This is a genomic window from Enterovirga sp. (assembly GCF_028290205.1).
Taxonomy (GTDB): Bacteria; Pseudomonadota; Alphaproteobacteria; order Rhizobiales; family Beijerinckiaceae; genus Enterovirga.
In genome coordinates this window covers 1-48051 of sequence record NZ_JAQGKF010000146.1, presented here as the reverse complement: position 1 = coordinate 48051, position 48051 = coordinate 1, and the positions used below count along the sequence as shown (strand labels likewise).

Genomic DNA, 48051 nt, shown 5'->3' with positions numbered 1-48051 from the left:
GCGGCGAGTTCGTCTTGCCGCGCCACGCCGCGGGGACTAAGGGTCGGCGTCCACCCTACCGGAGCCGTCCGATGGCCTTCCTGGCCGACACCCTCTCGCGCGTAAAGCCTTCCGCCACCATCGTGATGACGCAGAAGGCGCGCGACCTGAAGGCCAAAGGCCGGGACGTGATCTCGCTCTCCGTGGGCGAGCCGGATTTCGACACGCCCGACAACATCAAGAACGCCGCGGTCGAGGCGATTCGGCGCGGCGAGACGAAATACACGCCCGTCGCCGGCATCGTGCCGCTGCGCGAGGCCATCGCGCGCAAGTTCAAGCGCGAGAACGGCCTCGATTACCGGCCGGCCCAGACCATCGTCGGCACGGGCGGCAAGCAGGTGATCTACAACGCGCTGCTCGCCACGCTGAACCCCGGCGACGAGGTCATCGTGGTGGCGCCCTACTGGGTCTCCTATCCGGAGATGGTGGGGATGTGCGGCGGCACTGCCGTGACGGTCGAAGCCACGATGGAGCACGATTTCAAGCTCCAGCCCGAGGCGCTCGAGCGGGCCATCACGCCCAAGACCAAGTGGCTGATCCTGAACTCGCCGTCGAACCCCTCGGGCGCCGCCTATACGTGGGAGGAGATGCGCAAGCTCACCGACGTCCTGGTGCGCCACCCGCATGTCTGGATCCTCACGGACGACATGTACGAGCACCTGGTCTACGGCGACTTCACCTTCGTGACGCCCGCCCAGGTCGAGCCGGAGCTGTATGGCCGCACGCTGACCATGAACGGCGTGTCGAAGTCCTACGCCATGACCGGCTGGCGCATCGGCTACGCGGCCGGGCCCGAGGAGCTGATCAAGGCTATGGACTTCGTCCAGGGCCAGCAGACGTCGGGCGCCTGCTCGATCGCGCAATGGGCTGCCGTCGAGGCGCTGGACGGTTCGCAGGAGCACCTGCCGCGGTTCCGCAAGGCCTTTGAGGAGCGGCGCGACCTCGTCGTCTCGATGCTCAACCAGGCGTCCGGCCTGAAATGCCCGAAGCCGGAAGGCGCATTCTACGTCTACCCCTCCTGCGCCGGCCTCATCGGCAAGACGACGAAGTCGGGCAAGCGGATCGAGACGGACGAGGATTTCGTGACGGAACTCCTCGAGCAGGAGGGCGTCGCGGCCGTGCACGGCTCGGCGTTCGGCCTCGGCCCGAACCTGCGCATCTCGTATGCGACCTCGAACGAGCTGCTCGAAGAGGCCTGCCGGCGCATCCAGCGCTTCTGCGGCGAACTGCGCTGACGCTGCCCGTCTGAAGACGAGGCCGCGCCGACCGGGTCGGCGCGGCATTGAGGCCTAGAGCCAGGAATTCGCCCGGGACGAGATCCCCCCGTCGATCGTCAGGATGGTGCCGGTGGTGTAGCCGGACCGTTCGGAGGCGAGAAACGCCACCGCATCCGCGATCTCGCTCGGCTTGCCGGTCCGGCCGAAGGGCATGTTGCGGACGAGTTCGGGCCAGCGCTCCGCATCGCCCAGCGTCTGCTCGGCCCGCCGCCGGATGAAGCCGTCGAGCCGCTCCGTCAGCACCGCGCCCGGATTGATGCCGACCACCCGGATGCCGACTTCGGGGCTCGCCGCGCCGAGCGCCCGCGTCAGCGCCATCAGGGCGGCGCAGCCGGAGGTGCCGGCCAGGTAGTTGGCGCTCAGGTTCTCGCCGGCATGGCCGATGATGTTGATGATCACGCCCGGCGCGCGGCGGGCCTTCATGGCCCCGTACACCTTGCGGGTGAGGTTGATGTAGCCGAACACCTTGAGGTCCCAGGACTCGCGCCAGCGCTGGTCGTCGACCTCCTCGATGGAGCCGAGCGGGATGGCGCCGGCATTATTGACCAGGATGTCCGTCTCGCGCGCCTCCTGGTCCAACATCTCGATCGACTCGACCTTGGCCAGGTCCAGCACGCGGGTCCGCACCTCGACGCCGTGCCGGGCCGTGAGTTCGGCCGCGGCCTTGTCGAGCAGATCCTGCGACCGGGCCACCAGCCGCAGGGAACAGCCCTCCTCGGCGAGCCTCTCCGCGGCCGCGTAGCCGAGCCCCTTCGAGGCCCCCGTCACCAGGGCCGTCTTGCCGCGCAACATCAGATCCATGAACTCGTCCCTCGCCTTCGGTGTCGAACGGGCAACCGGGAGGCGGTGCTCCCGGGAAGGTCAGCGACCCTGGAAGCGGGGCCGGGTGCGGTCCAGAAAGGCCCGGACGCCGTGGCGGTAATCCTCGGTGTCGAAACACGCGAACCCTTCCCGGGTCTCGGCCTGGGACAGCGGCTCGGGCCGCTGCAGCCGGCGCACGAAGCTCTTGTGCCAACGCGCCGCCAGGGGCGCGCCGGACACCAGCCGCCGGACCGTGGCCGCGATCTCGGCCTCGAAGGCGTCCGGCGCCACGCTGCGGGTCACCAGCCCCTTGATCAGGGCCTCGTCGGCGCCGAGCATCCGGCCCTCCAGCAGCAGCTCGAGCGCCACGTTCGGCCCGACCGCCGCCAGGAGGGGCCTCAGCTCGGCATGGCAGAGGGTCGCCCCCATCTTGTTGATCGGGATGCCGAAGCGGCTCTCGGTGGTGCAGACCCGCAGGTCGCAGCAGGCCGCGAGTTCGAGGCCGCCCCCGGCGCAGACCCCCGTGATGGCCGCCAGTGTCGGGACGGGGAAGGCCTGCAGCGTGGCAAAGGCGCGGTGCACCGGCTCGGCAAAGGCGATCGCCTGGGCTGAATTGGACCGCCGTTCCGCGAAATCCCCGATATCGGCGCCGCTGGAAAACGCCTCGTCGCCGGCCCCGCGCAGCACCAGGCAGCGGAGATCACCATCGGCCGTGAGTTCGGCCAGCAGCTCGGCCAACCGCTGCCACATGAGCGCGTCGATGGCGTTCAGCTTGCCGGGATTTGAGATCTGGATGACCGCGCAGGCCTCGTCACGACTCAGCTCGACGCTGCCCGCCATGCCACCCTCACCTCCCTGAGCCGCGAACCTGCACGGCCGTCGGCGGCGGGACAGTACCGAAACCCGTCCGGCTTGCCATCCCGCCCGGAGACGCGATCCCGCTCACAGGGTCGCGGGTGTGTTCGTCCAGACCACTTCGGTGATGTCTGGGCCGGGGTTGCTGAAATCGTGCAGCTCGCGGGACGGAAAGAAGAAGCTGTCGCCCTCGGACAGGGAATAGGACGCGTCACCGACGGTCAGCAGCAATTCGCCCCGCACCACATAGCCGACCTCCTCCCCCTCGTGCTGCCGCTTGCCGCTCCCCGAGGCGCCCGGTTCGAGACGGATCAGGAACGCCTGGAGCTGCGAACTGCGGCCGAGGGGGATCATCACCTCGGCGACAACACCGCTCGTCTCCTGTCCGGGAAGGGCTGGGCGGCCGATGGTCGGCCGCGCGCCCGCCTGCATGACCACCAGGCTCTGCTCCGATTCCTGGCTCAGGAGATCGGCCACGGTCAGATCGAGCGCCCGAGCGAGATGATGCAGCGTGTGCAGCGACGGCGTGGTCTTGTCGTTCTCGATGCGGGAGATCAGGCTTTCGGAATAGCCGGACTTCTCGGCCAGATCGCGCAGCCGCATCCCCTTCAGGGTGCGGGCATGACGGATCGACAACCCGAGATGGAGATCCGTCTCGCGCAGCCGCGACTTTCTTCGTGCGGGCGCGCTCTCGGCGCGCGCCGGTGCTCTTGCCATGACCGTTCCTTCGACGCTGCCCGGGGAAGGCGAGCCTTGCAGCGGCGCCCGGGGCGAATGCGATTCGCCGGTGCCCCCGTGATCGCGAACTCAGCGTCCTCGCAAGCGATTTGCAATGAGGCGCAAGCGCGCCCCGATGACGGCCAGGAGCATGGAGGCGAGGTCCAGCCGGGCCGGCTGCGCCAAGGCCTCGCCAGCCGCGCCGCCCGGCTCCCCGGGCCGCAAGCGCGCCTGGAGGTTGGCCGAAAACGCGTCGGTGAGCCGGCGGACGAGGTCGTTCACGAGGCCGAGCCGTCCGAATTGCGCCAGCGTTCCCGTGAGGCTCGCCGTCACGTCGATGTCGACCCGGGTGCGCTCGCCCTCATCGACCAGCGCGTAGCGGATCTCGCCCGTGCTGCCGGACCCGCTGGTGCGGTCGCGGCCATGGCCCCGAATGGTGCCGGAATAGCGGGCCGGATCGCGCGCGATCTCCGCATTGCCTAGAAACGTCGCCGAGATCGGCCCCAAACGGACGCTCATCTGCCCCGACAGGCGGCCGTCCGGAGTGGCCTCGGTCAGCGAGGCGCCCGGCATGCAGGCGACCACGTCCTCGACGTTCTCGAAGAAGGCCCAGACCCGGTCGCGCCGCTCCGGCACCACGAAGGAGTGGCGCACCGCGACACTCGGCTTGGCGTCGCCTGACAGCTTGTCGCCTGGCAGGGCCGCGACGGAGCCCTGCGACGGCGCGGGCAGCGCCGCTTCGGCCGGCGCCGGCGCGGCCCCTGCCCCGACCCGCTCCCGCCCGAGACTGGCCCCCGCATGGCCCGAGCCTGCGGGGCCGAGCCGCGTGCGGGCGTTGACCGCCGGTTGGCCCGCGAGCTTGCGCTCGTCCAGCACCCGGCGGATGGCCCGCACGATGCCCGAATAGCCGGTGCAGCGGCACAGGTTGCCGCTGAGCTCCAGCCGGACCCGCGCATCGTCGGCCTCGGGCAGCCGGAGCACGATGTCGCGCGCCGTCGCGATCATGCCGGGCGTGCAGAAGCCGCATTGGAGCCCGTGTTCTTCCGAGAAGGCCTGCCGCAGCCGGCCCACCACCTCGTCACCGTCGAAGCCCTCGATGGTGGTCACATGCGCCTTGTCGCACAGCACCGCGTAGGTGATGCACGACCGCGCCGGGACGCCGTCGATGTTCACGGTGCAGGCACCGCAGACGCCATGCTCGCAGCCGAGATGGGTTCCGGTCAGCAGAAGGTCGTCGCGCAGGAAATCCGCCAACGCGGTGCGGGGCTCGACCTCGGCCCTGCAGACCGTGCCGTTGACCGTGAGCTCAATGCTGCGGGTAGTCATAGGCGCGCCTGAGCTCCGGCGCGTTCCAGCGCCACCAGGTGAATCTGCTGCTCAAAGGGATCCTGCATCCCGGCTTCACCGAGCAGGCGGAGGACCCAATCGGCCTGGACCGTCCCGTCTCCGGACAGGAGCCCGCGCGCGTCGGCGACCAGGATGGGCGGGGTTTCGGTGGCGCCGATCACGGCCCGGCAGCGGCCCGTTTCGGGGTCGTCCACCACGACCCCGATGGCATGCGCGAACTCGCCTGCCTTGCGGCACGATTTCGAGTAGCCCCAGCGGGCCCGCCCGGAGAGCTTGGGGATTCGCACCGCCTCCAGGATCTCGTCCGCCGCGAGGGCCGTCTCGAAGGCGCCGAGCACGAAGCTTTCGAGCGCCACGGTGCGGCGGCCCCGCCGGGAATAAAGGCGGGCCTCGGCGCCGAGCGCGGTCAGGATCGACAGCCAATCGGCCGCCGGATCGGCGTGGCACAGGCTGCCCCCGACGGTGCCGCGGTTGCGCACCGCCCGGTAGGCGATGCCCGACGCGAGCTGCCGGAGCATGCCGCCCCACGCGTCCGGCACGCGGCCGTCCTCGATATCGGCATGCGTGATGCAGGCGCCGATGACCACGGCGTCGCCGGCATCCTCGACGGTGCGGAGGGCCGGGATGGCTGTCACGTCGAGCAGCCGGCCGGGCCGGACGAGCCGGAGATTGAGCATCGGGCCGAGCGACTGCGCGCCGGACACGATCTTGGTCCCGACCCCGTCCTCGGCGAGCAGATCGGCGGCGTCCTCGAGCCGGTCCGGCCGAACGTAATCGAAGGCTGCGGGCTTCATGCGCGTTCGAACCCAGTGCTCAGCGTCGGCTGCGGGGCTCCGCTGGACCGCGCGGCGATGGCCTCCACCACCCGTCGCGGCGTGACGGGAAGGCTCGTGACCTCCACGCCGAAGGATCGGAGCGCATCGTTGACCGCGTTGGCGATGGCGGCCGGCGGGCCGATCGCACCGCCCTCCCCGATCCCCTTCACGCCGAACTCGGTGTAGGGCGACGGGGTCTCCATGTGCAGGATCTGCACATCCGGAACCTCGACGGAGCCGGGCAGAAGGTAATCGGCCAAGGTCGAGGCGAGCGGCTGGCCGGCCGCGTCGAACCGCATCTCCTCGTAGAGGGCGGTGCCGATCCCCTGGGCCACGCCGCCATAGATCTGGCCGTCCACGATCATGGGATTGACGAGGACGCCGCCGTCCTCAACCACCACGTAGCGGAGCAGCTCGATCTCGCCGGTGCGGGGCTCGACCGCCACCAGCGCGGCATGCGCCCCGTAGCTGAACGTGCCGCTGTCGCGCTCCGCCCGGTAGCCGGCCGTGACCTCGAGCCCGCCGCGGTCCACGTCCGCCGGCAGCTCGTGCGGCTGCAAGTACCAGGTCCGGGCGATGGCCTCGATGCTGACGCTGCCCGACGCGCTCCGCACATGCCCGCCCTCGAACCGCACCTGCGACGGGTCGGCCTGGAGCAGGCTCGCCCCGATCGTAGCGAGGCGCGGCACGAGCTGCCGGCCGGCGGTCGCGCCCGCACCGCCGGCCATCACCATGCTGCGCGAGGCGTAGGTGCCGGGCGAGTAGGGCGAGGTCTCCGTGTCGCCGTGGATCACCGAGACGCGGGCCGGGTCGATGCCCAGGATCTCGTTCGCCACCTGGGCCAGCGTCGTCTCGAGCCCCTGGCCGTGGCTCTGGATGCCGGCCCGGATCTCGAGCCCGCCATCCGGCAGGATGCGGGCGGTCGCCTGCTCGTAGCCGGGCAGGATGGGAATGCCCCAGGCGCCATAGACGGACATGCCGTGCGCGGCCTGCTCGTTGTAGATGCTGAGACCCAGGCCGATCAGCCGCCCGTCCGGCTCGCCGAGGCGCTGGCGCTCGCGCACGGCCGGAATGTCGATCGCGGCCACCAGCCGGCGCAGGCATTCCGGATAGTCGCCGCTGTCGAAATGCTTGTTGGTGATGTTGTCGAACGGCATCTGCTCGGGCCGGACGAGGTTTTCGAGCCTGATCTCGTAGGGCTCGCGTCCGACCTCGCGGGCGATCGCGTCCAGCATGAGCTCCATGGCGAAGCAGACGCCGGTGCGGGCCACGCCCCGATAGGGCAGGATCGGCGGCTTGTTGCTGGCGACCGACCAGGTGCGGCAGCGATAGCGCGGGAAGTCATAGGGTCCGGGCAGGATGCTGGCGATCTGGGCCGCCTCGATGCCGCCCGTGAACGGGAAGGCCGAATAGGCGCCGGCATCGACGCTCGCCTCCGCCTCGAGGGCGAGCAGCTTGCCTCGGGCGTCGGCATAGGCGGTGACGATGTAATGGTGCTCGCGGCAATTCGCGTTGGCGGTGAGCTGCTCGCGCCGGTCCTCGATCCAGCGCAGCGGCTGCCCAAGGGCGCGCGCCCCCCAGGCGACGCACAATTCCTCAGGCGACAGCACGCCCTTGTGGCCGAAGCCGCCGCCGACATCCGGGGCCGCAACCCGGACCTGCCTCTGCTCGAGCCCGAGAAAGTCGCAGAAGCCGTTGCGGATGATGTGCGGCATCTGCGTCGAGGTCTCGACAATGAGCTGTTCGCGCCGGGTGTCCCAATGCGCCAGGACGCCCTTGCCCTCCATGGGCGACATGCATTGCCGCGAGGTCCTGAACTCGCGGGTGATCTTCACGGCCGCATCGAGCCCCGTGAAACTCTCGCCGCCGACGACCAGGCTCTCGAGATAGACGTTGTCGGGCCAGTCCGCGTGCAGCCGCGGCGCGTCGGGCCTGCGCCCCAGCAGCATGTCGCTGACCGCGGGCTCCTCGGCGAAATCGACCTCGATCCGGGCCGCGGCGTCCTCCGCTTCCGCCCGGCTGCGCCCCGTGCACATGGCAATGGGCTCGCCGACGTATCGGACCTTGTCGGTCGCGAGCGCGGGCTGCTCGGACGGCCTGAACCCGGGCAGGCCGGACACGGCCCGGATGGGCTTCACGCCCACCAGGTCCTTGGCCGTGAACACCGTTCCCCTCAGGTCGGGCGGGATCCTGATCTCCAGGATGCGGCCATGGGCGACCGGGCTGCGGGCAAACGCTACTTCGCGCATGCCGGGCAGCTTGAGATCGCCCACAAAACGGCCTCGGCCGCGCAGAAAGCGGTCGTCCTCCTTGCGGAGAAGCCGTGCGCCGACGCCCTGCCCCGGGGTCGCGTCGCCCTGGGCCGCGCTGCGCGTCATCGGAGCCGCGGCCCGAAACATGCGTCGCCGGGCGACCTCGGGAGACGGAGGCGGGGTCTCAAGCCAAGCATCATGAACCGGTCCCATGTTGACGCCGGTGCAACTTCTTGCATGGTGCGAGAACGCGGTTCCACTGTCAACCGGGCACGTTGACCTCGCAATCAACATAAGGTGCGAGAAAAAGCGTCACGGCCGCGTTTGACAAGCGTGGCGGTACTTGCATACGCTTCATGCCGTTGCTGCTTCTGCAAGCGATACTCGCACCGGCAACGGGCGGCCTGCCGTGGCCGACAGCAGAAAGGGTTCGCTCGATGATTATTCGCACCAGCGTTGCAGCGTTGCTGATGAGCGGGGCCGCCAGCCTGCTTGCGTTACCGGCGCTCGCTCAGGGCACGATCAAGATCGGCGTCAACCAGCCCCTCACCGGCCCAGTCGCGGCCTCGGGCCAGTACGTCACGAACGGGGCCCGCATCGCGGCGGACCAGATCAACGCGGCCGGCGGCATCCTCGGCAGCAAGATCGAGCTCGTCATCGAGGACAACAAGAGCAACCCGACCGAGGCCGCGGCCGCGGCCGAGAAGCTGATCGTGCGGGACAAGGTCCCCGTGATGCTCGGCGCCTGGAGCTCCACCTTCACGCTCGCCGTGATGCCCAAGCTGATGGAATACGAAGTGCCGATGGTGGTCGAGACGTCGTCGTCCGGCAAGATCACCGAATCCGGCAATCCCTGGATCTTCCGGATCGCGCCGACCACCTCGATGGAGACCAAGGACTTCGCGAAGAAAATCGACAAGTTCGCCATCAAGAGAGCCAACTTCCTGGTCGTCAACAACGATTTCGGCATCGACGCGGCGACCAAGTTCAGCGAGCTCGTGAAGAGCCATGGCGGCACGGTCGGCGTTGTTGAGCGGATGGACCCGACGGCGCAGGACGTCAGCGCACAGCTCGCCAAGATCAAGGCGAGTGACGCCGACACCCTGTTCATCACCACGAGCGTCGAGCAGCTCACCCTGGTTCTCCGCCAGGCGCAGGCGCTGCGGCTCACGCAGCGCATCATCACGACCGGCGGATCGCAGGCGCCCGATCAGCTGATCGAACATGCCGGGCCGGCCGCCGAGGGCAGCTACCATCTGGTCTTCTTCACGCCCTGGTTCCCCGAGAACGCGCCGAATGCCGACGTCGCGGTCGGGCTCGTGAACGAGTGGAAGAAGCGCGGCTACCAGTTCGCCGGCCTGACCGAAGGTTTCCGGGGCTATGACGGCATCCTGACGATCGCAGCCGCCATCAAGGAAGCCGGCAAGGCCGAGCCGAAGGCCATCCAGCAAGCGTTCTGGAAGGTGAAGGTGAAGGGCGCGAACGGCGACATCGCCTTCGAGAAATCCGGTCCGGCCGGCAAGGAAAGCGGCCAGAACGTCCCCAACGTCTACGTGATCCAGATCAAGGACGGGAAGGTCACCCTCCCGGCCTTCTGACCCGGGACCGTCCCTTGCCGCCCCGCTCGGGGCGGCAAGCCCCGCACGGCAGCTTTCGTCAGTTTGGCTCGTCTCGAGGCGCGGCGTCCCAGTGGATCAGCTTTCCCAGCATCTCACCAATGCCCTTGTTCTCGGCGGCACCTACGCGCTGCTGGGAATCGGGCTCACGCTGATCTTCGGGATCATGCGGGTGGTCAACTTCACCCACGGCGAACTCTACACGTTCGGCGCCTACATGACCTTCTTCGCCGTGTCGGTCGCGGGGGCGAACTTCTTCCTGGCGCTCGCCCTCGCCACGCTGGTCGGCGTGCTGCTCGGGGCGGCCATCGAGGTGGTGCTGCTGCGGCCGCTGCGGTCCTCCGACATCGACACCACGATGATCGTGATGATCGGCGCCTGGATCGCCATGCAGAACGGCGAGCAGCTGATCTGGGGCGGGGTCGCCAAATCTATCCCGACGCCGTTTCCGACCGCGCCTCTGGTGGTCGGCCCGGTTTCGGTCGACTGGCTGCGCATCTTCGTCTTCACGGCCGCGATCCTGCTGATCATCGGCGCGCACAGCCTGATCCACCACACCCGGTTCGGCCGCGCCATGCGGGCCACCTTCGCCGACCGTGACACGGCGGCGCTGATGGGCATCAACATCGGGCTCGTGCACACGGCGACCTTCGCGCTCGGCTCCGGCCTGGCCGCGGCCGCCGGGGCACTGCTCGGCCCGGTTTTCGTGGTGACGGCCACCATGGGCAACCTCATCGCCCTGAAGGCCTTCGCCATCGTCATCCTGGGCGGGCTGGGCAACTTCACCGGAGCGGCGATCGGGGGCTTCATCCTGGCCTTCGTCGAAGAGCTCGGCGCCGGCTACATCTCGTCCGGCTATCGCGACGCGATGGGCTTTCTCCTGATCATCCTGGTCTTGATGTTCAGGCCCACCGGCCTGTTTCGCCGCGCGGAGCGGATCAGCTGATGCGCGCGCTCGCTCCCCTCGCCGGCCTCGCGGCGCTCCTGGCCGTGCCGCTCGTGGTCACGGACCAGTATGCGCTGCACATCCTGATCACGACCGGAATCTTCATCATCGCGGCGATGAGCCTGAACCTGCTGCTCGGCTATACTGGGCAGCTCAGCCTCGGGCATATCGGCTTCTTCGGCATTGGCGCCTATGTGAGCGCGCTCTGCTCGCTCGGTTTCCAGCTCGAGTTCACGGACCGCTTGGTGCTGACCGTGGCGCCGAAGCCGGTCTGGCTCTCCTTCGTGATCGCGGTCGCAACCGCGGCCCTGTTCGGCTTCCTGATCGGCAAGCTGTCCTTCAAGGTGCGGGGTGCCTATTTCGTCATCGTGACGCTCAGCTTCGCCGAGGTGGCGCGGCTGGTGGCCCTGAACTGGGTCTCGCTGACCCAGGGCCCGATGGCGCTGAACAACATTCCGCCCTTCACGCTCGGCCTTTCGGACGCCTGGCAGCTCACGTTCTACCGCAAGCTGCCGAACTACTTCCTGATGATCGCCATCGGGGCCGGCGCCTACCTGCTGATCGCCCGCCTGGTCCGGTCGCGGCTCGGCCGGGCCATGGTGGCGCTGAAGGAGAACGAGTCGCTCGCCACCTCCGTCGGGATCGACGTCACCCGCTACCTCGTTCTCGCCGCGGTGGTTTCGGCCGGGATCGCCGGCGCGGCCGGCAGCTTCTATGCCCATTACGTCCGCATCATCGATCCCGACATCTTCCTGTTCATCTACACGGTAACCATGGTCATCATGATTGTGACAGGCGGCAAGGGAACGCTGCTTGGGCCGATCGTGGGCGGAATTCTGTTCGGCTTCATCCCGCCCGTGCTCCGGGAGGTGGCCGGCCCCGAACTGCAATGGATCATCTACGGGCTCATCATGATCGTGGTCGTGTTCTTCCTTCCCGAGGGGATCGTCCCGGCGGTCACCAGGGCCTGGGCGGCACGGCGCGGACGCGCGGCGACCGCGTCGGCCCGCAGCCCGGCAGGCAGCTGATGTCCGATCCGGCCGCCACCGAACTCCTCAAGCTCGACGGGATCGGCATCCGCTTCGGCGGCCTCGTGGCGATCGCCGACCTGAGCTTCTCCGTCGGCAGCGGTGAGGTCGTCAGCCTCATCGGACCGAACGGCGCCGGCAAGACCACAGCCTTCAACATCATCACCGGCTTCTGTGCGCCGAGCCACGGCTCGATCAGCTTCCGGGGTCAGCCGCTGAACGGGCTGAAGCCGCACGAAATTGCCGGCCGCGGGGTCGTCCGCACCTTCCAGAAGACCAGCCTGTTCGACACCCTCACCGTGCTGGAAAACGTGCTCACCGGGCTGCACCGCCTCGGTCGGAGCGGGGCGCTTCAGGTCCTGCTCGGGCTCCCGAGCGTCGGGGCCGAGCAGCGCCGCCTCTGCGAGCGCGCGGCCGAGATCCTCGATTTCGTGGGCCTCGGCGGCCGCCAGGATCAGCTCGCCAACGCCCTTCCCTACGGCGAGCAGAGGCTCCTCGGCGTGGCGATCGCGCTGGCGGCCGACCCGGCGCTGCTTCTCTTGGACGAGCCGGTCTCGGGCATGAACGCCACCGAAACCACGAGCTTCATGGCGATCCTCGCCAAAATCCGGGCGCGCGGGATCACGACGCTTCTCGTCGAACACGACATGCGCATGGTCATGGAGGTGTCCGACCGCGTGGTCGTGCTCAACCAGGGCCGCATCATCGCGAGCGGGGTTCCGTCTGAGATCCAGCGTCACCCCGAGGTGATCCAGGCCTATCTCGGTCAAGGGAGGCGGCGTGCTCGACATTGACGGCCTGTGGTGCCGCTACGGCAAGGTCAACGCCCTCAAGGGCGTCTCGCTCCACGTCGCCGCGGGCGAGCTGGTCACGCTGATCGGCGCCAATGGCGCCGGCAAGACGACCGCGCTGCGGGCCCTGTCCGGGATCGTGCCGGTCGCCGCCGGCCGCATCCGCTTCGAAGACGAGGACATCACCGGCGCCTCGCCGCGCTCCATCCTGGCCCGCGGCATCGCGCATTGCCCGGAGGGCCGCCGCGTGTTCGCGCATATGAGCGTGCAGGAGAACCTCGGCATCGGGGCCTATCTCCGCCGCGACAGCGCCGCTATCGCGGACGACATCGACCGCATTTTCACCCGCTTCCCCATCCTCAAGGAGCGGCGGCAGCAGGCGGCCGGGACCCTGTCGGGCGGCGAGCAGCAGATGCTGGCCATCGGCCGGGCCCTGATGTCCCGGCCCAAGCTGATCCTGTTCGACGAGCCCTCGCTCGGCCTCGCCCCCACCATCGTCGACCGCACCTTCGACCTGATCCAGGACATCCAGCAGGAGGGGGTGACCGTGCTCATGGTCGAGCAGAACGCCTTCGCGGCGCTGGAGATGTGTGATCGCGCCTACCTGCTCGAATCCGGCGAGATGAAGCGCCACGGCACGGGCGAGGAACTCCTGGCCGATCCAGCCGTCAAGGAAGCCTATCTGGGCGGCTAGCTCCGGCCGCGCCAGCCGCGGAGGCGTGGCCCATGACCTGCGACCGCTCCGACCCGCCCGCCCCAGACGGCTGGACCGCGGTCGCCACCCTGGCCGATCTGACCGAGGGCGCCCTTGCACCGGTCGAGGTGGCGGGACACCGCCTCATGCTGGCCCTGACCGGGGCGAGGGTCAGCGTGTGCCAGCGCCTGTGCCCGCACGAATACGCCGATCTCAGCCGTGGCCGGCTGGACGGCGGGCGCGTGTTCTGCCCGCGCCACCGCGCCTCGTTCAACCTCGTTGATGGGGCCTCGGGCGGTGGCTGGGACCTGCCAAGCCTCCGCGTCTACCCGACCGAGATCCGAGGGGGGCAGGTCTGGGTCGAGCAGGCGGCCGTCGAGGCCGATCCCCCGCTCCGGATCGTGCGGATCGCGCCGCGGGTGTGAGGCGGCACCGTCCGGGGACGGGCCGCCTCGTGCCGCTCAGGCCGCGATGGCCTCGGGCAGGATCGGCGACACGGCTTCGTGCCGCCGCCCCGCCCGGAGGCAGAATTCCGGCTGCAACAGGGTTTCGGCTACCACCTCGGTGCCATCGTTATCGCGCAGCAAAAAGCGCCCGTGGTTCTGGCGCAGAACGCTGATGTCGGCCTCGCGGCCCGGCATGAGGGCGCCGATTTCGTCGGACAGGCCCAGCATATCGGCAGCATGCGAGGTGACCATGGGGACCACCTGCTCGAGGGTGAGGCCGAGCGCCATCATCGAGCTCATCGCCTGGACGAGGCTGAAACGGGCCTGCCCGGCAAAGGGATGGTTCTCGTCGTCACAATGCTCGGCCGGCGTGCCGGGGGGCGCCGGCACGTGGGTGTTGTAGCCGTGCACGTCGGCCCCGAGCGTGGTCGGCATGACCCCGGCGGCAAGCGCCTTGCGGGCGAGCCGGTACGAGAAGTGGCTGCCGTGGCCGACATCCACCCTGAGGCCACGGTCGAGCGCGGCCCGAATGACCGGGTGGACCTCGCCCTCCTGGTTCACGAAGCCGCCCGGGTGGCGGGTGAACGGGTGCGCCAGCACATCTCCCGGGCGCAGCAGCGGGATGACCCGCTCCAGGATGGTGTCGACATCCTCGCCGTTGGTGCCGCTCTCCGGCAGGCCCCAGAGCTGGCCGAAATGCACGTAGACCGGCAGGTCCGTCTCGCGCCCGATCTCGGCCGCGAGTTCGATCACCCGGATGCCCCAGCGGGCGAAGCCGCCGATCTCGGCATGAGCCTTGATGCCGCGCACCAGGTCCCGGTTGGCCATGGCCGCGGCCACGGTGGCCTTCACGTCGACCCCGTCCGGGCTGTACAGATCCGGATAGTAATGCCCTTCGAGGCCGCCCACGAGATAGGTGGACATGAAGGCATAGACCCGGCTCTCGGCCGGCTCGGCAATGAAGTGCCGGAAGCCCGGGAAGGTCATGCAGGACGGGCCGCCCTGATCCACGACGGTGGTCACGCCGGATTCCACGCCGACCATGTCGGCCGGCAGGCCGAACCGGCCGGTGACGTAGCGGTAGACATGCGCATGCGTGTCGATGAGCCCGGGAAGCACCAGCCGGTCCCTCACATCCACCACCGTCTTGGCGCTGGACGGGATGATGTCGGGCTGGATCGCCGCGATCTGCCCACCCCTGATGGCGACATCCGCGATGGCGTCGAAGTTGGAGGCGGGGCAGATGACGCGGCCGCCGCGGAGCAACGTGTCGTATTGCTGGTCAGGAACCATGACGAGGCCTCCGGCCCGACAGTCGCGAGGTCGCAGCCTGGCAGCGCGGTCGGGTAAAAGAAGTTTTACGCCCCCCCGCCGAGACCGTCAACGAGCCCGAATCGGCGTCAGCGGTGTCAGGCCCTGAGGTAGCGAAGGAGAACCTCTGTAACGTGCGCCCGCCGCTCGGCCAGCCATGTCGGGTCGGACAGATCACGCTGGAGCATGGACGAGAGCGTGTGCCGGTTGGCGACATGCAGGTAGCAGAGCGAATGAAGGGTGATGAAGAACTGGACGGCATCGATCCCGCCCCGAAACACCCCCGCCCGCGCTCCCCGGGCCAGAAGACTTTCGATGCTGACGATCAGCGGCGCGGCCGTCTCGGGAACCAGGCTGGAGCGCTGCACATGCCTGCCGCCCACCAGGTTCTCGCTGATCAGGAGCCCGACGAATTCGGGGTGGCCGCTGAAGTAGTCGAAGGTGAACTCCGCCAAGCGCGTGACGCCCGCCTCGGGGGCGAGTTCATCCAGCCGCAACTTGGCTTCGGCCTCCCGAACGTGGCTGTAGGCAGCCTCGAGACTGGCGAGGTAGAGCTGCTCTTTGTTGCCGAAGTAGTGGTAGAGCATGCGCAGATTGGCATCCGCAGCCGCCGCGATCCGTTCGATACGCGCCCCGCCGAAACCGTTCTGCGAGAATTCTTGGACAGCTGCGGCGAGGATGCGGTCTTTGGTGGGCTTCAAGGCAGGATCCCGATCGGCGGCCCTACATGGAGCAACGCGCCCCATCCGGCAAAGGCGGGCAGGCCGGCCCCGTGCTGGCCTCTGCTGCGCGGGCGTGTTGACGGCCCCCGTTCCGGCCCGTAGGTCCACGTCTCCCCCGACCTTCGCGCACCGCCTGCCGGGATCGCAGGCCGGGCAGCGACCCGCGCCGCGGCAGAGCGCGTGCGGTTACCCGGAGGGTGTTTCCGTATGGCGAGCCCGTTCTTCACCGCATTGCCTGGCCGGGTGGTGCAGGCCGCCGACGCGACGATCTTCGTCACCGAGGCCGGACAGGGTCGCCCGATCCTGTTCCTGCACGGTCTCGGCTGGAGCCATGCCCTTTGGCAGCGTGAGATCGGCCACTTCTCTGGCAGCTATCGCGTGCTGGCCGGAGACATGCGCGGGCACGGCCGCTCGGCCAAGCCGCCCGGGCCGTACACGATGGAGGCGCTGGCCGCCGATTGGGTTCAGGCCCTCGACGCCTGCGGCGTCGATGAGCTCGCGGTGGTCGGGCTGTCGCAGGGCGGCATGGTCGCCATGCTGATCGCGGCGCAGCAGCCCGAACGCGTGAAGGCGCTGGCGCTGCTCGGAACGGCCTGCCGCTTCTCGGACGAGGCCTGGGCCGGGATGGAGGAGCGCGGCCGCGTGGCCCGCGCCGCCGGACCTCGGGCCGCCGCCGAAACCGCCGCCCGCTCGGTCTTCTCGGCCGAGTTCGCGCGCAATCATCCGGCCTTTGTGGAGGAATTCATCGCCGACCGTCTCGCCGCCGACGCGGCCGGGCTCGGCGCGGCCATGGGGGCTCTCAAGGGCTTCGACGTCCGCGACCGGCTCGGCGCCGTCACCTGCCCGACGCTGATCCTGCACGGCACGGAGGACCGCGTGATCGGGGCGCAGAACGCAAGCGAGATCGCCGAGCAGATCGCCGGGTCGGAACTGCACCTCGTGGAGGGCGCCGGCCACATCCTGCCGGTGGAGCGTCCCGAGGCGGTGGAGCGCCATCTGACCGCGTTCCTCGGAGCCCGCTACCCCGCCTGAGGCCGCCCTCCGGGCGTGCGGCCCGGCTGCCGCTTGCACGGCCGGCCGGGCAGTGGAACGATGCGGGATGCGCGCGACAGACGCGCGAGAGGGAGTGCCTGATGTCCGCGCCAGTCTCGCCGCGCCCCGGCGAGGGTGCCCCGCCGAAGCCTTGGCTCGCGGCCTATCCCGAGGGCGTGCCGGCGATGATCGACCCCGACAGCGCCGGGACGCTCGTCGACATCTTCGACGCGACGGTGCGCCGCTGGCCGGAGCGCCCGGCCCTCGAGAGCTTCGGCACGCGCATCACCTACGAGGCCCTGGCCCGGCATGCCGGCGCCGTCGCGGCCTGGCTGCAATCGGCCGGCATCGGCAAGGGCGACCGCGTCGCCATTATGCTGCCGAACGTGATGGCCTATCCGGCGATCCTCTTCGGCGCGTTGATCGCCGGTGCGACGGTGGTGAACGTCAACCCGCTCTACACCCCGCGCGAACTCGCCCTGCAGCTGAAGGATTCCGGCGCCCGCATCGTGTTCGTGCTGGAGAACTTCGCCCACACGGTCGAGGCCGTGACCGGCGAGGTCAGCCTCGACCGCGTGGTGGTGGTGACGCCCGGCGACCTGCTCGGGCTCAAGGGCGCGATCGTCAACCTCGTGTCGCGCTACGTGAAGAAGGCGGTGCCAGCCTACAATCTGCCGGGCTCGGTCCGCTTCAGGGAGGCCCTCGCCGCCGTGAAGGCGACCCCGCCCCGCCCCGCCGGCGTGACGCTCGATGACATCGCGTTCCTGCAATACACCGGCGGCACGACCGGGATCAGCAAGGGCGCCACGCTGACCCACCGCAACGTGGCGGCCAATGTCATCCAGTGCGACACCTGGATGAAGCCGACGCTCGGCGACGCGCAGCACGTCATGGTCACGGCGCTGCCCCTGTACCACATCTTCGCCCTCACGGCCTGCTGCATGGTCATGGTCCGCAAGGGCGGCTGCCAGCTCCTGATCGCCAATCCGCGCGACCTGCCGGGCTTCGTGAAGACGCTGAAGAGCCGGCCCTTCACCTGCCTGTCGGGCGTGAACACGCTGTACAGCGCGCTGAGCCGGGCGCCCGGCATCACCGAGGTGGATTTCTCGAAGCTGGTGCTCTGCGTGTCCGGCGGCATGGCGACCCAGGGCGCCGTGGCCGACCGCTGGAAGGCCCTCACTGGACGGCCCATCGTCGAGGGTTACGGGCTGTCCGAGACGTCGCCGGTGATCACCGTGAACCGGCTCGACATCGACAGCTTCACGGGCACCATCGGCTATCCGATGCCGTCCACGGAGGTCTCGGTCCGAGATCCCGAAACCGGCACCGAGGTGCAGGCCGGCAGCCCGGGCGAACTCTGCGTGCGGGGGCCCCAGGTCATGCGGGGCTACTGGAACCGGCCGGACGAGACCGCCAAGGCGATGACGCCGGACGGCTATTTCCGCACCGGAGACGTCGCGCTGCTGCTGCCCGACGGTTCGCTCAAGATCATCGACCGGATGAAGGACATGATCCTGGTCTCCGGCTTCAACGTCTACCCGAACGAGGTCGAGGAGGTCGTGGCCTCCTGCCCGGGGGTGGCCGAAGTGGCCGTGATCGGGCTGCCGAACGACGCCACGGGCGAGCAGGTCACGGCCTATGTGGTGCGGGCGGAGCCGGGCCTGACCGAGGCCGAGATCCGGACCTGGTGCCGCGAGCGGCTGACCTCCTACAAGGTGCCGCGCCACATCGAGTTCCGGGACAGCCTGCCCAAGACGAATGTCGGCAAGGTGCTTCGGCGCGCCCTGAAGGAGGAGGCGGCCAGCCTCTCCCCAAGGGCCGCCGCATAAAGCGCCCCGCCGCCGCCTAGCCGCGAGCGGCTGTTCACGGCATCGTGCCCGCGCGCGGCACCGTGGCGCGATGCGATCGGCAGCCCGCAAGCCTATGGTCGGACAGGCTGGCCGGTCGGCCCCGGCTCGGCCAGACAGGAGGTCCCATGCTGATCAAGGCGAGACGCGGGTGGGAGATCCCCGAAGGCGAGGCGACACCGGAACAGGTGTTTCTCGACCGCCGCCGCTTCGTGGCCGCCCTGGGGCTCGGGGCGGGCATCGCGGGCACCGGCCTCGCGGGCGGGACGGCGGCGCAGGCGCAGGGCCGCGACCCGACGGCCGACCTCTATCCGGCCAAGCGCAACGAGGCCTTCCGGCTCGACCGCGAGGTCACGCCCGAGAAGGTCTCGGCCGAATACAACAACTACTACGAATTCTCGACCTCGAAGGCCGTGACGCCCGCCTCGGACGCGCTCAAGACGCGGCCCTGGACGGTGAAGATCGGCGGCCTGGTCGAGGCCCCGATGGAGGTCGGCTTCGACGACCTGATCCGCCGCATGCCGCTCGAGGAGCGGCTGTACCGGATGCGCTGCGTCGAGGCGTGGTCCATGGCCGTGCCCTGGACCGGGTTTCCGCTGCGGGCGCTGGTCGACATGGCAAAGCCGACCTCGGCCGCGAAATACGTCGTCATGCAGACCTTCCACGACAAGGCGGTCGCGCCGGGCCAGAAGCAGTTCTGGTATCCGTGGCCCTATACCGAGGGCCTGACCATCGACGAGGCGAGGAACGACCTCGCCCTCCTGGTCACGGGCGTCTACGGCAAGCCGTTGCCGAACCAGTTCGGCGCCCCGCTGCGGCTCGCGGTGCCGTGGAAATCCGGCTTCAAGTCCGTGAAGGCGATCAACCCCAACACCATCACGGCCGAGCGGCCGAAGACCTTCTGGGAGGAACTGCAGGCGTCGGAATACGGCTTCTGGGCCAATGTGAACCCGGCCGTTCCGCACCCGCGCTGGAGCCAGGCTGAGGAGCGCATTCTCGGCACGGGCGACCGTCGCCCGACGCTGCTCTTCAACGGCTATGGCGAGCAGGTCGCCGAATTGTACAAAGACCTACAGAAGGAACGCCTCTGGGCGTGAGGGGGCCGGCGCGCCCTCGAGGTTCGCCTGAAAAAACGGCCAGGCCTCGAAGAGACCCGGCCGGAAGTTGAAGGCTCGACAGGTGCGAGCCTCCAGAGGGGAACAGCTGAACAGACGATCCGTCTGCACCTTCAGCTTCGGCCAATGTTGACCTGCAGGTCCGACCCGGCAATCCGTGCGAGTTCGGGTTTGCCATGCCGCCGGTGCATGGCTTCTCAATAGGCCCAGCGCTGCGCCTTGCCGACCAGGAAGTCGCGGAAGGCTTGGACGCGGGCCACGTTCCGCATTTCCTCCGCGTAGACCAGATAGCTTTCCAGCGCCGGCATCTCGACGTCGCGCAGGATCTGGACGAGCCGGGTATTCCCGTCGACGGCATAATCCGGCAGCACGGCGATCCCGGCCCCAGTCTCCACGGCGGAGCGGAGCGCCGGGATGTTGTTGACGACCATGTGGTAGGGCCGCGGCGACCCCGCCTCCCGCCCGGCCTTGGCCAGCCAATGCACCGACAGCAGGTAGGAGGGCTGGTCGCCGCCGAAGGAAAGCAGCCGGTGCCCCTCGAGCTCGTCGAGCGTCTTCGGCTCGCCGAAGCGCTTGAGGTAGTCGGTCGAGGCGTAGACGTGGAAATGCACCGCGAACAGGCGGCGCTGGATCAGGTCAGGCTGCGACGGCCGCCGCAGCCGCAAGGCCACGTCCGCCTCCCGCATGGCGAGATCGAGCTCCTCGTTGGTCAGGATCATCTCGACCCGAACATCCGGGAAGGTGTCCAGGAACTCGGCGATGCGCTGGGTCAGCCAGAGCGAGCCGATCCCCACCGTGGTGGTCACCTTGAGCACGCCCGAGGGGCGTTCGCTCGTCTCCTCCAGCCGGGCGCGGGTGTTTTCCAGCCGAAGCCGCATGTCGCGGGCGGCCCGGTGCAGCAAGTCGCCCTGCTCGGTCAGGATGAGGCCGCGGGCGTGCCGGTGAAACAGCGGCGCCTTCAGCTCACGCTCCAGCGCCGACACCTGCCGGCTCACGGCCGACTGGCTGAGGCCGAGATCGTCGCCGGCGCGCGTGAAGCTGCCGGCTTCGGCGACCGTGTAGAAGATGCGGATCTTGTCCCAGTCCACGGCGGCGCCCCCCTGCCCGTCGGCGCGCTATTCCGCAGCCTCGCGCATCAGGTTCTCGGCCTCCAGGTAGCGCTCGGCCTCGAGCGCCGCCATGCAGCCCATCCCGGCCGCGGTCACGGCTTGGCGGAACACGTCGTCGCTGACGTCGCCGGCCGCAAACACGCCCGGCACGTTGGTCGCCGTGGAACCAGGCACGGTCTGCAGGTATCCGCCGGGCTTCATGTCGAGCTGGCCGGCGAAGATCTCGGTCGCAGGCTTGTGTCCGATGGCGATGAACACCCCGTCGGCCTTGATCTCGTCAATGCGGCCGCTCTTGACGTTGCGGAGGCGGACATGGGTGACGCTCGGCGCCGCGCCCGTGCTGCCGCAAATCTCGTCCACCGCGCAATCCCACAGCACCGACACGTTGGGGTGCCGGAACAGGCGCTCCTGGAGGATGCGCTCGGCCCGGAAACTGTTCCGGCGATGCACCACGGTGACCTTCGAGGCGATGTTGGCGAGGTAGAGGGCCTCCTCGACGGCCGTGTTGCCGCCGCCCACCACGACCACCTCCTTGTTGCGGAAGAAGAAGCCGTCGCAGGTCGCGCAGGCGGAGACACCGAAGCCCTGGAACGTGCTTTCGGACGGCAGCCCGAGCCACTTGGCCTGGGCGCCCGTGGCGACCACGAGCGTGTCGCAGGAATAGACGTCCCCGGAATCGCCGGTGAGCAGAAACGGCCGCCGCCCCAGTTCGACCTTCACGATCGTGTCGGACACCATGCGGGTGCCGACATGTTCGGCCTGCATCCGCATCTGCTCCATCAGCCACGGGCCCTGGATCACGTCCGCGAAGCCCGGGTAGTTTTCGACGTCGGTGGTGATGGTGAGCTGCCCGCCGGGCTGGATGCCGGAGATCAGCACCGGCTCCAGCATGGCGCGGGCAGCGTAGATCGCGGCCGTGTAGCCGGCCGGTCCGGATCCGATGATGCAAAGCTTCACGTGAGAGGGGGCCATTCATGCTCCGGCCGGCCAATCCGGAGCATTGCCTCGCGGAGCTCCATCTCCCGCGCGACGGCCATCGCGATCTCGGGCGTCGTATCTAGCGGTTCGTAGCGGAAGGCTTCAAGTCGTCCTCTGAAAGGCCGCACAGCCCCGTGCCGGCGCAGCCCCTCGAGATAGCTCGAGACCTTGGGGTGCCCGCCGGAGGGCTCGAACACGAGAACCGGCGCGCCGGTCGCGGCCGCTTCCCCGACCATGTTGGTGGAATCCGCCGTCACCACCACGGCCTCGGCCAGGGCGAGGAGGGCCACATACGGATTGTCGCCGGTGCCGTCCCAGAGGAAGTGCCCGCCCCGGCCGGCCAATTCGGCCAGGGCCAGGCGCAGCCCCGGCGGGGTCCGGCGCGAGGCGGTGATCATGAGGGCCGCGCCCTCCTGGACGAGGCTGTCCAACCCTGCGCGGAGGCGGCCGACATCCTCCGGCGTGAAACGGTGATGGCGGCTGTCGCCGCCGACCAGCACCGCAACACGCGGTCGCCCGAGCCCCGCCAGCCGCGGGTCGGGCACGGCCCGGGCGGCCACTAGGCGGGCCGCGGACAGGCGATGCGGGGCCGTAAGCGTCACGATGACGTTGCGGCCGCGCAGCCGGTCGTGCTCCGGCACCCAGATCAGGTCGGCGCTGGCCGGGCCGGTGCGGGGGTCCTTGAGGATGACCGTGAAGGTCCGGCCGCGGGACGCGCGCCGGATCGCCCGCACATACGGGATGGCGCGCCGGCCGGAGGCGATGACCAGGTCCGGCAGGGGCGGCGCGAGGGGGCTTCCCGGCCGGTCCGACCGCTCGCCCGGATCGGGCGGGCCCCAGGGCATCAGCAGCGCGAAGGGCGCGCGCGGCGCGACCCGCCGTGTCTCGATCCGGCAGCCCAGCGCCTCCGCCACGCCGAGGCAGGGAGCTTCGTCCCCGGCCTTGCCGTCCGTCAGGACCCAGGCCGTGCGCGCCGGGCCGATCAGCCGAACATCCGGGCGGCCCCGGCCAAGGTGGCTCCTGCGGTCGCCGGGTCGGGAGCGAACTGTCCGGACATTGCGGTTCCGTCTGCGCCTAAGCGCCCACCCCGGCCCGGGCCGCGAGCGCATGGTCCAGGCGCTCGTCCGGGGGCGCGATCTCGGTGACAAGGTCCTTCAGATGCGCCTTGTTGGGCAGCGGCTCGAGCTTCATCTCGCGCGGCTCAAGCCGGGCCGTGCAGGCGTATTCGACCTTGCCGTCGACCAGGATCATGCATTCCTTGCAGGTATTGGCGTTGATGCAGGAATGCCGAACGCTGAGGCTCGGATCGAGCTGGGCCCGCACATAGCGCAGCCCGTCCAGCACGGACGCGCCCGGCGTGTAGGGGATCTCATACAGGCTGGTGGAGGGCGGCTCGCCGGGTCTCCCCCGGCGGACGATCAGGCGGGCGGTCGCGCTCATCAGGCCACCTGCGAGAGTTCGGCGCCCTGGACGGGGGCTCGCCCGAGCACGAGTTCGTTTCCGGCGAGTTCCAGCGTCTGGTGCAGGGCCCAGTTCGACGCCATCAGCGGGTGGTCGTCGCGCTGGTGGGCGCCGCGGCTCTCCTGCCGGGCGAGCGCCGACCGGGCCACGGTCTTCGCCACCAGCAGCATGGACCGGAGGTCGAACCAGTCGAGCCGGGCCTGGTTGTAGGGCCCGGGCTGGCCGGGCGGCATGTCGCCGATCTCGGCTTCGAGTTCGGCGATCGCGGCCAGGGCTCGTTCGAGCCCGGCCGCCGTCCTGAACGGCCCCACATCGTCGGCCATCACGGCCTGGAGCCGCGTCATGGCGCCGGCGAGTTCCGCCTCGCCGCCGGCCCGTGCTGCCCGCACGAGGTCGAACGCCCCTGCGGGCGCTGGGGCGGGTGTCGCGGCCGATGCCCCCAGCGCACGGCGTCCGGCCTCGCGACCGGCCTCCCGCCCGAATACCAACGCCTCCGTAATGGCGTTGCCGGACAGGCGGTTCGCGCCGTTGGCGCCCGCAACCACCTCGCCGGCCGCAAACAGGTTTCGCACCCGGGTCTCCAGCCGGTTGTCCACCCGGACCCCGCCCATGTGGTAATGCGCGATGGGCGCGACCTCGACAGGCATCTGGCCCAGGTCGATGCCGTTCTTGGCCAACCGGTCGATCACGGGCCCGAAGGCCTCGCGCAGCGTCGCCTCGTCGAGATGCTGGAAGCTCAAGTAGGCGCCGCCGGCCGGGGAGCCCCGCCCGGCTTTGACCTCGCTCAGGATGGCGTGGGTCGCCCGGTCGCGGGTGACGTTGTACTGGCCGGCTTCCTGGTTGCCGTAATCGTTCATGAAGTCGCGGCCCTCGGCGTTGAGCAGACGGCCGCCGAGCTTGTAGCGGAACGGGTCCCACATGATCGGGTCCATGCCGACGAGGCGCGGCGCCAGGTGGCCGATCGGGAAGAACTGGACGAATTCCATGTCCATCAGCTCGGCGCCGGCCCGCAAGGCCAGCGCGTAGCCGTCGCCGCCCATGTTGGCCGAGGCGGAGTTGCGTCGGTAAAGTCGGGTCAGGCCGCCCGTCGCCAGCACCACAGCTCCCGCCTGGAGCTGAACCGGCCGGCCATCCGCGACCGAGACCGCGACCGCGCCGGTCACGGCCCCGTCCACGACCGTGAGGTCGACGATGCAGAGGTCGCCGATCCGGGTCACGCCGTCCTGCCGGATGACGCGGCCGCGCAGCGTTTTCGCGACCGCCGGCCCGGTGGACAGGAAGTCCACATACACGCAGCGGGGCCGATCGTGCCCAGGGGCATGCGCCTGGCGGATGGTGCCGTCCGGCTTGCGGGCCCAGCCGACCTTCCACCCGTCCAGCCGGCGGATTTCGCGGGCGCCGTGCTCGCAGACGAGTTGCGCCAGATGGGCGTCGCAGAGGCCGCGACCGGCCTGGATCGTGTCCGCGAAGTGGTGCTCCCAGTGGTCCGGCACCTCCTCGCCCAGCGCGACCGCAACCGTCATCTGGGCCATGATGGTGGCGCCGCTCCGGCCGACCAGGCTGCGGTCGGCCAGGATCACCCGGGCGCCCGCCTCCGCGGCCGCGAGGGCGGCCGTCATGCCGGCCGCTCCCGCACCGATCACCAGCACGTCCGTCTCGAGCCGCGCCGCCTTGTCCGCCCGATCGCCCATGCGAAGACCTTGCCTGTTCGGCCCCGGCATCTGCCGGCCGTCCGGGTCAACTTACGACGGCTCGCCGCCGAATGCATCGTCCCGCCGCGATGCTTGCTGCCCTGGGCTGATGGCCTCGAGCCTCTCCAGCAGGGCGCGGGGCACGTCGACGCCCTCCCGCACCGTCCGCTCCCGGGCCCGGTAGCGCCGGTCGGACGGCAGGCGCGTGCCCTCCTGCTCCAGAATGCGCCGAAACAGGCGCTCGCCGTGTTCGAGCTGGGCCGTGCGGTCGCCGCCCGCCGTGCAGCGCGCCGGGTCGATGGCGATCACGAACTCGCCGCCGCAGGGCGCGCCGGTGCCGGCCTTGTCGCGCGCGCCGGCCTCGAAGCTGAGCACATCGCCGACCAGCGGACCGGCCAAGAGCTCGATCATCAGGGCGATGGACGAGCCCTTGACGCCGCCGAAGGGCAATTGTGCGCCGGCCAGGGCCGTGCCGGCATCGGTGGTCGGCTCGCCGTCAGGCCCGATGGCCCAGCCTGCGGGCAGCGTCTGCCCCTCCTGCAGCCGGATCTGGATCTCGCCCCGGGCACTGGCGCTGGACGCCTGGTCGAACACGAGGGGCGGATGGCCGGCCGGGCGCGGCCAGCCGAAAGCCATCGGGTTGGTGCCGAAGAGCGGTTTGGTGCCGCCGGCCGGGGCCACATAGGGGGCAGACGACACGAAGGCGAGCGCCACGAGGCCCCGCTCGGCCAGCCGCTCGACCTCCGGCCAAAGCGCCGCGACGTTGTGGGCGTTGACCACGGCCAGGGCCGCGATGCCGTTTTGCCGGGCCCGCTCGGCCAGGGGCGCGTGGCCGAGTTCCAACGCCAGCGGAGCGAAGCCGAAGCCGGCATCGACCTGGATCACCGCCGGGGCGAGGTCGCGCAGCACGGGTTCGGCATCCGGCGAGGCCTGCCCGGCCCTCAGCGCGCCGATGTAGAACGGGATGCGGAACAGCCCGTGGTGCCGGCACTCGTCGCGCTCGGCCGCCGTGACGGTGCGGGCGATGGCCTCGGCGTGGGCCAGATTGAACCCGTGCGCGACGAGCAGCGCGCGCGCGGTCGCCTGGACCTCGGCCAAGCTCAATCTCACGGCCTCGCCCATGGCTCCCCTCACCTGTCTGCCCGGCGGGCCGGGACGGGCCTCTGCTGGCCGGCCAGCAACACGGTCCTCGGCCGGACCGAGGCACCGGGCGCACGAACCCGAAGTCGAGACGCCCGTTACCCGGACACCAAGCCCATGCCCTCCCAGGCTTGAACCTCGGGCCCGGCTCGCCTTGCGCGGCCGGGCCGCCCTTTCCTGAGCAGGCTATTGAACCGAGGCGCCCTCGCGGGCCCGGACGGCGTGCATCAGGGCCTCTTCGGCGGCGTCGCCGATCTCCACCAGCATCCCGATCGGAATCGGAATGTCGACGCGCTGGCCGTCGATGGTCTCGAAGCGCAGCACGGCCAGGCTCTCGCCCAGGGCGATCTCCTTCAGGTCCGTGCAGATCGGCAGTTGGAAGGGCCCGTCGCCCTCGAGGGGGATCTCGATCGGGTCGGGCGCTTTCGGTCGTACTGTGTCGGCGTCGTCGGGCATGGAGCACCCTGCGAGAGGTCTGAGAAGCCCTCAGCCTAACCTGTCGGAGCCGCTTTCGCGAGCCGGGGGTCAGCCAGCAGGCGGTCCACCCAGGCCGGCACGGAGGCGCTGGCAGGCCCGTACAGGTGCTCGTCGAACAGTCCCGCATTGTCCGACGGGTCGAGATTGATCTCGCAGGTCCGGATGCCGGACGCCCTCGCCTCGGCCACGAAACCGGCCGCCGGATAGACCGACCCGGAGGTCCCGATCGCGACAAACAGGTCGGCCCCGGCGAGCGCGGCGAAGATCTGGTCCATCCCGAACGGCATCTCGCCGAACCAGACCACATGGGGCCGCAGGCCGCCCCTCTGGCCGCAGGCCGGACAGGCGTCCCGGGTCCCGAGATCGCCGGTCCAGGCCGTGACCTCGGCGCACCGCATGCAGCGGGCCTTCAGGAGTTCGCCGTGCATGTGCAGCACGCGCCGCGACCCCGCCCGCTCGTGCAGGTCGTCGATGTTCTGGGTGACGAGAACGAGTTCGCCGCCGCGGCGCTCGAGCTCGGTTTCGAGCCTGGCCAGCGCGGCGTGGGCGGCGTTCGGCTCGGCCGCAAGCAGGTTCTGCCGGCGGGCATTGTAGAAGGCCTGCACCGTCTCGGGGTCGCGCGCGAACGCCTCGGGCGTCGCGAGCTTCATGGGGTCGAAGCGGGACCAGATGCCGGTGCCGTCCGGATCGCGGAAGGTGCCGAGACCGCTTTCGGCGGAGATCCCGGCACCGGAGAGAACGAAGATGCGCATCCGGCGTGAACGCGGTGGCAGGCCGGGCGTTCGGCCGAGATCCGGCCCGCCGCTCAGATGCGGTCGCTCGCCGGCCCGGTGCGTCGGCCGACCACCGTATAGGTCAGGCGCGGCGAGCCCCTGAACGGGTGCAAGTGGTAGGCGACGCGCAGGTCCTCGAAGCCGAGAACGCGCAACATCTCGCACACCGTCTCGGGCGGAATGATCCACCAGGTGTCGAAGCGCTCCTTCCGGGTGCTGCGCGGCACAAAGAACATGGGGGCGCCGAGATAGCGCCCGACATGGCGCAGCCAGCGATAGCGGCCCGGCAGGAGGTCGGTCACGACCACCGTCTCCCGGGTCAGCCGCAGCCCGCTATGCAGGGCCCTGAATGGATCGCGCAGATGCAGCAGGATGGCCCCGAAGATGGCCACGTCCACTGGCCCGACCGCATCCGGGATGGCGTAGACGGTGCCGCGCGCCAGACGAGCGCGGCTGCCGTTCAGGCGGTGGCTCAGCCAATAGGCTCGGTTGATGCTGTCGAGATGCTCCCGCATCATGCCGTCCACGGAGCCGAGATCGACGCCCGAATGGGGCACCGCGTCCCAGCGGTCGGTTGGCGACAGGTCGTAGGACACCACCTCGCCGCCGCGCCGCTCCGCCTCGAAGCTCAGGAAGCCGCTGGCCGAGCCGATATCCAGCACGCGCTTTCCCGCAAACGGCACATTCCCCAGATAGTCGCCGACCGTGGCCCGCAGGTCCCAATCCCCCGGCACGCTGCCGATCCCGGGCAGGTCGGTCGCATGGTAGAAGTGGCACCCCTCCGGTCCCTCCACGTGGCGCGGGGTGTCGTAGAGGGCGCTGGCGGAACGTTCGGCGTCGCTGCTCATGAATCTCGCTTCCTGCGACCGGGTCCGGTCCTGCTCGGGCCCGGGACGGTCGGCTTGGCCTTCCGGCGGCGCCCTTTATGCACTATGCGGCGGGGCGATTGCAGCCGGTCCAGCCGGCGACCCCAAGCTCGGGCCGGCAGGCCCCGGAAGGACAAGAGATGGCGAAGATCAAGGTGGCGAACCCGGTCGTCGAGCTGGACGGCGACGAGATGACCCGGATCATCTGGCAGGTCATCAAGGACAAGCTGATCCACCCGTATCTCGACATCGACCTGGAGTATTACGACCTCGGCGTCGAGCATCGCGACGCCACCAACGACAAGGTGACGGTGGATGCGGCCGAGGCGATCAAGCGCCACGGCGTCGGCGTGAAATGCGCCACCATCACGCCGGACGAGCAGCGGGTCGAGGAGTTCAAGCTCAAGGAGATGTGGAAGTCGCCGAACGGCACCATCCGCAACATCCTGGGCGGCGTCATCTTCCGCGAGCCGATCATCTGCAAGAACGTGCCCCGCCTCGTGCCGGGCTGGACGCAGCCGATCGTGGTCGGCCGCCACGCCTATGGCGACCAGTACCGGGCGACCGATTTCAAGGTGCCCGGCAAGGGCCGCCTCTCGATCAAGTTCGAGGGCGAGGACGGCCAGGTGATCGAGAAGGAGGTGTTCAAGTTCCCGGGCGCCGGCGTCGCCATGGCGATGTACAACCTCGACGACTCGATCCGCGACTTTGCCCGCGCCTCGCTGAATTACGGCCTGGCCCGCAAGTTCCCGGTCTACCTGTCGACCAAGAACACCATCCTCAAGGTCTATGACGGCCGCTTCAAGGACATCTTCCAGGAGGTGTACGAGGCCGAATTCAAGTCCAAGTTCGCCTCGCTTGGCATCACCTACGAGCACCGCCTGATCGACGACATGGTGGCCTCGGCCCTCAAGTGGTCCGGCGGCTATGTCTGGGCTTGCAAGAACTACGACGGCGACGTTCAGTCCGACACCGTGGCGCAGGGCTTCGGCTCCCTCGGGCTGATGACGTCCGTGCTCCTGACCCCGGACGGCCAGACCGTCGAGGCCGAGGCGGCGCACGGCACCGTGACCCGGCACTACCGCGAGCACCAGAAGGGCAAGGAGACGTCGACCAACTCCATCGCCTCGATCTTCGCCTGGACGCGGGGTCTCTCGCACCGCGCCAAGCTCGACGGCAACGCGCAGCTCGCCAAGTTCGCCACCACCCTCGAGACGGTCTGCGTCGACACGGTCGAGGCCGGCTACATGACCAAGGACTTGGCGCTGCTGGTCGGCGCCGACCAGAAGTGGCTCTCCACCACCGGCTTCCTGGACAAGGTGGACGAGAACCTGAAGGCGGCCATGAAGGTCTGAGCCCCGCGATGGCGGCCGAGGTCCTTTCCGTCTCGGCCGCCCGAGGCCACCGCTTCTCGAAGCCGAGGCAGCTCTCGGTCCGGCTCGTGGCCGGGTTGGGCATCCTCGGAGACGCCCATGCGGGCGAGACGGTGAAGCACCGCTCGCGCGTCGCCCGCGACCCGACCCAGCCCAATCTGCGGCAGGTGCACCTGATCGCGGCCGAGCTCTTCGCCGAACTGGCCGGGCAGGGCTACCCGATCGGGCCGGGCGACCTTGGCGAGAACATCACCACGCAGGGGATCGACCTGCTCGGCTTGCCGACCGGAGCCCGGCTGCGGCTCGGCCGGGAGGCCGTGGTCGAGGTGACGGGGCTTCGCAATCCCTGCATCCAGATCGATCAGTTCAGGCCCGGCCTGATGCAGGCCGTGCTGGGCCGGGCTCCGGACGGCAGCCTGATCCGCAAGACCGGCGTGATGAGCATCGTGATCGCCGGCGGCGACGTCGCCCCGGGCGACGCGATCACGATCGAGCTTCCGGCCGGCGCGCCGCGCCCGCTCGAGGTGGTTTGACGCGCCGCCGCGTCAGCTCGGCTTGATGCCGAGATCCCGCACCAGCCGCTCGTATTTGGCCGAATCCGCGCGCGCGAGCTCGCCCAGTTGTTCGGGGGTGCCGCCGATCGGCTCCACGATGCCCTTCGCGAACGCGTCCCGGAGCCTCGGATCATCGAGCGAGCGGGCGAAGGCGGCGTTCATGGTCTTGATGAGCTCGGGCGGCGTGCCGGGCGGGGCGAACGCCGCGTACCAAACGTCCAGCACAAGGCCCTTGTAGCCGGCATCCTCGAAAGTCGGGATATCCGGCAGCGTCGGCGCGCGTCGGCTGCCCGATTGGGCGATGATCTTGATGCTGCCCGAGAGGTGGTGCGGAATCAGCGCCGTCGGCCCGAGCAGCGCCGACTTGACGTGCCCGGCCACCAGGTCGTTCACGGCCTGGCCCGCCCCCCGGTAAGGGACGTGCTCCAGCCGGATGCCGGTCTCCTTGGCGAGCCAGCCCCCGAGGACGTGCTGATTGGAGCCGACCCCGCTGGATGCAAAGCCGACGCCGGGATTCGCCTTGGCATGGGCGACGTATTCCTGGAGGGAGCCGACGCCGAGCGAGGGATGCACTCCGAGCACGAGTGGCTGATGGCCGATGTCGATCACCGGCAGCAGCACCTTGGTGTAGTCGTGCGGGAGCTTGAGAATGTGCGGGGCGCTGGCGGCGTTGTCGTTGGCGATCAGGATCGTGTAGCCGTCCGGGTCGCTCCGCAGCGCTGAATCCATGCCGATCGTGCCGCCCGCGCCGGTGCGGTTCTCGACGATCACCTGCTGGCCGAGCTGGCGCGTCATCACCTCCCCGCATTGCCGCGCCACGAAATCGATCGCGCCGCCCGGCGCAAGCGGAACCACCAGGCGCACCGGCCGCTCGGGCCACTTCCCCTGAGCCCCGGCCGGCAGGGCCAAGGGGAGCCCTGTGCCGGCGAGCAGCGCCGAAGCTCCGGCGCGCCAGATGAACGAGCGTCTGCCCACGGGGCGCATTGGTCTACCTCCCTCGACTTGCCGTCTTCTTGGGAGGATCTTGGCACAGCCGGGGAAGCTTGACGATCCGTGCGCGTCTGCGACCAAGGGCGGGCAGCGAGGTGCGGCCGAGCACGCCGCGGGGGCACGAATCTGCCCAGGTTGGCGGGAGAGGAGGTCTCTCCCATGTTGCTGCTCAGGTTCCTCTTCGGCCTCGCCCCGCGGGGCGCGACCGTGTCCGAGCTGGCCCGCCAGCGGGTCGCTCGGCGAATTCAGATCGAAGCGCTGCTGCGCGACATCGCCGAACGGGACGGGTCCCGCCCGACCGCCTGACCAGGTGGCCTCAAGCCGCCCGGAGCGCCGCCCCGACGGCTTCGAGCGCGGCTTCCGCCTTGGCGCCGTCGGGCCCGCCGGCCTGGGCCATGTCCGGCCGTCCGCCGCCGCCCTTGCCGCCGAGCGCCGCCGCGCCAGCCCGGACGAGGTCGACCGCGTTGTTGGCCGCGACCTGATCGGCCGTGACCCCGACGATGAGGCTCGCCCGCTCCTCCTTGTCGACGGTGACGAAGGCGACCACGCCCGAGCCGACGCGCTTCTTCGCCTCGTCGACCAGCGGCTTGAGATCCCGGGCCGGCACGTCGCGCAGAACGCGAGCCAGGTAGTTCACGCCCGAGACGGTGCGGATCTCGTCCCCGCCCGCCGTGCCGGGGCCCGCCATGGCGAGCTTGCGGCGCGCGTCCGCGAGGTCACGCTCCAGGCGCCGACGCTCCTCGATCAGCCCGGACAGCCGCTCGCCGACCTCGGCCACCGGCGCCTTGAGCAGTCCGGCGACGTCCCGGAGGGCGCGGCTCTCACCGGCGAGATGGCGGCGCGCGCTCTCCCCGGTCAACGCCTCGAGCCGGCGGACACCCGCCGCCACCGCGCTCTCGGACAGAATGGCCACAACGCCGATATCCCCGGTGCGGGCCACATGGGTGCCGCCGCAGAGTTCGACGGAGAACACCCGGCCCTCCGCCTCCCGATCCGTGCCCATGGACACGACCCTGACTTCGTCCCCGTATTTCTCGCCAAACAGCGCCCGTGCGCCGGACGCGACGGCATCGTCGACCGCCATCAGCCGCGTGGTCACGGGCTCGTTCTGGAGCACGAGGCGGTTGGCGATGTCCTCGACGGCGGCGATCTCGGCGGGGCTCATCGGCTTCGGGTGGCTGAAATCGAAGCGGAGCCGGTCGGGTGCGACCAGAGACCCCTTCTGCGCCACGTGGTCGCCGAGCACGCGCCGCAGCGCCTCGTGCAGAAGGTGGGTCGCGGAATGGTGGCCCCGAATGCCGGCCCGGCGCTCGGTCGCGACGACGAGTTCGAGCGCCGCCCCAACCGCGACGCGGCCCTCCTCCACCGTGACATGGTGGACGAACACGTCGCCAAGCTTCTTCTCGGTGTCGGTGACGCGGGCCCGCAGCCCCGGCCCGATCAGCAGCCCGGTGTCGCCGACCTGCCCGCCCGACTCGCCGTAGAACGGGGTCTGGTTGAGGACCACGAGCCCGCTCTCGCCGGCCCCGAGCCCCTCGACCTCCTGCCCGCCCCTGACCAGGGCCGTGACGACGCCCTCCGCCCGCTCCGTGTCGTAGCCCAGGAATTCGGTCGCGCCGACCCGCTCGCGCAGGCCGTACCAGACCGCGTCCGTCGCGGCCTCGCCGGAGCCGGCCCAGGCCGCCCGGGCGCGCTCGCGCTGCTTTTCCATGGCCTGCCGGAAACCGTCGGTGTCCACGGTGACGCCGCGCGCCTTCAACGCGTCCTGCGTCAGATCGAGCGGAAAGCCATAGGTGTCGTAGAGGGTGAAGGCGGTCTCGCCGGCGAGGGACTGCCCGCGCGCGAGCCCGGCGCTCTCCTCCTCGAGAATGGCCAGCCCGCGCTCCAGCGTGCGCCGAAACCGCGTCTCCTCGAGGCGCAGGGTTTCCACGATCAGCGCCTCGGCCCGCACGAGCTCCGGATAGGCCTGGCCCATTTCCCGCACCAGCGCCGGAACGAGCCGCCACATGATCGGCTCGCGGGCGCCGAGCAGCTCGCCATGCCGCATGGCTCGCCGCATGATCCGCCGCAGAACGTAGCCGCGGCCCTCGTTGGACGGGAGCACCCCGTCCGCCACCAGGAACGACGAGGCGCGCAGGTGATCCGCGATGACGCGGTAGGAGGCCCGGGTGGCGGCATCGGGACCGCGGCCGATCGCATGCGAGACCGCGTCGATCAGGGTGCGAAAGAGGTCCGTGTCGTAATTCGAATGGACGCCCTGGAGGATCGCGGACATGCGCTCCAGGCCCATGCCGGTGTCGATCGAGGGGCGCGGCAGCGCGACGCGCGTGCCGGGCTCGATCTGCTCGTACTGCATGAAGACGAGGTTCCAGAACTCGAGGAAGCGATCGCCGTCCTCGTCCGGGGAGCCGGGCGGTCCGCCCTGCAAGGCAGGGCCCTGGTCGATGAAGATCTCCGAACAGGGTCCGCACGGACCCGTGTCGCCCATCTGCCAGAAATTGTCGGAGGTGCCGATGCGGATGATGCGGTCGTCGGAGAAGCCGGCGATGCGGCGCCACAGGGAGGCCGCCTCGTCGTCGTCGGCGTAGACCGTGACCAGGAGCCGGTCCTTGCTCAGCCCGAACTCGCGGGTGATCAGGTTCCAGGCGAGCTCGATCGCCTGCTCCTTGAAATAGTCTCCGAAGGAGAAATTTCCCAGCATCTCGAAGAAGGTGTGATGCCGGGCCGTGTAGCCGACATTATCGAGATCGTTGTGCTTGCCACCGGCCCGCACGCATTTCTGGGAGGTGGTAGCCCGGGAATAGGGTCGTTTCTCGACGCCGGTGAAGACGTTCTTGAACTGCACCATCCCGGCATTGGTGAACATCAATGTCGGGTCGTTGCGCGGGACCAGCGGCGAGGACGCCACCGCCTCGTGGCCGTGCTTCGCGAAATAATCGAGAAAGGCCGACCTGATCTCGTTGACGCCACTCATCGGTGGATGGACCCGTGCAGACGCGGCCGCCGGCCCCCGGCGGCTCCCGGCCCGCTTCTAGGGGCGGGTCAGGGGGATGTCGAGGGAACCGTCCCGGCCGGCTCCGGGAGCCCCGACGGGGAGGCGCCGTTGCGGCCTGGCCGAGGGCGGCGAGCGCCTCCGGAAAAGGCCGCGCGCTACGGCGCGCCCTCGTCGAGGTCGTCGTCGGTCGGGGTGGCGGTGTCGAGGATGCGGTCGGCCAGGAGCCCGGCATTTTGCCGGATGGCCGCTTCGATGCGATTGGCCATGCTCGGGTTGTCCCGCAGCAGCGCCTTCGCGTTCTCGCGCCCCTGCCCCAGCCGCTGGCTGTCGAAGGAGAACCAGGCCCCGGATTTCTCGACGATCCCGGCCTTGACGCCGAGATCGACCAGCTCGCCGACCTTGGAGATGCCTTCCCCGAACATGATGTCGAATTCCACCTGCTTGAAAGGCGGCGCCACCTTGTTCTTGACGACCTTGACCCGGACCGAGTTGCCGATCGCCTCGTCCCGGTCCTTCAGGGTCGAGATGCGCCGAATGTCGAGCCGGACGGAGGCGTAAAACTTCAGCGCGTTGCCGCCCGTCGTGGTCTCGGGCGAGCCGTACATGACGCCGATCTTCATCCGGATCTGGTTGATGAAGATCACCATGGATTTCGACTTCGAAATCGAGGCGGTGAGCTTGCGCAGGGCCTGGCTCATCAGGCGGGCCTGGGATCCCGGCTGCACGTCGCCCATCTCGCCCTCGATCTCGGCGCGCGGCGTCAGCGCCGCCACCGAATCGACCACGAGGACGTCGATCGCGCCCGACCGCACCAGCGTGTCGCAGATCTCGAGCGCCTGCTCACCCGTATCGGGCTGTGAGATCAGGAGGTCGTCGAGCTTCACGCCGAGCTTGCGGGCATAAACCGGGTCGAGCGCGTGCTCGGCATCCACGAAGGCGCAGACGCCGCCCTTCTTCTGCGCCTCTGCCACCGTGTGCAGGGCGAGCGTGGTCTTGCCCGAGCTTTCCGGCCCGTAGATCTCGATCACCCGTCCGCGCGGCAGGCCGCCGACCCCAAGAGCGATGTCCAGCCCGAGCGATCCGGTGGAGATCGATTCCACCTCGGCGATCTTGTCGTTCTTGCCGAGCCGCATGATCGAGCCCTTGCCGAACGCACGCTCGATCTGTGACAGCGCCGCATCCAGCGCCTTGGTCTTGTCCATGGATGGGCTTTCAATCAGACGCAGGGCGGAGGACATGCGCGCGGGTCCTTATGGCAGCGGGTGGAGTCGAACTCAACGAGCCGAACCGCGCCAATGTACACGTTTTGTTCTCATGCGCAACAGGTTTGCACGCCGAGCCGGCAGGGTTGGCGGGGCCAAAGATCCGGCGGTCCGGGCTCGTGAGCGGGGGGCGTGGTCTCCGGGCCAAACGAGGCTCTCCGACCGGCGCCTGGCTCCTGATCGCGGAGGTGGACCGCGCCGTCGCCGAGCCGGTCGTCACGCCTCGGCGCCTCGCCCGCCTCAAGCTCGCCAGGCCGGACGAAGTCCGGCCGGCTCGCCCTCGGATGGCCCATGGCTCTCCGGAGCGGCCTCGAAGGCGACCGTCTTCACCACGGCGAACACGGCGTCTCCGACCTGGAGGCCGAGCCCGTCGCGCGACTTGCGGGTGATGCGGGCCACCAGCGCGGCGCCGCCGCAGCGAAGGCGGATGTCGGTGGCGGCCCCGCCCTCCCGTCCGTCCGGCATGATCTCCGCCACGCGGGCTTCGAGAACATTGAGGGCGCTGAGGCCCTCCGGGCGCCGCAGGCTCAGCATGACGTCCCGCGCCAGCACCTGGATTCGCACGGTGGCCCCCTCCGGCAGAGCCACCCGCGGAAGGTGCAGGGGGCCGGCTGGGGTCGCCACCGTGGTGAGCCCGTAGCCCGCGTCATGGCCGACGATTCGGCCCGGCAGCACCGCCCCCGCGTCGCGCGACAGCCCGAGCGGCGCCACGTCGAGGCGGCCCAGCATCTCGGCGGCCTCGCCGGCCGCCACCAGCCGGCCGCCTTCGAGCACCACCAGCGTGTCGGCGAGCCGGGCCACCTCCGGCACGGAATGGGAGACGTAGACGATCGGAATGCCGGCCTCGTCGCGCAGCCGCTCGATGAAGGGCAGGATCTCGGCCTTTCGGGTCTCGTCCAGAGAGGCGAGCGGCTCGTCCATCAGCAGCAGGCGCGGCTTGGCCAGAAGCGCCCGTCCGATCGCGACACGCTGCCGCTCCCCGCCGGACAGGCCGCCGGGCCGGCGACCGAGCAGCGGTGCGAGGCCGAGAAGCGCCACCACGGCTTCGGTCGCAAGCCCGCCTTCGTGCCGGGGCGCGAACCAGCGCCCGAAGGCGAGGTTCTGCCGAACCGAGAGGTGTGGAAACAGCCGCGCCTCCTGGAACACGTAGCCGATGCGGCGCCGGTGCGGCGGCACGAAGATGCCGCGTTCCGTGTCGAGCAGGGTCGCGTTGCCGAGCACGACCCGCCCGCTCCGCGGCCGCAGGAGGCCGCCGATCACATTCACCAGCGTCGTCTTGCCCGATCCCGAGCGGCCGAACAGGGCGGTGACGCCGGCCGGGGCGCTGAAGGAGGCGGAGAGGTGGAAATCGCCCTGCGCATGCTCGACCGCAACGGAGAGGGCGCCGGTCACGCCGCAAGCCGCCGCGCCGCCGCGCGGGCCATCAGTTCCGACGCGACCAGGGCCGCCATGGACACGGCGACCGACACAAGCGTCAGCCGCATGGCGCCCGCCTCCCCGCCCGGGATCTGGGTGAAGGTATAGATGGCCGTCGGCAGGGTCTGGGTCTCGCCCGGGATGTTCGACACGAAGGTGATCGTGGCGCCGAACTCGCCCATGGCCTTTGCGAAGCACAGGATCGAGCCGGCGATCACGCCCGGCAGGATCAGGGGCAGCGTCACCACAAGCGCGACCCAAGCCCGGTTGGCGCCGAGCGTGCCGGCCGCCTCCTCCAGCTTGCCGTCCACGGCCTCGAGCGACAGCCGGATCGCCCGCACCAGCAGCGGGAAACCCATCACGGCGCCGGCCAGCGCCGCGCCTGTCCAGCGAAACGACAGCACGATCCCGAAATGGTCATGCAGGAACGCGCCGATCGGGCCGCGCCGGCCGAAGCCGAGCAGAAGCAGGTATCCGGTCACGACGGGCGGCAGGATCAGCGGCAGGTGCACCAGCGTGTCGAGCGCCGACTTGCCCCAAAAGCGGCCCCGCGCGAGCAGGTAGGCGACGGCAAGGCCGAGCGGCAGGCTGGCCAGCGTCGCGACGCTGGCCACGAGCAGGCTCAGCCGCAGCGCCGTCCACTCCTCCGGACGGAGCCAGTCCAGCATGTCAGGAGCGGGGTGCCGGCCGGCCGGTCGCCGTGAAGCCGTGGCGCGCGAAGGCGGCCGTCGCGGCCGGGCCGCCGAGATGGGCCAAAAACGCGGCCGCGTCGGAATGGGTGGAGCCCGCCGCCAGGGCGGCCGGGTAGACGATAGCCGGATGGCTGCCGGCCGGGAAGGTCGCGACGACCCGGACGTTGGGATCCGCCCGCGCGTCCGTGGCATAGACAATGCCGAGCGGCGCCTCGCCACGGGACACCAGCAGCAGCGCCGCCCGGACGCTCTCGGCCTGGGCGATCCTGCCCTTCACCGCGTCCCAGGCGCCGAGCTTCTCGAGCGCGGCCTTGCCGTATTTGCCGGCCGGCACGGCCTCGACATGGCCCATCGCCAGCCGGCCCGACCCGAGGGCTGCCGCGAGGTTCAGGCCTGGCCCCATGGCGAGCGTCACGGCCGAATCCTTCGGCGCGATGACGACGATGGCATTGCCCAGCAGGCTGACGCGGGTGCCGGGTCGGATCAGCGCCTTGCCCTCGAGGTAATCCATCCAGTCGAGATCGGCGGTGAAGACGAGATCGGCGGGCGCCCCCGCCTCGATCTGCTTCGCCAGCGTGTTGGACGCCGCATAGGAGATCCTGGGCGCGGGCCGACCGGATGTCGCCCACTCGGCGGCGATCTCGTCGAGTGCGGTTTTCAGGCTCGCGGCAGCGAACACGACCGGACCGGCGGGTGAGGCCGCGAGGCTGGCTGTTCCGGGCAGGAACCCGAGCAGCAGGAGGGCGAAGAGACCGGCCCGTCGAGTCGCCCGCATGGAGAGAAGCCCCGCCGATGTCGTCCGCGAGATACGACGCCGGCCCAGCCGCGTCCACCTGCGGCCGAGTCAGCTCTCCTCGATCATGCCCCGGATCCGGGACATCAGCGCGTCGACCTTGAAGGGCTTGGTTATCATCGCCATGCCGGGATCGAGGAAGCCGGAGGCGGCGGCCGCCGTCTCGGCATAGCCGGTGATGAACAGTACCTTGAGGCCCGGGCGCGTCACCCGGGCGTGATCGGCGAGCTGGCGCCCGTTCAGCCCGGGGAGGCCGACGTCGGTGACCAGGAGGTCGATCCTCTCCGCCCCTTGCAGGACGCGCAGCCCCGAGGGCCCGTCCGTCGCCTGCAGGGCGCGATAGCCCAGGTCGTGCAGCGCCTCGACCACCAGCTCCCGCACCACGCTTTCATCCTCGACGACCAGCACCGTGTCGCCGTCACCGCGCCGCATCTCGGCGGAAGCGTCCCGGCCCGTCTCCTCGACCAGATGCCCCGTGCAGCGGGGCAAATACAGGCTGATGGAGGTGCCCTGGCCGACCTGGCTCTCGATCTGGGCGTGCCCCTCGGATTGCCGGGCGAACCCATAGATCATGGACAGGCCGAGCCCGGTTCCCTGGCCGAGCGGCTTGGTGGTGAAGAACGGGTCGAAGGCCCGCGCGATCACCTCGGCCGGCATGCCGATGCCGGAATCGGCCACCTGGACGCAGACGTAATCCCGGGAGGCGGCACCCGGCGGCAGGTCGGAGCCGGTTTCGGGCGGCCGGCCGTTCCAGGTCCGGATCACGAGCGCCCCCCCGTCCGGCATGGCATCCCGGGCGTTGATGGCCAGGTTGAGAAGCGCGTTCTCGAGCTGGTGCGGATCACACAAGGTCAACCAGAGGTCGTCTGCGGGCTCGATCCTGAGGTCGATCGCCTCGCTGATGGTCCGGCGCAGGAGGTCGGACATGCCGTGGATCAGCGCGTTCACGTCGGTGGGCCGGGGGTCGAGCGGCTGCCGGCGGGCAAAGGCGAGCAGCCGATGCGTCAGCGCCGCGGCCCGGTTGGCCGAGGCCATGGCCATGTCGATGTAGCGGTCGAGATTCTCGGTCCTGCCTTTGCGGAGACGGCTCTGCAGCAGGTCGAGAGGGCCCATGATCCCGGTCAGGAGATTGTTGAAATCATGGGCGATGCCGCCGGTCAGCTCGCCGACGGCCTCCATCTTCTGGATCTGGCGGAGGTCGGCCTCCATGCGGGCGCGCTCTTCGGCCTCCTTGCGCAGGCGCTCGTTCGCGTCGGCAAGTTCGGCGGTTCGTGCGGCGACCTGGCGCTCGAGCGTGGCGCCGGCGTCCCGGAGCTGCGCCGCCTGGGTCTCGAGCTCGGCATGGAGCGCCACGACGCCGCGATTCGTCTCGGCCAGTTCGCCGTTCAGCCGCCGTGCCTCCTCCTCGCGCTCCGCCAGTTCGGCGAGGCTGCGAAGCAGTTCCCGGTTCTGCTCGCGCAGCACGACGCCGGGCTCGTCGCCGCGGCTTCGGGTGACCCGTTCGGCCACCGTCGCGACCTTCGGGCCGGTCAGCGCCGGACTGCCGGCCGGAATGCGCTTGGCCAGGGTCACGGCGGTGCCGCGGCCGAGCTCCGAGCGCAGGTCGAACCTGTCCATGAGCCGGCGGGCGCCCGCGATGCCGGCCCCGAGCCCGGTGGCGGAGCGGTACTGCCCGTCCACGATGGCCTGGATGTCGGCGATGCCGGGGCCCTGGTCGGACACCCGCAGGACGAGTTCCTGACCGGCCCCTCCCTCGTCGATGCCGAATTCCACCTTGCCGCCGCCGGCATAGCCGTAGGCGTTGCGGGCGATCTCCGAGAGAGCTGTCGCGATTCGGGTCTGGTCCTGGACGCCGAAGCCCAGCTCCTCGGCGATCCGGCGGGCCCGCTGGCGGACCGCCACGACGTCGTCCTCCACAGTGACCGGCATGGTGACCATCGGCCACTTCATGCAGCGGCTCCTCGGACCACCAGCACCGTCGCGTCATCACGCCCGCGCGTGAAATCGCGGTAGATCACCCCCGCGACGAGGCTCGGGTGAGCGCCGGTCAGGCCCGGATAGCGATCCAGCGCCCAGCTGGTCCCGATCCCGTCCGAGCACATGACCAAGTGGTCCCCGGGCGCAAACGGATACTCGAAGTCCTGGATGCGGCGGACCACGTGGCCGGCCGTGCCGGCCAGGGACACGGTGCGCCTGATCTCCCCCTGGGCCAGCACGGCTCCCGCCACGTTGCCGACCCCGGAAAACACCAGCACGCCGCGTTCAGGCTCGTAGCGGGCAACCGAAACGGCCCCACCGCGCGTGTGGCGCAGGCCGGCATGGATCGCGCTCAAGATGCCGGCCGGCCGGGGCTCCCGGCAAGCCTGGAACAGCCGAACGGCCTCCTGCGAGGCCTGCGCCGCCTGAGGCCCGTGGCCGAGCCCGTCGGCCACCATCACCGTCCAGCCGTCGCCGTCGCCGTCGCGCCGGGTCGCATACGCGTCGCCGCAGACGGTCTCGCCCCGCAAGGGCACGGCGACCGCCCCGAAGCGCGGCGGCGGGCTCATTCCCTTGATCGGGGACGCCTGGACACGGGCCAGCACGGCGAGCCCCTTGCCCGGCCAGGACGCGATGTCGAAGGCGGAGGACTGGCGCTTGACGGATCCGAGGCCCGTGCCGGCGCTGCCGCCCGTGGAATGCCCGTCCCGCAGCGCCGCCTCCACACTGGCGAGGCCGGCCCCCTTGTCGAGTGCCAGGAGTTCCACACCGGCCCCGGTCTCGTCCTCGAAGGCGTCGAGCAGGATCTCGCCGCCCGCGCCATATTTGACGATGTTGGTGGCGAGTTCGGTCGCCACGATGGCGACCCGGCCGCGGGCCGTCTCGTCGAAGCCGAGCCGCTGCGCCACGGCCGTGGCCCGGCGACGAGCCTCCGCCACCTGGCTCGCTTCTGTCACCGGGACGGAGATCATCGTCATTTCCAGCGCGCGATGGTCACGCGCGTTCCGACACCGACCGTCGATTCGATATGGAACTCGTTCGACAGGCGCTTGGCCCCGCCAAGGCCAAGGCCGAGTCCGCCGCCCGTGGTGAAATGGTCCGCCAACGCCTTGGCGAGGTCCGGAATGCCCGGGCCCTGGTCCTCGAAGGTCAACCGGACACCCCGGCGGGCGCCCTCATGGACGACCTCGACCCGAGCCTCGCCGCCGCCGCCGTAATCCAGCGTGTTGCGGGCGAGCTCGCTCGCCGCCGTGACGATCTTGGTCTGATCGACAAGGCTGAGTCCGATCTCGATCGCGCGGGTCCGCACCGTCTGGCGCACCCGCACGACGTCCTCTCCGGACCGGATGGGGAGACGGTCAGTCTTCGCGACGGGCACGCGCGCTCCGGGCCTCGTCTTTGCTTTCGTCCAACCTGGACCGGATCAGGGCCATGCCACGCTCGATATTCAGGGCCGTCTTGATGCCGGTGAGTTCGAGGCCAAGTTCGACCAGCGTGATCGCCACCGCGGGCCGCATTCCGACCACGACGGTGTCGGCGTCCAGCACCCGCGACACCGCCGCGATGTTGTCCAGCATGCGGCCGATGAACGAATCCACGATCTCGAGGGCCGAGATGTCGATCAGAACGCCGCGGGCGCCCGTGGACGCGATCTTGGCCGTGAGGTCCTCCTCGAGGGCCAGAGCCAGCCGGTCGTGCATGTCGACCTGGATGGTGACGATCAGCGCGCCACCGAGCTTGAGGATCGGGATCCGGTCCATCGGGTCAGGTTCGATCTTCGCCGGTCGGGGCGGGCGCCTTGGCCCGCACCACCGCCCGGCCGGTGCGCCGGAGCGCGAGCGCGAAAGCGTCCGCGAGCGTGGCCTTCGAGACCACGTTCAGCTCGACCCCGAGATGGACCATGGTTTGGGCGATCTGCGGCCGGATGCCGGACACGATGCAATCGGCTCCCATCAGGCGGGCTGCGGCGATCGTCTTCAGCAAGTGCTGCGCCACCAGGGTGTCGACCGTCGGCACGCCCGTGATGTCGATGATGGCGATCTCCGCCTCCTCGTCGACGATGGCCTGCAGCAGGTTCTCCATGACAACGCTGGTCCTGGAGCTGTCGAGGGTGCCGATCAGTGGCAGCGCCAGGATGCCGTCCCAGAGCTGAACCACGGGGGTCGACAGCTCGGCGATCTCCTGCCCCTGACGGCCGATCACCTCCTCGCGGCTCGCCAGGAACACCTCCATGGTGTGGAGGGACAGCTGGTCGAGCAGCCGGCTGATGGGCCACGCCCGGGCCGCAAGCGAGGGATCGCCCGTCCCATTCAGGGCTTCGACGATCGGGTCCTTGGCGGCCAGGATGAAATGGGCGGTCTCTGCCGGTGTGAAGCCCTGCAGGGCGCGGGAGCGCGAGATGTCCCCCAGCATGTCCCGCAGCGGCGCGAACGCCTCGCTCTTCGCGTCGGAGGCACCGGATCCGAGGGCATCCCGCAGGTGCTGCAGCATGGCCTGCGCCTGCGTCCTCAGCTCCGCGTCCCGAATGCGCCCGGTCTGGGGTGAGTCGCCGGCGTTCAGGCTCTCGAGCCAGCTCCTCAGGATGCGGGGCTCCTCCTTCGCCAGCACGCTCAGGAGGGCATCGCTGGAGTCTGTCACCATGTGGCTATTCCTGCAAACTCGACCATGCCTCCCGAGCCAGACCCCTGCCAGGGCGCGGTCGATAGGCAACCGGGAGGTGACCCGCTTACCTGCACCGGGGCCCGGAGCAAAGCGGAGCCTGAGCGCCGCCCCTCCAGGGGCCGCACTTGGCCCGTCCCGTTCGCTGCCGCATACTCGCCTGCAGCCGCCGCCAGCAGCCAATCGCGACCTCGCTCGGGACCGGCGGCGCGTCCGGCCTGCGGCTGAGATCATCAGGGAGTCGCCCGTGCGTCCGCTTCAAGACATCCGCATCCTGACCCTGGAGAGCTTCGGCGCCGCTCCCTACGGGACCATGATGCTGGCCGATCTCGGTGCGGAGGTGATCAAGATCGAGAACCCCGGCTCCGGCGGGGACGCCTCGCGGGCCGTCGGGCCGCACATGCTGGGGCCCGGCGACAGCCAGTATTTCCAGTCCTTCAACACCAACAAGCGCAGCGTCGCGCTCGACCTGTCGCTGCCGGAAGGACGGCGCGACTTCGAGGCCCTGGTCCGGACGGCGGACGCGGTCGCGAACAACCTCCGGGGCGACCTGCCCGAGAAGCTGAAGCTCGATTACGCCAGCCTGTCACCGATCAACCCGGCGATCGTCTGCCTCCACATCTCCGCCTATGGCCGTGACAATTCCCGCCGGGCCTGGCCGGGCTACGACTTTCTCGCCCAGGCCGAGACCGGGCTCATGAGCATGACGGGCGAGCCGGACGGCCCGCCCTGCCGGCTCGGCGCGTCCATGATCGACTACATGACCGGCATCACCGGGATGGTCGGGCTCCTGAGCTGCCTGCTGCAGGCCAAGGCGACCGGCCGCGGCTGCGATGTCGACACCAACCTATTCGACGTGGCCGCGCACCAGCATGCCTATGCGGCGACCTGGCACCTGAACACCGGCGAGGTGCCGACCCGGCTGCCGCGGGGCGCACACGCCTCGCTGTCGCCCGTGCAGTCGATCCGCACGGCGGACGGCTGGATCTACCTGATGTGCATGAAGGACAAGTTTTGGGAGGTGCTGGTCGACCGCATCGGCCGCCCGGAGCTCAAGGCCGATCCGCGCCTGTGCAGTCAGGCCGCCCGGCGCGCCAATCGCGACCTCATGACCCGCGAACTCGACGCCGCAATGTCGGCCCGGACCACGGATGCCTGGCTCGAGATCTTCGCCGGCGCCATCCCGGCGGCCCCGATCTACGCCGTCGACGAGGCCTTCCAAAACCCCTTCATGGCCGAGACCGGCATGGTCACGGCCGTCGACCATCCGGCTGCCGGTTCGCTCAAGGTCCTGTCCACCCCGCTCAGGGTGAATGGCGAGCGGCCGGCCAAGGCCGCCTGCCCGCCCCTCGGCGCGGACAACGCCCGCTACCTCGACGCCCCGTCCCGCGACGCGGCAGGCTGACGGCTTTGCGCCCGCAACGGTGAGCGAGCGAGCGGAGCGCCGCAGCCGTCTCGCGAGCGCAGCGAAGCAACCCCGAGCGGCGCAGGCCGACCCCTGGGTTGCTTCGCCCACCCGCCATGACGGCGAGGCGGGCGGCCGCCCCTAGCTGAAGTAATCCTGCAGCGGCCGCACTTCGAGTTCGCCCGAGCGGTAGGCCCGGATGCCTTCCGCGGCCGCCACGGCGCCGGCGAGCGTCGTGTAATACGGCACCTTCGAGAGCAGCGCGGCGCGGCGGAGCGAGCGCGAATCCGACAGCGCCCCCGCCCCTTCGGTGGTGTTGAGGACGAGCTGGATGTCGCCGTTCTTGATCGCGTCGACGACGTGCGGGCGGCCCTCCAGCACCTTGTTGATGCGGGCGGCCTCGACGCCGTGCTCGGCCAGGAAGCGCTGGGTGCCGCGGGTCGCGACGATCCGGAACCCCTCGCCGCTGAGCATCCGGATGGCGGGCAGGATGCGGTCCTTGTCCCCGTCCCGCACGGAGACAAAGACGGTGCCGCCGCGCGGGACGTCGGTGCCGCCGCCGAGCTGCGACTTGGCGAAGGCCGTGCCGAAATCCCGATCGAGCCCGATCACCTCGCCCGTGGAGCGCATCTCCGGCCCGAGCAGGACGTCCACGCCCGGGAAGCGGGCGAAGGGGAACACCGCCTCCTTCACGCCGATATGCTTCAGCTCCTTCTTGACCAGGCCGAACGAGGCCAGGCTCTCGCCGGCCATGATCCGGGCCGCGATCTTGGCGATCGGCTCGCCGATGACCTTGGCCACGAAGGGCACCGTCCGGGAGGCGCGCGGGTTCACCTCCAACACGTAGATGGCCCCGTCCTTGATCGCGTACTGGACGTTCATCAGGCCGCCGACCTCGAGCGCGAGGGCGAGGTCCCGGGTCTGCCGCTCGAGTTCGGCCACGAGTTCGGGCGACAGGGAGCGCGGCGGCAGCGAGCAGGCCGAATCGCCGGAATGGATGCCGGCCTCCTCGATATGCTCCATGATCCCGGCCACGAACACGTCGCGGCGGTCGCACAGCGCGTCCACGTCCACCTCGATCGCGTCCGACAGGTAGCGGTCAAACAGCAGTGGGTTCTGCCCCAGCACCGTGTTGATCTGCCCGGTCTTGTCGTTCGGGTAGCGGGACTTGACGTCGCTGGGGATGAGCGAGGGCAACGTGCCCAGGAGGTAGTCGGCAAGCCCCTCCTCGTCGCGGATAATCGCCATGGCCCGCCCGCCCAGCACGTAGGACGGCCTGACCACGAAGGGCAGGCCGAGCTGGGCGGCGACGAGCCGGGCCTGCTCCACCGAATAGGCGATGCCGTTCATCGGCTGCTTCAGGCCGAGCCGGTCCAGCAGGCGCTTGAACCGGTCCCGGTCCTCCGCGAGGTCGATGGCGTCCGGGGTCGTGCCGAGGATCGGCACGCCCTCGCGCTCCAGGGCTTCGGCGAGCTTCAGCGGCGTCTGGCCGCCGAACTGGACGATGACCCCGTGCAGGGTCCCGGCCCGCCGCTCGGCCCGGATGACCTCGAGGACATCCTCCTCGGTCAAAGGCTCGAAATAGAGCCGGTCCGACGTGTCGTAATCCGTCGACACGGTCTCCGGGTTGCAGTTGACCATGATGGTCTCGAACCCGGCATCGCGCAGGGCGAAACAGGCGTGGCAGCAGCAATAGTCGAATTCGATGCCCTGGCCGATGCGGTTCGGCCCACCGCCCAGGATCATCACCTTCTTGCGGTCGCTCGGAACGGCCTCGTCGGCGAGTTCGCCGGCGAAAGGCGGCGCGTAGGTCGAGTACATGTAGGGCGTGGGCGAGGCGAACTCGGCCGCGCAGGTGTCGATGCGCTTGAACACGGGCCTGACGTCGAGCCGGTCACGCAGCGCCCGCACCTCCTGCTTGGTGGTGCCGGCCAGCACGGCGAGCCGCGCGTCGGAGAAGCCCGCCGCCTTGAGCTGCCGAAGCGCGCCCGGCGTCTGCGGCAGGCCGTGCGCCTTCACGCGCCGCTCCAGATCGACGATGCCCTGGAGCTGGTCGATGAACCAGCGGTCGATGCGGCAGCTCTCGTAGATCTCCTCGTGGCTCCAGCCCATGCGCAGCGCCTGGGCGACCTGGAGCAGCCGGTCCGGGGTGGCCGTGCCGAGCGCGGCCTTGACGGCGTTGCGGTCGTCGCCGCGGCCGAGCCCCTCGATCTCGATCTCGTCGAGCCCGTCGAGCCCCGTCTCGAGGGAGCGCAGCGCCTTTTGCAGGGATTCCGGAAAGGTGCGGCCGATGGCCATGGCCTCGCCGACCGACTTCATGGCGGTGGTCAGCGTCGGCTCGGCGCCCGGGAACTTCTCGAAGGCGAAGCGCGGGATCTTGGTGACCACGTAGTCGATGGTCGGCTCGAACGAGGCCGGCGTCGCCCCGCCCGTGATGTCGTTTTCGATTTCGTCCAGCGTGTAGCCGACCGCCAGCCGGGCCGCGACCTTGGCGATCGGGAACCCGGTCGCCTTGGAGGCGAGCGCGGACGAGCGCGACACGCGCGGGTTCATCTCGATCACGATCATGCGGCCGTTCTCGGGATTCACCGCGAACTGCACGTTCGAGCCGCCCGTCTCGACGCCGATCTCGCGGAGCACCGCGATCGAGGCGTCGCGCATGATCTGGTATTCCTTGTCGGTCAGCGTCAGCGCCGGCGCCACCGTGATCGAATCACCGGTATGCACCCCCATCGGGTCCACGTTCTCGATGGAGCAGACGATGATGCAATTGTCCGCCCGGTCGCGGACCACTTCCATCTCGTATTCCTTCCAGCCGAGCACGCTCTCCTCGATGAGGACCTCGTTGGTCGGCGAGGCGTCGAGCCCGCGCTCCACGATGTCCAGGAACTCGGCCCGGTTGTAGGCGATGCCGCCGCCAGTCCCGCCCATGGTGAAGGAGGGCCGGATGATGGCCGGCAGCCCGACCTCGGCCAGGGCCTTGAGGGCCTCGCCGAGCGCGTATTCCTGGTAGCGCTTGCGGCGCGTGTTCTCGCCCCGGTTCCACTCCGCCTCGAAGGCGGCCACCGCCTCGGGGCTCCCGGCCGCCTCGCGCTCCGCGAGATGGCGCGCCCGGTCGGCGGTCTTCAGCGCCGAGGCGTTGGCGAGGCGCGATTTTGGCGTGTCGAGCCCGATCTTGGTCATCGCCTCGCGGAAGAGCTGCCGGTCTTCCGCCTTGTCGATTGCCTCCGCATCGGCGCCGATCATCTCGACCTCGAAGCGCTCGAGCACGCCCATCTTCTTCAAGGACAGGGCGGTGTTGAGCGCCGTCTGACCGCCCATGGTGGGCAGGAGGGCGAAGCCCTTGGTGCGGTCACCACGCTCCTTCTCGATGATCTTGGCGACAATCTCGGGCGTGATCGGCTCGACATAGGTGGCGTCAGCGAGGTCCGGGTCGGTCATGATCGTGGCAGGGTTCGAATTGACCAGCACGATGCGGTAGCCCTCGGCCCGGAGCGCCTTGCAGGCCTGGGTGCCGGAATAGTCGAACTCGCAGGCCTGCCCGATCACGATCGGCCCGGCGCCGATGATCAGGATGGTGGAGATGTCGGTGCGTTTGGGCATGGGACCTCGCGCCCCCGGGACAGGGCGACTCGTGAGCTGCGCGCAACCGCGCCCCCGCGCGCTGCGGCGGTCGGTCAGGCAAGGGTCGGGCTAGGCGGGCCGTGTAGCAGGGGCGGGACGCGGGGGGAAGCGCGGCGGGGCGCCCTGCACCGCCAAGCCGCAGCCGGAACCGGGCGGGACGGCGGCT

General features: G+C 69.9%; 42 protein-coding genes and 2 pseudogenes. 14 read left to right on the top strand and 30 right to left on the bottom strand.

The window, feature by feature from the left end; genetic code table 11:
• The first annotated feature begins 71 nt into the window (after window positions 1-71).
• Entirely contained in the window at window positions 72-1274 is a 1203-nt protein-coding gene (locus tag JWR86_RS10640) for a pyridoxal phosphate-dependent aminotransferase (RefSeq protein ID WP_299564806.1), read from the top strand.
• Window positions 1275-1328: 54 nt separating this feature from the next.
• On the opposite strand, the gene JWR86_RS10635 is transcribed toward JWR86_RS10640, so the two are convergent.
• The 6 genes from JWR86_RS10635 to JWR86_RS10610 form a co-directional block, all read right to left on the bottom strand.
• Entirely contained in the window at window positions 1329-2117 is a 789-nt protein-coding gene (locus JWR86_RS10635) for a short-chain dehydrogenase/reductase (RefSeq protein WP_299564803.1), read from the bottom strand.
• Window positions 2118-2177: 60 nt separating this feature from the next.
• Window positions 2178-2957 carry an enoyl-CoA hydratase-related protein gene (locus tag JWR86_RS10630; protein WP_299564800.1) on the bottom strand — a complete coding sequence of 260 codons (780 nt, stop codon included), beginning with the start codon at window positions 2955-2957 and terminating at the stop codon, window positions 2178-2180.
• 102 nt (window positions 2958-3059) lie between these two features.
• A complete protein-coding gene (locus JWR86_RS10625; RefSeq protein WP_299564796.1) occupies window positions 3060-3689 on the bottom strand; it encodes a cupin domain-containing protein in 630 nt (209 codons plus the stop codon).
• A gap of 90 nt (window positions 3690-3779) precedes the next feature.
• Window positions 3780-5015, bottom strand: a complete 1236-nt coding sequence (locus tag JWR86_RS10620) for a 2Fe-2S iron-sulfur cluster-binding protein (protein WP_299564793.1) — start codon at window positions 5013-5015, stop codon at window positions 3780-3782.
• Complete coding sequence (locus JWR86_RS10615) at window positions 5012-5830, bottom strand: xanthine dehydrogenase family protein subunit M (protein WP_299564789.1); 819 nt, start codon at window positions 5828-5830, stop codon at window positions 5012-5014. The genes JWR86_RS10620 and JWR86_RS10615 overlap by 4 nt, the downstream gene beginning before the upstream one ends.
• Window positions 5827-8229 carry a xanthine dehydrogenase family protein molybdopterin-binding subunit gene (locus JWR86_RS10610; RefSeq protein WP_299564786.1) on the bottom strand — a complete coding sequence of 801 codons (2403 nt, stop codon included), beginning with the start codon at window positions 8227-8229 and terminating at the stop codon, window positions 5827-5829. The genes JWR86_RS10615 and JWR86_RS10610 overlap by 4 nt, the downstream gene beginning before the upstream one ends.
• Before the next feature lie 344 nt (window positions 8230-8573).
• Between JWR86_RS10610 and JWR86_RS10605 the strand changes: the two genes are divergently transcribed.
• The 6 genes from JWR86_RS10605 (at window position 8574) to JWR86_RS10580 (ending at window position 13603) form a co-directional block, all read left to right on the top strand.
• Window positions 8574-9701, top strand: coding sequence for an ABC transporter substrate-binding protein (locus JWR86_RS10605; RefSeq protein ID WP_299564812.1), 1128 nt, complete (start codon window positions 8574-8576; stop codon window positions 9699-9701).
• Window positions 9702-9792: 91 nt separating this feature from the next.
• Window positions 9793-10665: a branched-chain amino acid ABC transporter permease gene (locus JWR86_RS10600; RefSeq protein WP_299564783.1), complete on the top strand. Its 873-nt coding sequence runs from the start codon at window positions 9793-9795 to the stop codon at window positions 10663-10665.
• Window positions 10665-11693, top strand: a complete 1029-nt coding sequence (locus JWR86_RS10595; protein WP_299564780.1) for a branched-chain amino acid ABC transporter permease — start codon at window positions 10665-10667, stop codon at window positions 11691-11693. The genes JWR86_RS10600 and JWR86_RS10595 overlap by 1 nt, the downstream gene beginning before the upstream one ends.
• Window positions 11693-12487, top strand: a complete 795-nt coding sequence (locus JWR86_RS10590; RefSeq protein WP_299564777.1) for an ABC transporter ATP-binding protein — start codon at window positions 11693-11695, stop codon at window positions 12485-12487. The genes JWR86_RS10595 and JWR86_RS10590 overlap by 1 nt, the downstream gene beginning before the upstream one ends.
• Window positions 12474-13178 (top strand): ABC transporter ATP-binding protein, encoded by a 705-nt coding sequence (locus JWR86_RS10585; protein WP_299564774.1) that lies wholly within the window; start codon window positions 12474-12476, stop codon window positions 13176-13178. Before JWR86_RS10590 ends, JWR86_RS10585 begins: the two co-directional genes overlap by 14 nt.
• Before the next feature lie 32 nt (window positions 13179-13210).
• Window positions 13211-13603, top strand: a complete 393-nt coding sequence (locus tag JWR86_RS10580; RefSeq protein ID WP_299564771.1) for a Rieske 2Fe-2S domain-containing protein — start codon at window positions 13211-13213, stop codon at window positions 13601-13603.
• Between the two features lie 36 nt (window positions 13604-13639).
• Here the strand turns inward: JWR86_RS10580 and JWR86_RS10575 are convergent, their stop codons facing one another.
• Entirely contained in the window at window positions 13640-14917 is a 1278-nt protein-coding gene (locus tag JWR86_RS10575; RefSeq protein ID WP_299564768.1) for an amidohydrolase/deacetylase family metallohydrolase, read from the bottom strand.
• 116 nt (window positions 14918-15033) lie between these two features.
• The gene (locus JWR86_RS10570; RefSeq protein ID WP_299564765.1) at window positions 15034-15636 is read right to left on the bottom strand and encodes a TetR family transcriptional regulator; all 603 of its coding nucleotides are present in this window, start codon (window positions 15634-15636) and stop codon (window positions 15034-15036) included.
• A gap of 228 nt (window positions 15637-15864) precedes the next feature.
• On the opposite strand from JWR86_RS10570, the gene JWR86_RS10565 reads away from it, so the two are divergent.
• The 3 genes from JWR86_RS10565 (at window position 15865) to msrP (ending at window position 19633) form a co-directional block, all read left to right on the top strand.
• Complete coding sequence (locus tag JWR86_RS10565) at window positions 15865-16689, top strand: alpha/beta fold hydrolase (RefSeq protein ID WP_299564762.1); 825 nt, start codon at window positions 15865-15867, stop codon at window positions 16687-16689.
• A gap of 101 nt (window positions 16690-16790) precedes the next feature.
• Entirely contained in the window at window positions 16791-18518 is a 1728-nt protein-coding gene (locus tag JWR86_RS10560) for an AMP-binding protein (protein WP_299564759.1), read from the top strand.
• 146 nt (window positions 18519-18664) lie between these two features.
• Window positions 18665-19633, top strand: a complete 969-nt coding sequence (gene msrP / locus JWR86_RS10555) for a protein-methionine-sulfoxide reductase catalytic subunit MsrP (protein ID WP_299564756.1) — start codon at window positions 18665-18667, stop codon at window positions 19631-19633.
• Between the two features lie 215 nt (window positions 19634-19848).
• On the opposite strand, the gene JWR86_RS10550 is transcribed toward msrP, so the two are convergent.
• From JWR86_RS10550 to JWR86_RS10510, 9 genes are all read right to left on the bottom strand, one after another.
• Complete coding sequence (locus JWR86_RS10550) at window positions 19849-20739, bottom strand: LysR family transcriptional regulator (RefSeq protein ID WP_299564753.1); 891 nt, start codon at window positions 20737-20739, stop codon at window positions 19849-19851.
• Between the two features lie 27 nt (window positions 20740-20766).
• Window positions 20767-21732, bottom strand: a complete 966-nt coding sequence (gene trxB / locus JWR86_RS10545) for a thioredoxin-disulfide reductase (RefSeq protein ID WP_299564750.1) — start codon at window positions 21730-21732, stop codon at window positions 20767-20769.
• On the bottom strand, window positions 21714-22721 hold the full coding sequence (locus tag JWR86_RS10540; protein ID WP_299564809.1) for a mitochondrial fission ELM1 family protein: 1008 nt from the start codon (window positions 22719-22721) through the stop codon (window positions 21714-21716). Before JWR86_RS10540 ends, trxB begins: the two co-directional genes overlap by 19 nt.
• Window positions 22722-22812: 91 nt before the next feature.
• Window positions 22813-23178, bottom strand: coding sequence for a 2Fe-2S iron-sulfur cluster-binding protein (locus JWR86_RS10535; RefSeq protein ID WP_299564747.1), 366 nt, complete (start codon window positions 23176-23178; stop codon window positions 22813-22815).
• Complete coding sequence (locus tag JWR86_RS10530) at window positions 23178-24890, bottom strand: FAD-binding protein (protein ID WP_299564744.1); 1713 nt, start codon at window positions 24888-24890, stop codon at window positions 23178-23180. The genes JWR86_RS10535 and JWR86_RS10530 overlap by 1 nt, the downstream gene beginning before the upstream one ends.
• Window positions 24891-24941: 51 nt before the next feature.
• Window positions 24942-26000 carry an Ldh family oxidoreductase gene (locus tag JWR86_RS10525; protein WP_299564741.1) on the bottom strand — a complete coding sequence of 353 codons (1059 nt, stop codon included), beginning with the start codon at window positions 25998-26000 and terminating at the stop codon, window positions 24942-24944.
• A gap of 216 nt (window positions 26001-26216) precedes the next feature.
• A complete protein-coding gene (locus JWR86_RS10520; RefSeq protein ID WP_299564738.1) occupies window positions 26217-26486 on the bottom strand; it encodes a hypothetical protein in 270 nt (89 codons plus the stop codon).
• A gap of 35 nt (window positions 26487-26521) precedes the next feature.
• Window positions 26522-27259, bottom strand: coding sequence for an NAD-dependent deacylase (locus JWR86_RS10515; RefSeq protein WP_299564735.1), 738 nt, complete (start codon window positions 27257-27259; stop codon window positions 26522-26524).
• Window positions 27260-27312: 53 nt separating this feature from the next.
• Window positions 27313-28128, bottom strand: a complete 816-nt coding sequence (locus tag JWR86_RS10510) for a hypothetical protein (RefSeq protein ID WP_299564732.1) — start codon at window positions 28126-28128, stop codon at window positions 27313-27315.
• Window positions 28129-28286: 158 nt separating this feature from the next.
• Here JWR86_RS10510 and JWR86_RS10505 point away from each other — a divergent pair, with 158 nt between their 5' ends.
• Window positions 28287-29501, top strand: coding sequence for an NADP-dependent isocitrate dehydrogenase (locus JWR86_RS10505; RefSeq protein WP_299564729.1), 1215 nt, complete (start codon window positions 28287-28289; stop codon window positions 29499-29501).
• 8 nt (window positions 29502-29509) lie between these two features.
• Window positions 29510-30052, top strand: coding sequence for an MOSC domain-containing protein (locus tag JWR86_RS10500; RefSeq protein ID WP_299564725.1), 543 nt, complete (start codon window positions 29510-29512; stop codon window positions 30050-30052).
• Between the two features lie 12 nt (window positions 30053-30064).
• Here the strand turns inward: JWR86_RS10500 and JWR86_RS10495 are convergent, their stop codons facing one another.
• Window positions 30065-31057 carry a tripartite tricarboxylate transporter substrate binding protein gene (locus JWR86_RS10495; protein ID WP_299564722.1) on the bottom strand — a complete coding sequence of 331 codons (993 nt, stop codon included), beginning with the start codon at window positions 31055-31057 and terminating at the stop codon, window positions 30065-30067.
• A 165-nt stretch (window positions 31058-31222) separates the two neighbouring features.
• Between JWR86_RS10495 and JWR86_RS10490 the strand changes: the two genes are divergently transcribed.
• Window positions 31223-31369, top strand: coding sequence for a hypothetical protein (locus tag JWR86_RS10490; protein WP_299564719.1), 147 nt, complete (start codon window positions 31223-31225; stop codon window positions 31367-31369).
• A gap of 10 nt (window positions 31370-31379) precedes the next feature.
• On the opposite strand, the gene alaS is transcribed toward JWR86_RS10490, so the two are convergent.
• The 11 genes and pseudogenes from alaS to JWR86_RS10435 all read right to left on the bottom strand — a co-directional run bounded on the left by alaS (window position 31380) and on the right by JWR86_RS10435 (window position 42838).
• A complete protein-coding gene (gene alaS, locus JWR86_RS10485) occupies window positions 31380-34037 on the bottom strand; it encodes an alanine--tRNA ligase (protein WP_299564716.1) in 2658 nt (885 codons plus the stop codon).
• A gap of 176 nt (window positions 34038-34213) precedes the next feature.
• Window positions 34214-35296 carry a recombinase RecA gene (gene recA / locus JWR86_RS10480; protein ID WP_299564712.1) on the bottom strand — a complete coding sequence of 361 codons (1083 nt, stop codon included), beginning with the start codon at window positions 35294-35296 and terminating at the stop codon, window positions 34214-34216.
• A 264-nt stretch (window positions 35297-35560) separates the two neighbouring features.
• Window positions 35561-36712 carry a molybdenum ABC transporter ATP-binding protein gene (modC, locus tag JWR86_RS10475; protein ID WP_299564709.1) on the bottom strand — a complete coding sequence of 384 codons (1152 nt, stop codon included), beginning with the start codon at window positions 36710-36712 and terminating at the stop codon, window positions 35561-35563.
• A complete protein-coding gene (gene modB, locus JWR86_RS10470; protein WP_299564706.1) occupies window positions 36709-37404 on the bottom strand; it encodes a molybdate ABC transporter permease subunit in 696 nt (231 codons plus the stop codon). The genes modC and modB overlap by 4 nt, the downstream gene beginning before the upstream one ends.
• A gap of 1 nt (window position 37405) precedes the next feature.
• Window positions 37406-38203: a molybdate ABC transporter substrate-binding protein gene (gene modA, locus JWR86_RS10465; RefSeq protein WP_299564702.1), complete on the bottom strand. Its 798-nt coding sequence runs from the start codon at window positions 38201-38203 to the stop codon at window positions 37406-37408.
• 69 nt (window positions 38204-38272) lie between these two features.
• Window positions 38273-39418: pseudogene (locus JWR86_RS10460) on the bottom strand (ATP-binding protein); the annotation flags it as partial.
• 372 nt (window positions 39419-39790) lie between these two features.
• Window positions 39791-40150: pseudogene (locus tag JWR86_RS10455) on the bottom strand (ATP-binding protein); the annotation flags it as partial.
• Window positions 40151-40167: 17 nt separating this feature from the next.
• Window positions 40168-41169 carry an ATP-binding SpoIIE family protein phosphatase gene (locus tag JWR86_RS10450; RefSeq protein ID WP_299564699.1) on the bottom strand — a complete coding sequence of 334 codons (1002 nt, stop codon included), beginning with the start codon at window positions 41167-41169 and terminating at the stop codon, window positions 40168-40170.
• A 2-nt stretch (window positions 41170-41171) separates the two neighbouring features.
• Window positions 41172-41576 carry an anti-sigma regulatory factor gene (locus JWR86_RS10445; RefSeq protein WP_299564696.1) on the bottom strand — a complete coding sequence of 135 codons (405 nt, stop codon included), beginning with the start codon at window positions 41574-41576 and terminating at the stop codon, window positions 41172-41174.
• Window positions 41557-41958, bottom strand: coding sequence for an STAS domain-containing protein (locus JWR86_RS10440; protein ID WP_299564693.1), 402 nt, complete (start codon window positions 41956-41958; stop codon window positions 41557-41559). Before JWR86_RS10440 ends, JWR86_RS10445 begins: the two co-directional genes overlap by 20 nt.
• 4 nt (window positions 41959-41962) lie before the next feature.
• Entirely contained in the window at window positions 41963-42838 is an 876-nt protein-coding gene (locus JWR86_RS10435; RefSeq protein WP_299564690.1) for an STAS domain-containing protein, read from the bottom strand.
• Between the two features lie 265 nt (window positions 42839-43103).
• Here JWR86_RS10435 and JWR86_RS10430 point away from each other — a divergent pair, with 265 nt between their 5' ends.
• Complete coding sequence (locus JWR86_RS10430; RefSeq protein ID WP_299564687.1) at window positions 43104-44261, top strand: CoA transferase; 1158 nt, start codon at window positions 43104-43106, stop codon at window positions 44259-44261.
• A 141-nt stretch (window positions 44262-44402) separates the two neighbouring features.
• Here the strand turns inward: JWR86_RS10430 and carB are convergent, their stop codons facing one another.
• Window positions 44403-47864 (bottom strand): carbamoyl-phosphate synthase large subunit, encoded by a 3462-nt coding sequence (gene carB / locus JWR86_RS10425; RefSeq protein ID WP_299564684.1) that lies wholly within the window; start codon window positions 47862-47864, stop codon window positions 44403-44405.
• Window positions 47865-48051 lie beyond the last annotated feature (187 nt).

What these genes read in the sequence shown, in the direction of transcription:
- JWR86_RS10575 (WP_299564768.1), bottom strand. Translation starts at nt 14,917, where the DNA reads ATGGTTCCTGACCAGCAATACGACACGTTGCTCCGCGGCGGCCGCGTC.
- JWR86_RS10610 (WP_299564786.1), bottom strand. Translation starts at nt 8,229, where the DNA reads ATGACGCGCAGCGCGGCCCAGGGCGACGCGACCCCGGGGCAGGGCGTC.
- JWR86_RS10535 (WP_299564747.1), bottom strand. Translation starts at nt 23,178, where the DNA reads ATGAGCGCGACCGCCCGCCTGATCGTCCGCCGGGGGAGACCCGGCGAG.
- JWR86_RS10640 (WP_299564806.1), top strand. Translation starts at nt 72, where the DNA reads ATGGCCTTCCTGGCCGACACCCTCTCGCGCGTAAAGCCTTCCGCCACC.
- JWR86_RS10495 (WP_299564722.1), bottom strand. Translation starts at nt 31,057, where the DNA reads ATGCGCCCCGTGGGCAGACGCTCGTTCATCTGGCGCGCCGGAGCTTCG.
- JWR86_RS10440 (WP_299564693.1), bottom strand. Translation starts at nt 41,958, where the DNA reads ATGGACCGGATCCCGATCCTCAAGCTCGGTGGCGCGCTGATCGTCACC.
- JWR86_RS10505 (WP_299564729.1), top strand. Translation starts at nt 28,287, where the DNA reads ATGGCGAAGATCAAGGTGGCGAACCCGGTCGTCGAGCTGGACGGCGAC.
- JWR86_RS10605 (WP_299564812.1), top strand. Translation starts at nt 8,574, where the DNA reads ATGAGCGGGGCCGCCAGCCTGCTTGCGTTACCGGCGCTCGCTCAGGGC.
- JWR86_RS10620 (WP_299564793.1), bottom strand. Translation starts at nt 5,015, where the DNA reads ATGACTACCCGCAGCATTGAGCTCACGGTCAACGGCACGGTCTGCAGG.
- JWR86_RS10630 (WP_299564800.1), bottom strand. Translation starts at nt 2,957, where the DNA reads ATGGCGGGCAGCGTCGAGCTGAGTCGTGACGAGGCCTGCGCGGTCATC.
- msrP (WP_299564756.1), top strand. Translation starts at nt 18,665, where the DNA reads ATGCTGATCAAGGCGAGACGCGGGTGGGAGATCCCCGAAGGCGAGGCG.
- recA (WP_299564712.1), bottom strand. Translation starts at nt 35,296, where the DNA reads ATGTCCTCCGCCCTGCGTCTGATTGAAAGCCCATCCATGGACAAGACC.
- JWR86_RS10635 (WP_299564803.1), bottom strand. Translation starts at nt 2,117, where the DNA reads ATGGATCTGATGTTGCGCGGCAAGACGGCCCTGGTGACGGGGGCCTCG.
- JWR86_RS10595 (WP_299564780.1), top strand. Translation starts at nt 10,665, where the DNA reads ATGCGCGCGCTCGCTCCCCTCGCCGGCCTCGCGGCGCTCCTGGCCGTG.
- modB (WP_299564706.1), bottom strand. Translation starts at nt 37,404, where the DNA reads ATGCTGGACTGGCTCCGTCCGGAGGAGTGGACGGCGCTGCGGCTGAGC.
- JWR86_RS10565 (WP_299564762.1), top strand. Translation starts at nt 15,865, where the DNA reads ATGGCGAGCCCGTTCTTCACCGCATTGCCTGGCCGGGTGGTGCAGGCC.
- JWR86_RS10500 (WP_299564725.1), top strand. Translation starts at nt 29,510, where the DNA reads ATGGCGGCCGAGGTCCTTTCCGTCTCGGCCGCCCGAGGCCACCGCTTC.
- carB (WP_299564684.1), bottom strand. Translation starts at nt 47,864, where the DNA reads ATGCCCAAACGCACCGACATCTCCACCATCCTGATCATCGGCGCCGGG.
- modA (WP_299564702.1), bottom strand. Translation starts at nt 38,203, where the DNA reads ATGCGGGCGACTCGACGGGCCGGTCTCTTCGCCCTCCTGCTGCTCGGG.
- JWR86_RS10615 (WP_299564789.1), bottom strand. Translation starts at nt 5,830, where the DNA reads ATGAAGCCCGCAGCCTTCGATTACGTTCGGCCGGACCGGCTCGAGGAC.
- JWR86_RS10580 (WP_299564771.1), top strand. Translation starts at nt 13,211, where the DNA reads ATGACCTGCGACCGCTCCGACCCGCCCGCCCCAGACGGCTGGACCGCG.
- JWR86_RS10520 (WP_299564738.1), bottom strand. Translation starts at nt 26,486, where the DNA reads ATGCCCGACGACGCCGACACAGTACGACCGAAAGCGCCCGACCCGATC.
- JWR86_RS10515 (WP_299564735.1), bottom strand. Translation starts at nt 27,259, where the DNA reads ATGCGCATCTTCGTTCTCTCCGGTGCCGGGATCTCCGCCGAAAGCGGT.
- JWR86_RS10435 (WP_299564690.1), bottom strand. Translation starts at nt 42,838, where the DNA reads ATGGTGACAGACTCCAGCGATGCCCTCCTGAGCGTGCTGGCGAAGGAG.
- alaS (WP_299564716.1), bottom strand. Translation starts at nt 34,037, where the DNA reads ATGAGTGGCGTCAACGAGATCAGGTCGGCCTTTCTCGATTATTTCGCG.
- JWR86_RS10510 (WP_299564732.1), bottom strand. Translation starts at nt 28,128, where the DNA reads ATGAGCAGCGACGCCGAACGTTCCGCCAGCGCCCTCTACGACACCCCG.
- JWR86_RS10590 (WP_299564777.1), top strand. Translation starts at nt 11,693, where the DNA reads ATGTCCGATCCGGCCGCCACCGAACTCCTCAAGCTCGACGGGATCGGC.
- JWR86_RS10625 (WP_299564796.1), bottom strand. Translation starts at nt 3,689, where the DNA reads ATGGCAAGAGCACCGGCGCGCGCCGAGAGCGCGCCCGCACGAAGAAAG.
- JWR86_RS10490 (WP_299564719.1), top strand. Translation starts at nt 31,223, where the DNA reads ATGTTGCTGCTCAGGTTCCTCTTCGGCCTCGCCCCGCGGGGCGCGACC.
- JWR86_RS10560 (WP_299564759.1), top strand. Translation starts at nt 16,791, where the DNA reads ATGTCCGCGCCAGTCTCGCCGCGCCCCGGCGAGGGTGCCCCGCCGAAG.
- JWR86_RS10530 (WP_299564744.1), bottom strand. Translation starts at nt 24,890, where the DNA reads ATGGGCGATCGGGCGGACAAGGCGGCGCGGCTCGAGACGGACGTGCTG.
- JWR86_RS10450 (WP_299564699.1), bottom strand. Translation starts at nt 41,169, where the DNA reads ATGATCTCCGTCCCGGTGACAGAAGCGAGCCAGGTGGCGGAGGCTCGT.
- trxB (WP_299564750.1), bottom strand. Translation starts at nt 21,732, where the DNA reads ATGGCCCCCTCTCACGTGAAGCTTTGCATCATCGGATCCGGACCGGCC.